Source organism: Pseudomonas sp. S2_A05 (assembly GCF_054668485.1).
In genome coordinates this window covers 4,465,674-4,521,026 of the sequence record NZ_CP162775.1, presented here as the reverse complement: position 1 = coordinate 4,521,026, position 55,353 = coordinate 4,465,674, and the positions used below count along the sequence as shown (strand labels likewise).

At 61.0% G+C, this 55,353-nt stretch carries 56 protein-coding genes and 3 pseudogenes (2 of these 59 running past the window's edge); 31 read left to right on the top strand and 28 right to left on the bottom strand.

Going from position 1 to position 55,353, the window contains the following annotated elements:
* Positions 1–104, bottom strand: the 5' end (the start) of a protein-coding gene (locus AB4O12_RS20670; protein ID WP_082530345.1) for a hypothetical protein. Its footprint begins 361 nt before the window's first position; 104 of the gene's 465 nt are visible here — the first part of the coding sequence; the start codon lies at positions 102–104; the stop codon falls past the left edge of the window.
* Positions 105–373: 269 nt separating this feature from the next.
* On the opposite strand from AB4O12_RS20670, the gene AB4O12_RS20665 reads away from it, so the two are divergent.
* Positions 374–628: a HigA family addiction module antitoxin gene (locus AB4O12_RS20665; RefSeq protein ID WP_252868462.1), complete on the top strand. Its 255-nt coding sequence runs from the start codon at positions 374–376 to the stop codon at positions 626–628.
* Positions 629–839: 211 nt separating this feature from the next.
* Here AB4O12_RS20665 and AB4O12_RS20660 read toward each other — a convergent pair whose 3' ends face one another.
* On the bottom strand, positions 840–1,100 hold the full coding sequence (locus AB4O12_RS20660) for an accessory factor UbiK family protein (protein ID WP_095181253.1): 261 nt from the start codon (positions 1,098–1,100) through the stop codon (positions 840–842).
* 394 nt (positions 1,101–1,494) lie between these two features.
* On the opposite strand from AB4O12_RS20660, the gene glnK reads away from it, so the two are divergent.
* From glnK to sutA, 4 genes are all read left to right on the top strand, one after another.
* Entirely contained in the window at positions 1,495–1,833 is a 339-nt protein-coding gene (gene glnK / locus AB4O12_RS20655; protein ID WP_002555808.1) for a P-II family nitrogen regulator, read from the top strand.
* 37 nt (positions 1,834–1,870) lie between these two features.
* The gene (locus AB4O12_RS20650; RefSeq protein ID WP_041476939.1) at positions 1,871–3,208 is read left to right on the top strand and encodes an ammonium transporter; all 1,338 of its coding nucleotides are present in this window, start codon (positions 1,871–1,873) and stop codon (positions 3,206–3,208) included.
* Between the two features lie 215 nt (positions 3,209–3,423).
* Positions 3,424–3,849 carry a secondary thiamine-phosphate synthase enzyme YjbQ gene (locus tag AB4O12_RS20645; RefSeq protein WP_024014775.1) on the top strand — a complete coding sequence of 142 codons (426 nt, stop codon included), beginning with the start codon at positions 3,424–3,426 and terminating at the stop codon, positions 3,847–3,849.
* A 101-nt stretch (positions 3,850–3,950) separates the two neighbouring features.
* Complete coding sequence (gene sutA, locus AB4O12_RS20640; RefSeq protein ID WP_056791627.1) at positions 3,951–4,277, top strand: transcriptional regulator SutA; 327 nt, start codon at positions 3,951–3,953, stop codon at positions 4,275–4,277.
* A 189-nt stretch (positions 4,278–4,466) separates the two neighbouring features.
* Here the strand turns inward: sutA and AB4O12_RS20635 are convergent, their stop codons facing one another.
* Genes AB4O12_RS20635 through lptM form a run of 6 tightly spaced genes read right to left on the bottom strand, consistent with a single transcriptional unit; the run spans position 4,467 to position 9,073 of the window.
* Entirely contained in the window at positions 4,467–5,174 is a 708-nt protein-coding gene (locus AB4O12_RS20635; RefSeq protein WP_460059650.1) for an HAD family hydrolase, read from the bottom strand.
* Entirely contained in the window at positions 5,171–6,070 is a 900-nt protein-coding gene (gene xerC / locus AB4O12_RS20630; protein WP_252877097.1) for a tyrosine recombinase XerC, read from the bottom strand. Before xerC ends, AB4O12_RS20635 begins: the two co-directional genes overlap by 4 nt.
* Before the next feature lie 2 nt (positions 6,071–6,072).
* Positions 6,073–6,798, bottom strand: coding sequence for a DUF484 family protein (locus tag AB4O12_RS20625; RefSeq protein WP_315434573.1), 726 nt, complete (start codon positions 6,796–6,798; stop codon positions 6,073–6,075).
* A gap of 13 nt (positions 6,799–6,811) precedes the next feature.
* On the bottom strand, positions 6,812–7,642 hold the full coding sequence (gene dapF, locus AB4O12_RS20620; protein ID WP_041476933.1) for a diaminopimelate epimerase: 831 nt from the start codon (positions 7,640–7,642) through the stop codon (positions 6,812–6,814).
* Between the two features lie 3 nt (positions 7,643–7,645).
* The gene (gene lysA, locus AB4O12_RS20615) at positions 7,646–8,893 is read right to left on the bottom strand and encodes a diaminopimelate decarboxylase (RefSeq protein WP_056791636.1); all 1,248 of its coding nucleotides are present in this window, start codon (positions 8,891–8,893) and stop codon (positions 7,646–7,648) included.
* Positions 8,894–8,902: 9 nt separating this feature from the next.
* On the bottom strand, positions 8,903–9,073 hold the full coding sequence (gene lptM, locus AB4O12_RS20610; protein ID WP_016772589.1) for an LPS translocon maturation chaperone LptM: 171 nt from the start codon (positions 9,071–9,073) through the stop codon (positions 8,903–8,905).
* Between the two features lie 314 nt (positions 9,074–9,387).
* Between lptM and cyaY the strand changes: the two genes are divergently transcribed.
* The 3 genes from cyaY to rnk all read left to right on the top strand — a co-directional run bounded on the left by cyaY (position 9,388) and on the right by rnk (position 10,618).
* On the top strand, positions 9,388–9,720 hold the full coding sequence (gene cyaY, locus AB4O12_RS20605) for an iron donor protein CyaY (RefSeq protein ID WP_056791639.1): 333 nt from the start codon (positions 9,388–9,390) through the stop codon (positions 9,718–9,720).
* A 3-nt stretch (positions 9,721–9,723) separates the two neighbouring features.
* Positions 9,724–9,945, top strand: coding sequence for a DUF1289 domain-containing protein (locus AB4O12_RS20600; protein ID WP_076564524.1), 222 nt, complete (start codon positions 9,724–9,726; stop codon positions 9,943–9,945).
* A 253-nt stretch (positions 9,946–10,198) separates the two neighbouring features.
* Positions 10,199–10,618 carry a nucleoside diphosphate kinase regulator gene (rnk, locus tag AB4O12_RS20595; RefSeq protein ID WP_024014769.1) on the top strand — a complete coding sequence of 140 codons (420 nt, stop codon included), beginning with the start codon at positions 10,199–10,201 and terminating at the stop codon, positions 10,616–10,618.
* Between the two features lie 9 nt (positions 10,619–10,627).
* On the opposite strand, the gene AB4O12_RS20590 is transcribed toward rnk, so the two are convergent.
* From AB4O12_RS20590 to AB4O12_RS20580, 3 genes are all read right to left on the bottom strand, one after another.
* Positions 10,628–13,471 (bottom strand): class I adenylate cyclase, encoded by a 2,844-nt coding sequence (locus tag AB4O12_RS20590; protein WP_460059649.1) that lies wholly within the window; start codon positions 13,469–13,471, stop codon positions 10,628–10,630.
* Positions 13,472–13,653: 182 nt separating this feature from the next.
* Positions 13,654–13,899, bottom strand: a complete 246-nt coding sequence (locus tag AB4O12_RS20585) for a TIGR02647 family protein (RefSeq protein WP_003229392.1) — start codon at positions 13,897–13,899, stop codon at positions 13,654–13,656.
* A 197-nt stretch (positions 13,900–14,096) separates the two neighbouring features.
* Positions 14,097–14,387: a hypothetical protein gene (locus tag AB4O12_RS20580; protein ID WP_095181258.1), complete on the bottom strand. Its 291-nt coding sequence runs from the start codon at positions 14,385–14,387 to the stop codon at positions 14,097–14,099.
* 123 nt (positions 14,388–14,510) lie between these two features.
* Between AB4O12_RS20580 and AB4O12_RS20575 the strand changes: the two genes are divergently transcribed.
* Positions 14,511–15,170 carry a glutathione S-transferase family protein gene (locus AB4O12_RS20575; protein WP_056791651.1) on the top strand — a complete coding sequence of 220 codons (660 nt, stop codon included), beginning with the start codon at positions 14,511–14,513 and terminating at the stop codon, positions 15,168–15,170.
* Positions 15,171–15,289: 119 nt separating this feature from the next.
* Here the strand turns inward: AB4O12_RS20575 and argH are convergent, their stop codons facing one another.
* Complete coding sequence (gene argH / locus AB4O12_RS20570; protein ID WP_056791653.1) at positions 15,290–16,684, bottom strand: argininosuccinate lyase; 1,395 nt, start codon at positions 16,682–16,684, stop codon at positions 15,290–15,292.
* A 317-nt stretch (positions 16,685–17,001) separates the two neighbouring features.
* Here argH and AB4O12_RS20565 point away from each other — a divergent pair.
* The 8 genes and pseudogenes from AB4O12_RS20565 to AB4O12_RS20530 form a co-directional block, all read left to right on the top strand.
* A pseudogene (locus tag AB4O12_RS20565) lies at positions 17,002–17,157 on the top strand (sensor histidine kinase); the annotation flags it as partial.
* Entirely contained in the window at positions 17,154–17,900 is a 747-nt protein-coding gene (locus tag AB4O12_RS20560; protein WP_016772598.1) for a LytR/AlgR family response regulator transcription factor, read from the top strand. The pseudogene AB4O12_RS20565 and the gene AB4O12_RS20560, both read left to right, overlap by 4 nt.
* Before the next feature lie 137 nt (positions 17,901–18,037).
* On the top strand, positions 18,038–18,979 hold the full coding sequence (gene hemC, locus AB4O12_RS20555; RefSeq protein WP_460059648.1) for a hydroxymethylbilane synthase: 942 nt from the start codon (positions 18,038–18,040) through the stop codon (positions 18,977–18,979).
* Positions 18,976–19,674: pseudogene (locus AB4O12_RS20550) on the top strand (uroporphyrinogen-III synthase); the annotation flags it as partial. The gene hemC and the pseudogene AB4O12_RS20550, both read left to right, overlap by 4 nt.
* Positions 19,675–19,758: 84 nt before the next feature.
* On the top strand, positions 19,759–20,901 hold the full coding sequence (locus AB4O12_RS20545; RefSeq protein ID WP_056791721.1) for a uroporphyrinogen-III C-methyltransferase: 1,143 nt from the start codon (positions 19,759–19,761) through the stop codon (positions 20,899–20,901).
* Positions 20,898–22,136, top strand: a complete 1,239-nt coding sequence (locus tag AB4O12_RS20540) for a heme biosynthesis protein HemY (RefSeq protein ID WP_041476923.1) — start codon at positions 20,898–20,900, stop codon at positions 22,134–22,136. Before AB4O12_RS20545 ends, AB4O12_RS20540 begins: the two co-directional genes overlap by 4 nt.
* Before the next feature lie 216 nt (positions 22,137–22,352).
* A complete protein-coding gene (locus AB4O12_RS20535; protein ID WP_041476921.1) occupies positions 22,353–22,904 on the top strand; it encodes a disulfide bond formation protein B in 552 nt (183 codons plus the stop codon).
* 181 nt (positions 22,905–23,085) lie between these two features.
* Entirely contained in the window at positions 23,086–23,544 is a 459-nt protein-coding gene (locus AB4O12_RS20530) for an Rsd/AlgQ family anti-sigma factor (protein ID WP_056791659.1), read from the top strand.
* Positions 23,545–23,601: 57 nt separating this feature from the next.
* Here the strand turns inward: AB4O12_RS20530 and AB4O12_RS20525 are convergent, their stop codons facing one another.
* Complete coding sequence (locus AB4O12_RS20525) at positions 23,602–24,267, bottom strand: FKBP-type peptidyl-prolyl cis-trans isomerase (protein ID WP_305381734.1); 666 nt, start codon at positions 24,265–24,267, stop codon at positions 23,602–23,604.
* A 192-nt stretch (positions 24,268–24,459) separates the two neighbouring features.
* On the opposite strand from AB4O12_RS20525, the gene AB4O12_RS20520 reads away from it, so the two are divergent.
* The gene (locus AB4O12_RS20520; protein ID WP_457264942.1) at positions 24,460–25,611 is read left to right on the top strand and encodes an AlgP family protein; all 1,152 of its coding nucleotides are present in this window, start codon (positions 24,460–24,462) and stop codon (positions 25,609–25,611) included.
* Here the strand turns inward: AB4O12_RS20520 and AB4O12_RS20515 are convergent.
* The gene (locus tag AB4O12_RS20515; RefSeq protein WP_236167753.1) at positions 25,608–26,069 is read right to left on the bottom strand and encodes a TIGR02444 family protein; all 462 of its coding nucleotides are present in this window, start codon (positions 26,067–26,069) and stop codon (positions 25,608–25,610) included. The genes AB4O12_RS20520 and AB4O12_RS20515 overlap by 4 nt on opposite strands.
* A gap of 50 nt (positions 26,070–26,119) precedes the next feature.
* On the opposite strand from AB4O12_RS20515, the gene AB4O12_RS20510 reads away from it, so the two are divergent.
* From AB4O12_RS20510 to rhtB, 3 genes are all read left to right on the top strand, one after another.
* A complete protein-coding gene (locus tag AB4O12_RS20510) occupies positions 26,120–28,030 on the top strand; it encodes an ATP-binding cassette domain-containing protein (protein ID WP_056791667.1) in 1,911 nt (636 codons plus the stop codon).
* Positions 28,030–28,611: a mechanosensitive ion channel family protein gene (locus AB4O12_RS20505; RefSeq protein ID WP_056791670.1), complete on the top strand. Its 582-nt coding sequence runs from the start codon at positions 28,030–28,032 to the stop codon at positions 28,609–28,611. Before AB4O12_RS20510 ends, AB4O12_RS20505 begins: the two co-directional genes overlap by 1 nt.
* 154 nt (positions 28,612–28,765) lie before the next feature.
* On the top strand, positions 28,766–29,398 hold the full coding sequence (gene rhtB / locus AB4O12_RS20500) for a homoserine/homoserine lactone efflux protein (protein ID WP_024014759.1): 633 nt from the start codon (positions 28,766–28,768) through the stop codon (positions 29,396–29,398).
* A gap of 217 nt (positions 29,399–29,615) precedes the next feature.
* Here rhtB and AB4O12_RS20495 read toward each other — a convergent pair whose 3' ends face one another.
* From AB4O12_RS20495 to AB4O12_RS20475, 5 genes are all read right to left on the bottom strand, one after another.
* Entirely contained in the window at positions 29,616–30,362 is a 747-nt protein-coding gene (locus tag AB4O12_RS20495) for a hypothetical protein (RefSeq protein WP_016772609.1), read from the bottom strand.
* 3 nt (positions 30,363–30,365) lie between these two features.
* Positions 30,366–30,953: a penicillin-binding protein activator LpoB gene (gene lpoB, locus AB4O12_RS20490; protein WP_016772610.1), complete on the bottom strand. Its 588-nt coding sequence runs from the start codon at positions 30,951–30,953 to the stop codon at positions 30,366–30,368.
* Between the two features lie 36 nt (positions 30,954–30,989).
* Positions 30,990–31,361, bottom strand: a complete 372-nt coding sequence (locus tag AB4O12_RS20485) for a YcfL family protein (protein ID WP_016772611.1) — start codon at positions 31,359–31,361, stop codon at positions 30,990–30,992.
* Between the two features lie 16 nt (positions 31,362–31,377).
* Entirely contained in the window at positions 31,378–32,772 is a 1,395-nt protein-coding gene (locus AB4O12_RS20480; RefSeq protein WP_056791673.1) for a COG3014 family protein, read from the bottom strand.
* Between the two features lie 205 nt (positions 32,773–32,977).
* The gene (locus AB4O12_RS20475; protein ID WP_150637080.1) at positions 32,978–34,384 is read right to left on the bottom strand and encodes a COG3014 family protein; all 1,407 of its coding nucleotides are present in this window, start codon (positions 34,382–34,384) and stop codon (positions 32,978–32,980) included.
* 242 nt (positions 34,385–34,626) lie between these two features.
* On the opposite strand from AB4O12_RS20475, the gene AB4O12_RS20470 reads away from it, so the two are divergent.
* Positions 34,627–36,525 carry an FTR1 family protein gene (locus tag AB4O12_RS20470; RefSeq protein ID WP_460059647.1) on the top strand — a complete coding sequence of 633 codons (1,899 nt, stop codon included), beginning with the start codon at positions 34,627–34,629 and terminating at the stop codon, positions 36,523–36,525.
* Between the two features lie 102 nt (positions 36,526–36,627).
* Positions 36,628–37,083 carry a YaiI/YqxD family protein gene (locus AB4O12_RS20465; RefSeq protein ID WP_041476910.1) on the top strand — a complete coding sequence of 152 codons (456 nt, stop codon included), beginning with the start codon at positions 36,628–36,630 and terminating at the stop codon, positions 37,081–37,083.
* Positions 37,084–37,187: 104 nt separating this feature from the next.
* Here AB4O12_RS20465 and elbB read toward each other — a convergent pair whose 3' ends face one another.
* On the bottom strand, positions 37,188–37,856 hold the full coding sequence (gene elbB / locus AB4O12_RS20460; RefSeq protein WP_016772616.1) for an isoprenoid biosynthesis glyoxalase ElbB: 669 nt from the start codon (positions 37,854–37,856) through the stop codon (positions 37,188–37,190).
* Positions 37,857–38,023: 167 nt separating this feature from the next.
* Positions 38,024–38,683 carry a DedA family protein gene (locus tag AB4O12_RS20455; RefSeq protein WP_095181269.1) on the bottom strand — a complete coding sequence of 220 codons (660 nt, stop codon included), beginning with the start codon at positions 38,681–38,683 and terminating at the stop codon, positions 38,024–38,026.
* A 207-nt stretch (positions 38,684–38,890) separates the two neighbouring features.
* Between AB4O12_RS20455 and hemB the strand changes: the two genes are divergently transcribed.
* Both hemB and ppk1 read left to right on the top strand, forming a co-directional pair.
* Complete coding sequence (gene hemB / locus AB4O12_RS20450; protein WP_460059646.1) at positions 38,891–39,904, top strand: porphobilinogen synthase; 1,014 nt, start codon at positions 38,891–38,893, stop codon at positions 39,902–39,904.
* A gap of 18 nt (positions 39,905–39,922) precedes the next feature.
* A complete protein-coding gene (gene ppk1 / locus AB4O12_RS20445) occupies positions 39,923–42,148 on the top strand; it encodes a polyphosphate kinase 1 (RefSeq protein ID WP_016772619.1) in 2,226 nt (741 codons plus the stop codon).
* Positions 42,149–42,393: 245 nt separating this feature from the next.
* Here the strand turns inward: ppk1 and ppx are convergent.
* From ppx to AB4O12_RS20420, 5 genes and pseudogenes are all read right to left on the bottom strand, one after another.
* A pseudogene (ppx, locus tag AB4O12_RS20440) lies at positions 42,394–43,897 on the bottom strand (exopolyphosphatase).
* A 224-nt stretch (positions 43,898–44,121) separates the two neighbouring features.
* Entirely contained in the window at positions 44,122–44,859 is a 738-nt protein-coding gene (locus tag AB4O12_RS20435; RefSeq protein ID WP_150637078.1) for an amino acid ABC transporter ATP-binding protein, read from the bottom strand.
* Entirely contained in the window at positions 44,846–45,496 is a 651-nt protein-coding gene (locus tag AB4O12_RS20430; RefSeq protein ID WP_122705602.1) for an amino acid ABC transporter permease, read from the bottom strand. The genes AB4O12_RS20435 and AB4O12_RS20430 overlap by 14 nt, the downstream gene beginning before the upstream one ends.
* Entirely contained in the window at positions 45,493–46,161 is a 669-nt protein-coding gene (locus AB4O12_RS20425; RefSeq protein WP_024014752.1) for an amino acid ABC transporter permease, read from the bottom strand. Before AB4O12_RS20425 ends, AB4O12_RS20430 begins: the two co-directional genes overlap by 4 nt.
* A 21-nt stretch (positions 46,162–46,182) precedes the next feature.
* Complete coding sequence (locus AB4O12_RS20420) at positions 46,183–46,968, bottom strand: transporter substrate-binding domain-containing protein (protein WP_150637076.1); 786 nt, start codon at positions 46,966–46,968, stop codon at positions 46,183–46,185.
* A gap of 256 nt (positions 46,969–47,224) precedes the next feature.
* On the opposite strand from AB4O12_RS20420, the gene AB4O12_RS20415 reads away from it, so the two are divergent.
* From AB4O12_RS20415 to AB4O12_RS20390, 6 genes are all read left to right on the top strand, one after another.
* Positions 47,225–47,932 carry a FadR/GntR family transcriptional regulator gene (locus AB4O12_RS20415; RefSeq protein WP_056791723.1) on the top strand — a complete coding sequence of 236 codons (708 nt, stop codon included), beginning with the start codon at positions 47,225–47,227 and terminating at the stop codon, positions 47,930–47,932.
* A gap of 120 nt (positions 47,933–48,052) precedes the next feature.
* Positions 48,053–48,382 carry a thioredoxin TrxA gene (trxA, locus tag AB4O12_RS20410; RefSeq protein ID WP_003206727.1) on the top strand — a complete coding sequence of 110 codons (330 nt, stop codon included), beginning with the start codon at positions 48,053–48,055 and terminating at the stop codon, positions 48,380–48,382.
* Between the two features lie 247 nt (positions 48,383–48,629).
* The gene (gene rho, locus AB4O12_RS20405) at positions 48,630–49,889 is read left to right on the top strand and encodes a transcription termination factor Rho (RefSeq protein WP_003229334.1); all 1,260 of its coding nucleotides are present in this window, start codon (positions 48,630–48,632) and stop codon (positions 49,887–49,889) included.
* Between the two features lie 239 nt (positions 49,890–50,128).
* Positions 50,129–51,595: a 4-hydroxy-3-polyprenylbenzoate decarboxylase gene (ubiD, locus tag AB4O12_RS20400; protein ID WP_039757427.1), complete on the top strand. Its 1,467-nt coding sequence runs from the start codon at positions 50,129–50,131 to the stop codon at positions 51,593–51,595.
* Positions 51,595–52,563 carry a CDP-6-deoxy-delta-3,4-glucoseen reductase gene (locus tag AB4O12_RS20395; RefSeq protein ID WP_353188335.1) on the top strand — a complete coding sequence of 323 codons (969 nt, stop codon included), beginning with the start codon at positions 51,595–51,597 and terminating at the stop codon, positions 52,561–52,563. The genes ubiD and AB4O12_RS20395 overlap by 1 nt, the downstream gene beginning before the upstream one ends.
* Positions 52,564–52,747: 184 nt before the next feature.
* Entirely contained in the window at positions 52,748–53,416 is a 669-nt protein-coding gene (locus AB4O12_RS20390; protein ID WP_024014748.1) for a gamma-glutamylcyclotransferase, read from the top strand.
* Here AB4O12_RS20390 and glpT read toward each other — a convergent pair.
* Positions 53,392–54,741 (bottom strand): glycerol-3-phosphate transporter, encoded by a 1,350-nt coding sequence (glpT, locus tag AB4O12_RS20385; protein ID WP_024014747.1) that lies wholly within the window; start codon positions 54,739–54,741, stop codon positions 53,392–53,394. The two genes, AB4O12_RS20390 and glpT, sit on opposite strands and share 25 nt — an antisense overlap.
* Positions 54,742–54,998: 257 nt before the next feature.
* On the bottom strand, positions 54,999–55,353 hold the 3' end of the coding sequence (locus tag AB4O12_RS20380; RefSeq protein WP_056791691.1) for an NADPH:quinone oxidoreductase family protein. The gene runs 623 nt beyond the window's last position; 355 of the gene's 978 nt are visible here — the last part of the coding sequence; its start codon lies beyond the right edge, outside the window — the gene reads right to left on this strand; it ends in the stop codon at positions 54,999–55,001.

The following is a 55,353-nucleotide window of genomic DNA, read 5'->3' as shown; positions in this document are numbered from 1 at the left end:
CCTGGCAAGCCGAATTTTGGCATATCGGGGATCGTGCCAAAGATGTAACCACCATCTGGATGCTGAACCAGCGTGTTTTCTTTGAGCTTGAGCAAATCAGACAAGAGGGATCCAGAACCAGAGTGTCTGGCGATCAATGTGTATCGCCTGGAACTCGACGAATAGGATCGACCAGCGCAGGCGAAAGCCACCAGCCTAATCACAGCGAAGAGCTCACGGAATCAGGCGCAGACGCTGATGTTTGTAGGGCCATGCCCTAATATTTGTAGGACGCTGGCGAAAGGGGTGTGAAGATCTTGTATCCGGAGTCGGATGTTCCAGTTTGGCCACTCAACGCAGCCTCTGGAGGCGAAAAAAAATGGACCGCAGTGGTATGCGCCCGATTCTTCCGGGCGAGGTTCTGAATAAGGAATTCATGGAGCCGTTGAGCATGACCGTCATGGATCTGGCCATGCCCACGAAATGGCCCGAAAGCGAGATCGAAGAGCTTGTGAAATGCCAGCTCAGGATCTGCGCCGATCTGGCAATCAGCCTCGCCATTCAGCTCAACACTACGCCTGAGTTATGGATGAATCTTCAGTCGACTTACGATTTGCGCAGAGCCCAGCTCCGGCATGCGGGCTCATAGCGATTGCAGCATCCGCGAAGCCCTTTTCCACCATGGCCCTGCCCGGGTCGCCCAATCCTCTGCTGAACATTCAGCATCAGATAGCTTAGAAACCTGGGCTTTTTGGCGCAATCGGACGGCGGTCATTAAGGTTGTAGGACGTTGCGGGGATGGTTCAAGGGCTGAAGATCAAAAGATCGCAGCCTTCGGCAGCTCCTACAGGGGACGCGAATTATTCAGCGGGCGGTGTCAGCTTCGCTTCCATCTCGGCAACCTTGGCTTCGAGGCTTTCGAGGCGGGCGCGAGTACGCGCCAGCACTACCATCTGACTATCGAACTCTTCCCGGCTGACCAGATCGAGTTTGCTGAAGGCACTTTGCAGCAGCATTTTGAACTGGCTTTCCATTTCGGCTTTCGGCAGCGGGGTGTCGCCGCTGAAGAGGCGGGAGGCGGTGCCGCTCAGGGCGTCGAGGAAGTCTTTGGGCGCGAGCATGGGAAATGTCCTGGAAACAATGGCCGGCAGTGTATCACGCAGTGTCTATAGTCAATCCCGTTGCACGGATGCACGCTTTTCGCGCAGGGGGACGGACGGTGGCGCACCGTTGTTGTGCGTATCGGCAAAAGCTTTTCTGCCCGAGCGCGTGCAACAGGGGCCAAGAGATTGAAATGCAGGGTTTTTGCCGAGCTGGCAAGGTTTCTGCTTAGTCACCCTCGACCCATGCACTGATGCAGTCGCTGTGACGAATGCAGTGCGGCAGACGAAGCGGGGAGTTTCGTCTGATGCGGTTAGCTGGCGTCAACGATGCGTTACAAAGCCAGGCACTGCGCTTAGACTTGAGACGGGTTTGTTTTCCTGGGGCAAGTCCACCAATTCGGGAGAGAGTTTCATGAAGCTAGTCACTGCCATCATCAAGCCGTTCAAGTTGGACGACGTGCGCGAGTCGCTGTCCGAAATCGGCGTGCAGGGCATTACCGTCACTGAAGTCAAAGGCTTCGGCCGGCAGAAGGGTCACACCGAGCTGTATCGCGGCGCGGAATATGTGGTCGATTTTCTGCCCAAGGTGAAAATCGACGTGGCCATCGACGACAAGGACCTGGATCGGGTTATCGAGGCGATAACCAAAGCGGCCAACACCGGCAAGATCGGTGACGGCAAGATCTTCGTGGTCAATCTGGAACAGGCGATCCGCATCCGTACCGGCGAAACCGATACCGACGCGATCTAAGCGCCGCCACAAACCCAACGCCCCAGGAGAAAACAATATGACTCTGCGTAAATTCGCAGGGCTAGGCGCCCTGTTGTCCATCGTAATGCCCGGCATCGCCATGGCGGCAGACGAAGTGGCAGCGCCAGTCCTCAATTCCGGCGACACCGCCTGGATGCTCACCTCGACAGCGCTCGTGCTGTTCATGACCATCCCCGGTCTGGCGCTGTTCTACGGCGGTATGGTTCGCTCGAAAAACATTCTTTCCGTGCTGATGCAGTGCTTCGCCATTACCGGCCTGATCAGCATCCTGTGGGTCATTTATGGCTACAGCATTGCCTTCGACACCACCGGCATGGAACAGGGCGTCGTCAACTTCAATTCGTTCTTCGGCGGCATGGGCAAGGCGTTCCTCGCTGGTGTCACGCCTTCGAGCATCACCGGCCCGGCGGCGCTGTTCCCTGAAGCGGTCTTCATCACCTTCCAGATGACCTTCGCGATCATCACCCCGGCGCTGATCGTCGGTGCGTTCGCCGAGCGCATGAAGTTCTCCGCGATGCTGATCTTCATGGGCATCTGGTTCACGCTGGTTTATGCACCGATCGCGCACATGGTCTGGTCCGGTAACGGCGGCCTGATGTGGGACTGGGGCGTGCTCGACTTTGCTGGCGGCACCGTGGTGCACATCAACGCCGGTATCGCCGGTCTGGTCGCGTGCCTGGTACTGGGCAAGCGCAAAGGCTTCCCGACCACACCAATGGCTCCGCATAACCTCGGCTACACGCTGATGGGCGCGGCGATGCTGTGGGTCGGCTGGTTCGGGTTCAACGCCGGTTCCGCTGCAGCCGCCAACGGCACTGCCGGTATGGCCATGCTGGTTACCCAGATCGCCACTGCCGCTGCGGCACTGGGCTGGATGTTTGCCGAGTGGGTCACCCACGGCAAGCCAAGCGCACTGGGTATTGCTTCGGGTGTGGTCGCCGGTCTGGTCGCGATCACTCCGGCCGCTGGCACTGTAGGCCCGATGGGTGCACTGGTGATCGGTCTGGCCGCAGGCGTGGTGTGCTTCTTCTGCGCCACCACCCTGAAACGCAAACTCGGCTATGACGACTCCCTGGATGCCTTCGGCGTGCACGGTATCGGCGGTATCCTCGGCGCGATCCTCACTGGTGTGTTTGCCGCACCGGCACTGGGCGGCTTCGGCACCGTGACTGACATTGGCGCGCAGGTCTGGATTCAGATCAAAGGCGTCGGCTTCACGGTGATCTACACCGCGATCGTCACTTTCATCATCCTCAAGGTGCTGGACGCCGTCATGGGTCTGCGCGTAACCGAGGAAGAAGAGTCGGTCGGCCTCGATCTGGCACAACACAACGAACGCGGCTACAACCTGTAAGTACGCGCGATAAAAAAATTGCCCGGTTCGCCGGGCATTTTTTTGTCCGGGATTTGTCATTCAAGGTGCGGCTGAAAGGATTTTTCTTACGGCTTTGGTCGTCTTTACGACGAGGCTTTTTCTGCGGGCAATCGCTTACATCGCTGCAGGAATATTAGGGCCTTTGTTTTTTTTCAGAGCACGCTAGAATGCGCCCCGAACGAGCGGAGAACTGTATGTGGCAACAGACTCTGATAACCCTGCGGGCAAGGCCCCGGGGCTTTCATCTGGTGACGGACGAGTTACTCGCAGGCTTGCCTGAACTCAAGACCTGTCGGGTCGGTCTGTTGCATTTGTGGCTGCAGCACACGTCGGCATCGTTGACCATCAACGAGAACGCCGATCCGGCAGTTCGTCGCGACTTCGAACGATTTTTCAATCGTCTGATCCCACAAGGAACAGACGGCTACGAGCACAACGACGAAGGCCCGGATGATCTCCCGGCGCACTTCAAGGCCAGCGTGCTCGGTTGCCAGATCAGTCTGCCGGTTGCGGCAGGGCGGCTGGCACTGGGTACCTGGCAAGGGATTTATCTGGGCGAGCACCGTGATCATGGCGGTGCCCGTAAAGTCCTCGCCACCTTGCACGGTGAACAGGCATGAGCCGCTGCCGGGCAGCGGCAGAAGATTTTTCAACGGCGGCTTCGACAGCCGCCAAAGCTGGTCTATAACTAATCTGCTTTTGGCAAGTCATGAGGTAGAACATGAGCGACGATGATCTGGAAAACGACGACCTCGAAGTAGGCGACGAAGACGAGGCCGAGGAAGGCCTGGAAGCGGCAGCGGAAGACGTTACCGAAGACGATGGCGGTGACGACACGCCGGCCCCGGCTGCCAAAGGCAAAGCCAAGGCTGCGGTCTCGGTCGACGAGTTGCCGAGCATCGAAGCCAAGAACAAGGAGCGCGACGCCCTGGCCAAGGCCATGGAAGAATTCCTTGCGCGCGGCGGCAAGGTGCAGGAAGTTGAGGCCAACGTGGTCGCCGATCCGCCCAAGAAGCCGGATAACAAGTACGGCAGCCGCCCTATCTGAGGCGCGTCGCTCGCTTGCTGAAAAAGCCCGCCGTCGCTGCGGGCTTTTTTATGCCTGGAATAAATGCGTTGAAAACAAATGCAGTCCCCTGTGGGAGCGAGCCTGCTCGCGAAGAGGGCATGTCAGCCGACATACATGTTGGATGACACACCGCATTCGCGAGCAGGCTCGCTCCCACAGGGCTGTAGATCAGTTCGAGGAAGCATTCCAGCGGGAGAGGACGGCTGGCAGTTCAGTGAGGCTGCGAATTTCCGCATCCGGCAAGCGCTCCGCCTCCCAGACCTTGCCTGTCGGGTTGAACCACACCGCGCGCAACCCCGCCTGCTGCGCCCCGGCGATGTCATCGCCGGGATGATCGCCAACATGCACCGCCGCTTCAGCACCCACACCACCGCGCTGTAACGCTTCATGAAACAGCCGTGCATCCGGTTTGGCGATGCCGATGTCTTCGGCGCACAAGGCGAACCTGAAGTAATCCGCCAGCCCCAGCCGGCGCACGTCGGCATTGCCATTGGTGACCACGCCGAGGGCGTAATGATTGGCGAGCAGCTCCAGCAGCGGCTCGACCTCCGGGAACACCTCGATCTGATGCCGCGCATGCAGGAACACTTCAAAAGCCTTGTCAGCCAGCTCCGAGGCCTCGCCGTGGGCATACCCGGCTTCTTCCAGCGCATGGAACAGCACACGTCGACGCAGCGCGCTGATGCGGTGCTTGAGCCCCGGTTCGCCCGCCAGCACACGCTCGCGAATCGACCACAAATGCTCCACCGGCACCGCGCCCAGACCCGAGGCATGTTCGCTCAGCCATTCGCGCAACACGGTTTCGGCGCTGGCGATCACCGGAGCGGTGTCCCACAGGGTGTCGTCGAGGTCGAAGGTGATCAACTGAATGCTCATGAATCATCGCCTTTCATGCGTTTGGCCCGGGGATGGGCGCTGTCGTAGATCGCCGCCAGATGCTGGAAGTCGAGGTGGGTATAGATCTGTGTGGTTTTGATATCGGAGTGGCCGAGCAATTCCTGCACCGCGCGCAGATCCTGCGAGGACTCGAGCAAATGGCTGGCGAAGGAGTGCCGGAGCATGTGCGGGTGCAGGTTCTGCCCCAGTTCGCGCTCGCCAGCCAGTTTGACCCGCACCTGAATCGCGCGCGGGCCAAGGCGTCGGCCCTGCTGGCTGACAAATACGGCATCGTCTGCCGGGTTGGTCATTGCGCGTAGCGGCAACCAGTGTTCGAGGGCTTCGCGGGCCTTGGCGCCGACTGGCAGCAGCCGGGTCTTGCTGCCCTTGCCGAGCACCTGAACCATGCCGTCGGCGAGATCGAGTTGATCGAGATTGAGCCCGGTCAGCTCGGACAGGCGCAGGCCAGAGGAATAGAAAAGCTCCAGAATCGCCTGATCGCGCCGGGCGAGAAAATCGTCCTCGACCGCACCTTCCAGCAGCTGCAATGCGCGATCGGTATCAAGGGTTTTCGGCAGGCGTCGTTCGCCTTTCGGTGGGGCCAGGCCAGTGGCCGGGTCGTGGTCGCACAGGCCTTCGCGATTCAAATAGTGATAGAGCCCGCGTACCGCCGAGAGCAGGCGGGCGAGGCTGCGCGAGGACTGGCCTTGCGCATGCAACCGGGCAATCAGGCTGCGCAGGCGCTGGATGTCCAGCGCGGCCCAGCTGCCGATGTTCTGCTTGATGCACCAGCCAAGGACTTTATCGAGGTCGCGGCGATAAGCCGACAGGGTGTGCGGCGACACCTGCCGCTCACTGCGCAGATGTTCGCAGTAAGCGTCCAGTTGTCGTTCCATGGTCAGCGTACCGAGCGCAGCGAGCTGTTGACCCGTGGCAGCACGCGGCCCATGACCTCGGCGATGTAGCTCAGGAACAGGGTGCCGACCGAGCTCTTGTAGTGCTGCGGGTCACGGCTGGCGATGGCCAGAATGCCGTGAATGCCCTGATGGCTGATGGCAACCACGGCGGTCGAGCCGATCTGCTGGCGCTGTTCTTCGCCGAAGAGGAAATCCAGCTCATGTTCACGCAGGCTGCCGCTGACGCTTTTGCCTTCGGTGAGCAGGCCACCGATCGCGGTTTGCGCGTCGGCGTGAGTCACCCAGCGGCCGACCGGTGCCGGGTTGTCGCCGAGCAGGATCAGGCTGACGAAAGGCACCTGGAAATCCTGACGCAGGCTGTCCTCAACGCTGATGACCACGTCTTCCAGGGTCGATGCATCCATCAGCGCGAGAATCAGGCGGCGGGTCTTTTCAAACAGGCGATCGTTGTCGCGGGCCACGTCCATCAGATGCGAAAGGCGATGGCGCATCTCGATGTTGCGGTCGCGCAGGATGGTCATCTGCCGTTCGACCAGCGACACGGTGTCGCCGCGTCGGTGCGGGATGCGCAACGACGGCAGCAGCTCTTCGTGCTCGACGAAAAAGTCCGGATGAGCCCCCAGGTAGGCGGCAACCGCGGCTGCCTCGAGGCTCTCGGACGCTGATTCGTCGGCTGGTCGGGCGGGTACCTGTGGCTTGTCGGTCATGATTTCTGCTCGCTCAAAGACGCACTTGTCCTTCGTATACACGCACTGCCGGACCGGTCATCAACACCGGTTCGCCCGGGCCGGCCCACTCGATGGACAGACGCCCGCCGGGCAGGTCGATCAACAGCGGCGAATCCATCCACCCCTGACTGATGGCCGCCACCGCCGCCGCACAGGCGCCGGTGCCGCAGGCCTGGGTTTCCCCGGCGCCGCGCTCCCAAACACGCAGTTGCGCGCGATGGCGATCGATGACCTGAAGGAAGCCGACATTGACCCGCGCCGGAAAGCGCGGGTGGTGTTCGATCTTCGGCCCCAGTTCATGCACCGGTGCGCTGTTGATGTCGTCCACGCGAATGACCGCATGGGGATTGCCCATCGACACGGCGGCCAGTTCGACCGTGGTGCCATCGACTTCCAGCTGATAGCTGCTGGCCTGGGCCGGCGCCTGGAATGGAATGTCTGCCGGCACCAGGCGCGGCGCGCCCATGTTGACGCCGATCTGGCCGTCGTTACGCACGTCCAGTTCGATGATGCCGCCCTTGGTCTCGACGCGGATCTGCCGCTTGGCGGTCAGGCGCTTGTCGAGCACGAAGCGGGCGAAGCAGCGCGCACCGTTGCCGCACTGCTCCACCTCCGAGCCGTCGGAGTTGAAGATCCGGTAGCGAAAGTCCACGTCCGGGTTGCTCGGCGCTTCGACGATCAGCAACTGGTCGAAACCGATACCGGTGTGGCGATCGCCCCATTGCTTGGCGTGTTTGGGCTGAATGTGCGCGTGCTGGCTGACCAGGTCGAGGACCATGAAGTCGTTGCCCAGGCCGTGCATTTTGGTAAAACGCAGCAGCATGGGTTACTCCGGCAGCAGGCTTTCGCCGGCAAACAGCTCGGCCACGGTTTCGCGGCGACGCACTTCAAAAACCTGATCACCATCCACCAGCACCTCGGCGGCACGGCCACGGGTGTTGTAGTTGGAGCTCATCACAAAACCGTAGGCGCCGGCCGAATGCACCGCCAGCAGATCGCCTTCTTCCAGCGCCAGCTCGCGGTCCTTGGCGAGGAAGTCGCCGGTTTCGCAGATCGGGCCGACGATGTCGTACTTGCGTGCAGCGCTGTCGCGCGGTTTCACCGCCGTGACGTCCATCCACGCCTGATACAGCGCCGGACGGATGAGGTCGTTCATCGCCGCGTCGACGATGGCGAAATCCTTGTGCTCGGTGTGCTTGAGGTATTCGACCTGCGTCAGCAACACGCCGCCATTGGCAACGATGAAGCGACCCGGTTCGAACACCAGCGCCAGATCACGCCCGTCGAGACGCTCGCGCACGGCTTTGATGTAGTCGGCAGCCAGCGGCGGCTCCTCATCGCGGTAACGCACGCCCAGGCCGCCACCGAGATCGATGTGGCGCAGGTGAATGCCGCAATCGCCCAGACGGTCGACCAGATCGAGCAAGCGATCGAGGGCGTCAATGAATGGCGGCAGGGTGGTCAGTTGCGAACCGATGTGGCAGTCGACACCGACTACTTCCAGGTTCGGCAGATGCGCGGCGCGCACGTACACGTCTTCGGCATCGGCAATGGCGATGCCGAACTTGTTCTCTTTCAGACCGGTGGAAATGTACGGATGGGTGCCGGCATCGACGTCCGGGTTCACGCGCAGCGAAACCGGGGCGCGAACACCCAGCTCGGCGGCGACTACTTGCAGGCGCTCGAGCTCGTCGGTGGATTCGACGTTGAAGCAGTGCACGCCGACTTCGAGGGCGCGGCGCATGTCGTCACGGGTCTTGCCGACGCCGGAGAAAACGATCTTGTCGGCGCTGCCACCAGCGGCCAGTACACGTTCCAGCTCGCCACGGGAAACGATGTCGAAACCGGCGCCGAGACGGGCCAGGACATTCAGTACACCGAGGTTGGAGTTGGCTTTGACCGCGAAGCAGACCAGATGCGGCATGCCGGCCAGCGCATCGGCGTAGGCCAGATACTGCGCTTCGATGTGCGCGCGCGAGTAGACATAGGTGGGCGTGCCGAAGCGGTCGGCGATGGCGGACAGCGCCACACCTTCCGCGAACAGCTCCCCGCCACGGTAGTTAAAAGCGTCCATGGCGATCCCTTAGTAAACGTCGTGCTTGTGAGCCTTGGATGGCTGCTTCTGCGAAGACTGGGCTTGTTCGGCCGGGTCCTGATCGTCATCCGGCAGGTACAGCGGGCCTTTTTGACCACAGGCCGAAACGAGGCAGGCAACCGCGACGAGCGCAGCAAGGGAAGAGATCAGGCGCTTCATGGCGAAATCCTTGAAAATGCGTTAATTGCGCCGGAGTATACCGGCCACCCGGCAGCTTGCCTATGCGAGGGGGTTCCCGTCCGGCGGGGCTCCTGTGATGCGCATCATCCCTGTGGGAGCGAGCCTGCTCGCGAAGGCGTCGGCAAATTCAACAGGCTCGTTGCCTGACACACCGCTTTCGCGAGCAGGCTCGCTCCCACGGGGGCGGTGCTGGATGGGCCGACAGGTACTTGGTCGTTAATCTTTGCAATCGGTCGGCAGCGTCCGTATCTTTCGGCGCTTGAGCCTGATCAGACATTTTTGAGGTTGCCGCAATGAGTTTGTCCGAAGCCCGTTTCCACGATCTGGTCGATGCTACCCAGCAGACGCTGGAAGATATCTTTGATGACAGCGACCTGGATATCGACCTGGAGAGCTCGGCCGGCGTGCTGACGGTCAAATTCGAAAACGGCAGCCAGCTGATCTTCAGCCGCCAGGAGCCGTTGCGTCAGCTGTGGCTGGCGGCCGTGTCCGGTGGTTTCCACTTCGACTACGACGAAGAAAGCGAGCGCTGGATGTGCGACAAGAGCGAAGAGCAATTGGGCGAAATGCTTCAGCGCCTCGTAAAGCAGCAGGCTGGCGCCGAATTCGATTTCGAAGGTCTGTGATTCGTGACGGATGCCGCGCCTGTTCGCCCGCCGAAACCGCTCTACAGCAACGTCAGCCCGGCGGTGCCTTCGCCGTGCACGGGCGTATGTCGGCTGGACGAACAGAAAGTCTGTCTCGGCTGTGCGCGCCACGTCGAGGACATTCGCGAATGGCGCTCGGCGGACGATCAGCGGCGCCGGGTGATTTGCCAGCAGGCTACCGCACGAAAGTCCCAAGCCTGTTGATATTGTGGCGAGGGGATTTATCCCCGTTGGGTCGCGTAGCGGCCCCAAAATCTATACGGCTGCTGCGCAGCCGAACGGGGATAAATCCCCTCGCCACAAGGGTTTCACCCAGGCAAAAAAGGGCGTGACTTGTATATTTTTTGAGCTGTGATAGTGTCCGCGAACGCCTCAAACCACCGAGGCACGGTGAAAACCCCGTCTTTTTTGGCGGGGTTTTGCTTTTTTGTGCAGAAGAAAGGAGTCTGCCTGGATCATGACCGCACCTTCCATCACCCTTACCCGTCTGGACGTGCAACGTCTGGAGCGCCTGATCGACAGCCTGAGCGACAAAGACCAGGCTGCGCCGGGCGTGATTGCGCTGCAAACCGAGCTGGACCGCGCCGATACCGTGGTCGGCCACGATGAAGTGCCCGCCGATGTCGTGACCATGAATTCCCGCGTGCATTGCCGCGAAGAAGGCAGTGGCAAGGATTACCACCTGACGCTGGTCTATCCCAAGGACGCCAACGCCGATGAAGGCAAGATTTCCATTCTCGCTCCGGTTGGCAGTGCGCTGCTGGGCCTGAAGGTCGGTCAGCACATCGATTGGCCGGCGCCGGGCGGCAAGTCGCTGAAACTGACCTTGCTGGAAGTGGAATCGCAACCGGTCAACGGCGGCGCCTTTCCCGAATAAATTCCTGCTTCAAACCTGTTCGAGCGCTTCATTCAACGAGCGCTCCAGGTCTGCCTTGTAGCGCAGATACAGATTGCTTGAACTGTGCCCGTCACCGAGCAGACCCGACAGGTCGAGGTCGGTGATGTAGCAGCGATAACGCTCGGTCTCGCGACGCTGCTCGACGATCTCCCGGGCGACCACGCTGAACAACTGGTCGCCATGCTCCAGCTCGCTGAATTCCCGCTGATTGCAGTACAAGGTGACCTGCACTTCGCCGGGTGCGGCTTTGCCGATGATTGCCTGCACGTCGTAGAACGGTTTGTTCACCGGGGTCTGCGGTGCTGGTCGGGTTTCGACCCTGCGCGAGCGCCCCGGGCCTGACGGCAACAGCTGGTAATACAAAGTCTCGGGGCTGCCCGCAGGGCCACCGTCCATCGGCAATTGCGCTTCACGGCGGTACTGGATCGATTGCAGAAAACGTTGCAGCGGCACCAGCAGACTCTGCTCGTCGTGGTACGGCAGCTGCTGTTGCCACAGCGCATTGAATTCATCCAGCACGTACAGCTCCGCCTGCTGTTCACTGATGCGATAGAACACTTGAATGCACTCCGGCTGACCCATCGGCAGGATCAGCGCCAGATCGTGATCTTCCAGCGCCATCGGGTCGAGGTGCAGCGGGCTGTAGCGCGGTTGTTCTTCGCCCAGATAATCGAGCAGCGCCGGCAGGGTGGCGAGGGCGACATGGTTGACCTGACCCGGCACCAGCTCCAGCACGTGATAGTGCTGCTGCACCTGAATCAGGTAGCGATGATTCAAGTCACTGAGCAACAGGGTCTGCGCGGTGTCGACGATTTCCTCGACGCGGCGGGCAATGAATTGCGCGCGGTTGTGGCAGAAGCAGCGCACTTTCAGCGAAGGCTGCACCGGGCCGCGCGGCAGGTTGTTGAGGTAATCGCGCAGGCAGTCGAGCAGCGCATGCGGGCCGTCGAAACGATTGACCAGCACTTCGTTCCAGCTGTTGAGCGTGACCTGATCGAGGGTCAGCACCAGATTCTCGCGCACGCCGGCATAGCTCAGCGAGTCGGTGCGTTCGGTGGTCATCAAAATGTTCAGATCACGGTGATGCTTGAGCGGATCGACGCCGACGTTGATCAGCAGCAGCACTTCGCTGGGCACGGCGGCGCGCAGCAAGGGCTCTTCGGCGACGGTGGACAAGGGCAGGGCGATGCACTGCTGCAGGCTGCCGAGCAGGTTGAACAGCTCGAACTCGCTCAAGTCGCTGGTGCCCGGATGCAGGGCCAGGCGGGTGCTGCTGTCGATCACGCCGTTGCGGTGGCACCAGGTCAGCAGTTCGAGCAGTTCGCGACTGCGCTTGATCGGCGCGAAATGTTCCCACTCCAGCGCCGTCAGGCTGCCGTTGTACAAACCCCACTGGGTCTGCCCCGGCTCCTTTTTGTTCGGCGACTGCACCAGGGTCAGGGTATCTTCGGCCAGGTCCGGGGCGATGCCCGGATTGATGAACTCGACCTTGTCGGCCTTGCGCTCGAATGCCGCGTAGAGTCGACGGCCAAGCACATTGAGGTCGCGCTTGTTGATCAGGCTGACAGTCTGTTCGCTGCGGGCGAACTGGGTCAGGAAGCGATAGCTGTAATTGAGTTCGTTGACCAGCGCGCGGCGCTCGGCGCTGACCTGGCGGACTTTCCACTGACTGCGGCTGTCGAGCAGCGCCAGTTGCCGCTGATCCCAGTGCCACTCGCCGGCCAGGCGTTCGAGCAGTGCGCGTTGCCAACCCTGACTGCGGCTGTTGCCGGTGAGCTTGCGGTTGACCTTCAGATACAGCGCGCGGCGCACCAGCTCAAGACGTTCCGGCTCGTTGCGGGCGATCAGGTATTCCTCGATACGCCGGTACACGACCATGTACGGGTCAAGCTCATCGAGATCGAGCTGATTGGCGAACACGGCTTTCTTGAAGCGCAGGCTCAGGCACTGCACCTGCGGATGTTCGCTGGCGTACACCTCGGTCAGCAGCAGTTTGAGCACCGACTTGTAGGGCGACTCGATGCCTTTGAACAACTGCCACAATCCGGCCCCGATGAATTCCCCGGGCGGAATGGTCGCCATCGGCCCGAGATCGAGGGTTTCATCGGCGCGAATAAAGCGTTTGGACAGCAGGGTGTGGGTGTAAGCGTCGTAGGCTGTTTCTTCATAGACTGGCACCAGCCACCAGATCGGCGTGCGCCCGGCCAGCCAGATCGCCGTGCGATAAAACTCGTCGAGCAGCAGATAGTGCTGGGTGCTGCCGCAGTTTTCCGAACTGAGCTGAGCATCACGTTCGCCTTTGACGAAGCGCGCCGGGTCGATCAGGAAGAAATGCGCTTCGGCACCCTGGCTCGCGGCCCAGGTTTCCAGCAACTGGCATTTCTTGCGTAGCTCGGCGAGTTCGCTTTCGCTCAGATCTGGGGCATGGCAGACCCACACATCCATGTCGCTCTGATCGGCCTGTGCCAGCGTGCCTAGGCTGCCCATCAGGAACAAACCGTGAATCGGTCGCGGCGGGTTGCTGCCATGGCGCGGTTTGTAAGAAAACGAGCGGGTCAGGCGCTGCGCCTCGGTCAGCGCATTGGCGTCCGGCTCATAATTCGAGAGACCGGCCGGCGTACTGCCCGAGACATAGCCGGGCAGCAACGGATGATTGACGTGAAAGAACAGCGGCAACAGCGTCAGCACGCTTTGCTGGCGCGTCGAAAAACCTTCGAGGGCGCGGCCGAGGCGGCCTTCATTGAGTTTGAGAAAACGGGCGCGCAGTTGGCTGAGTACCTTGCGGTCGATGCCTTCGTCCAGGTCGGGGCGGATTTCGTGGGTGCGCGTCATGTCAGCTCAAACCGGCTTGCAGGCTCGGACGTAGAGGGTCTCGGAATGGCCGCAGTTTAGCCTCTGCGCAGCAGGAGGTTTAAGCTGAATTTGTTTTTTGACGTCAGATTTTCATCGGCAGTGATCAGGCTGGCCCGCGGAAATCCCGTGGCAGGAGTTTCCGTGGGCAAAGTCGGAAAAAGTCAGGCGGTTTCCTGCTCTCTCAGAATCGTCAGTACGGTCTGCACGTTTTGCGCGGCATCGCGGCCGAGGCTGGTCAGATAACCGCCATCGGGCTGGTCGGTTAGTTCTTTTTCGAAGAGGCGTTTGGCGGCGGCTATGTGTTTCGGGGCAGCGGTCTGATGAATTTTCAGACCTTCCTGGGAACTGTCCAGGTTGAAGAGTGCAAGGACTTCCAGTTCGGCAACCAACTCAGGGGTAAGCGACATAAGGACTCCAGACTTTCTAGGAATTGGACGACAGCGCCCCTAAGGTGAACCCGCTGGTGCAGCATGTCCAGTGCTCGGATCAGGGGATTTTGTCTTGAGGCGAATTCCAGTGTAGTCCGCATAAAAAAGATCGCAGCCTTCGGCAGCTCCTACAGGAGATTGGTGCAGGAGCTGCCGAAGGCTGCGATCTTTTGATTTTAGAGCTTTTCCGGTGGCAGCTCTGGCAATGCGCGCAAGGCCGCTTCATACCATTCGGTGTTGAACGCGCGGTCTTCATCGAGCATCGCGTCAATCTCATAGGCAAGCACGTGAGCCATGAGGTTGAGGATCTCTTCGCGCTCCATACCGACCAGAGTCAGCTTGTTCAATGTCGCCTTGGCCGCTGGGGGGGTGTCGCTTTCGATTTGGTTCTCGATGGCTTCGATCAGCGTCGCTTCGGTGAATGCTTCTTCGTCGTCATCGTTGACGATATCTGTCGGCTCGCTCATGGCAGGCTCCTCAGGGAAAGGCGCCAGTTTACCCGCATTCAGCGGCGTGATGCTGCTGGCGGGAAACGTCGCGGCGATCTATAAACAGGCACTGCCCACCCCGCACGGCCTGGAGGCTCTGTGATGTTCAAGCTCTACGGATTTGCTGTCAGCAACTACTACAACATGGTCAAACTGGCGCTGCTGGAAAAAGGCCTGCCCTTCGAAGAGGTGACGTTCTACCCGGCGCAAACCCCGGAGTCACTGGCGATCAGCCCGCGCGGCAAGGTCCCGGTGCTGGGCGTCGACGCCGGTTATATCAACGAAACCGCGATCATTCTCGAATACCTCGAACAATCACAAAAGGGCACGCCGCTCCTGCCCAGCGATCCGTTCGAGCGCGCGCAGGTATTGGCGATTGCGAAGGAGATCGAGTTGTACATCGAGTTGCCGGGGCGTGCCTGCTATGGCGAGGCGTTTTTCGGTATGACGTTGCCGGAGGCGATCAAAGAGAAGACCCGGACGGAGCTGCTGCTGGGCTTCGCGGCACTCGGCCGCCACGGCCAGTTCGCCCCGTATGTGGCGGGTGACAGCCTGAGCATTGCCGATTTGTATTTCCTCTACAGCGTGCCGCTGGCCTGTGCGGTCGGGCAGAAGCTGTTCGGGATTGATCTGCTGGCCGAGATGCCGCAGGCGAAGGCGCTGCTGGAGCGGTTAGAGCAGAATCCGCACGTGCAGAAGATTGCGGCGGATAAAGACGCGGCGATGCCGGCGTTTTTGGCGATGATTGCAGCCAAGAAGTGAATTTTGTAGCGCTCTGAAGTCAGTCATCGCTGGCAAGCCAGCTCCCACAGGGCTATGGGTCGAACGCAAAATTGTGTTCCACATAGAACCCTGTGGGAGCGGGCTTGCCCGCGATGCTTCTAGCGGCTGGCCAGCAGGGCCTGACCGCGCGCCACCGCAGCCCTGACCTGCGCCGGCGCAGTCCCGCCGATATGGTCGCGGGCATTCACCGAGCCTTCCAGGGTCAGCACGGCAAACACGTCCTGCTCGATCTGATCGCTGAATTGACGCAGTTCTTCGAGGCTCATCTCGGCCAGATCCTTGCCCGTGTCCACGCCGTATTTCACCGCGTGGCCAACGATTTCATGGCAATCACGGAACGGCAGGCCACGGCGCACCAGATAATCCGCCAGGTCAGTCGCAGTGGAGAAACCGCGCAGTGCCGCTTCACGCATGATCGCGTGTTTCGGCTTGATCGCCGGGATCATGTCGGCAAACGCGCGCAGCGAATCGCGCAGGGTGTCGGCGGCGTCGAACAGCGGCTCCTTGTCTTCCTGATTGTCCTTGTTGTAGGCCAGCGGCTGGCCCTTCATCAGGGTCAGCAGGCCCATCAGCGCGCCGAAGACGCGGCCGGTCTTGCCGCGTACCAGTTCGGGCACGTCAGGGTTTTTCTTCTGCGGCATGATCGAGCTGCCAGTGCAGAAACGATCCGGCAGATCGATGAACTGGAACTGCGCGCTGGTCCACAGCACCAGCTCTTCGGAGAAGCGCGACAGGTGCATCATCGCGATGCTTGCGGCCGAGCAGAATTCGATGGCGAAGTCACGATCGGAGACGTTGTCCAGCGAGTTGCCGCCGACGGCGTCGAAGCCGAGCAGTTGCGCGGTGTATTCGCGGTCGATCGGGTAGGTGGTGCCGGCCAGTGCGGCGCTGCCCAATGGCATGCGGTTGGTGCGCTTGCGGCAGTCGACCAGACGCTCGTAGTCGCGGCTGAGCATTTCGAACCAGGCCAGCATGTGGTGCCCGAAAGTTACCGGCTGCGCGGTCTGCAAGTGGGTGAAGCCCGGCATGATGCTTGCGGCCTCACGCTCGGCTTGCTCCAGCAGGCCTTTTTGCAGGCGGGTGATCTCGGCGAGGATCAGGTCGATTTCATCGCGCAGCCACAGGCGGATATCGGTGGCGACCTGGTCGTTGCGGCTGCGCCCAGTGTGGAGCTTTTTACCGGTGACGCCGATGCGGTCGGTCAGGCGTGCTTCGATGTTCATGTGCACGTCTTCGAGGTCGACGCGCCAGTCGAACTGGCCGGCCTCGATTTCGCCCTGAATGGTCTTCAGGCCATCGATGATGCTGTCGCGCTCGGCATCGGTCAGCACGCCGACCTTGGCCAGCATGGTGGCGTGGGCGATCGAGCCCATGATGTCGTGGCGATACAGGCGCTGGTCGAAAGTGACGGAGGCGGTGAAGCGGGCGACGAAGGCGTCGACGGGTTCACTGAAGCGGCCGCCCCAGGACTGATTGGTCTTGTCAGTGCTCATGAATTCGCTCGTATCGGCTTGAAGAAATGGCGTGAAACGCTGGCGCGGATAATAACAGGGTTGCCAATCCTGTCGCTGACACCGGTCGATACGTTTTTTCGCGGATGTGTCAGGCATGTCCGGCGCGGTCTGCAAGGAATTTACAAAAGGATATTTTTTGATTGAGCAATATCGTTCCGACGAACGTCTACAGTGGACATAAGGGTCGGTGCGAATGCGGATCATGCAAAGGTCCGGCCACTGGCTATAAGAAGAGGGGGCGGGTGAGTTGTACAACGGTCACCCACCGCGAGAAACGCAGGAAACACTGGGCTCTGAGCCGTTCGACCCGGACGCTGGCAAATATTGCTGGCCGACGTACGGCACTTTTTGGCGCTCGGGCTAGTCTTAGCGTGGATCGCGGTGACGGAGGTCACTACACCTGTCTACGCTATCCTTGTGCGAGACTCACGCAGGAATCCAGCGCAATATGAATGTCCTGATCGTTGATGACGAACCCCTGGCTCGCGAGCGCCTAAGCCGTATGGTGAGTGAGCTCGAGGGTTACACAGTCCTGGAGCCCAGTGCCACGAATGGCGAGGAGGCGTTAGCGCTGATCGACAGCCACAAGCCGGATATCGTGCTGCTCGATATCCGCATGCCGGGCCTCGATGGCCTGCAGGTTGCTGCCCGACTGTGCGAACGAGAGACGCCGCCGGCCGTGGTGTTTTGCACCAGTCCCGATGAATTTGCCGTGGAAGCCCTGCAGGCCAGCGCCGTGGGCTATGTGGTGAAACCTGTGCGAACCGAACACTTGAATGAAGCCCTGAAGCGGGCTGAACGTCCCAACCGGGCGCAACTCTCGGCCCTGACCCGTCCCGCTGCCGAAAGTGGCAACGGCCCACGCAGCCACATCAGCGCACGGACCCGTAAAGGCATCGAGCTGATTCCGCTGGATCAGGTGGTCTACTTCATCGCCGACCACAAATACGTGACCCTGCGTCACGAAGCCGGCGAGGTGCTGCTCGACGAACCCCTCAAAGCCCTTGAAGACGAATTCGGCGAACGCTTTGTGCGTATCCACCGCAACGCGCTGGTCGCTCGCGACCGCATCGAGCGCTTGCAACGCACCCCACTGGGACATTTCCAGTTGTTCCTCAAAGGCCTCAATGGCGATGCGCTGATTGTCAGCCGTCGGCATGTTGCCGGTGTGCGCAAGATGATGCAGGGGCTGTGACCCGGTCTTCGCCGGGCCTTTCGAGTTCTTTTACCCGGCATGGCAGGCCAGGGAGGCCGCGCCGGTTCTGATTCAGGTCAAAGTGAAATTGACTGAGCTGTTATTATCCGCCGTATCTATTCAGTACGGATTGTTCCATGTCCCCTCGCGAAATCCGCATCGCCACCCGTAAAAGTGCGCTGGCCCTCTGGCAGGCCGAATACGTCAAAGCCCGTCTCGAGGCGGCCCACCCGGGCCTGCTGGTGACGCTGGTGCCCATGGTCAGTCGCGGTGACAAGCTGCTCGACTCGCCACTGTCGAAGATCGGCGGCAAGGGCCTGTTCGTCAAGGAACTGGAAACCGCGCTGCTGGAAAACGAAGCTGATATCGCCGTGCATTCGATGAAAGACGTGCCGATGGACTTCCCGCAAGGCTTGGGTCTGTTTTGCATCTGCGAGCGTGAAGACCCGCGCGATGCTTTCGTCTCCAACACCTACGCCAGTCTTGAAGCGCTGCCTGCCGGTGCCATCGTCGGCACCTCGAGCCTGCGTCGGCAAACGCAATTGCTGGCGCGTCGCCCGGATCTGCAGATCCGTTTCCTGCGTGGCAACGTCAACACCCGTCTGGCCAAGCTCGACGCCGGCGAGTACGACGCGATCATCCTCGCTGCGGCGGGCTTGATCCGCCTGGGTTTCGAAGATCGCATCACTTCGGCGATCAGTGTCGATGACAGCCTGCCGGCCGGTGGCCAAGGCGCGGTCGGCATCGAATGCCGCAGCGCCGACGACGAAATCCACGCCTTGCTCGCACCTTTGCATCACGCCGATACCGCTTCGCGGGTGAACGCCGAACGCGCCCTCAACAAACATTTGAACGGCGGCTGCCAAGTGCCGATCGCCTGCTACGCCGTGCTTGAGGGCGAGCAGTTGTGGTTGCGCGGTCTGGTCGGTGAGCCGAGCGGTGGCAAGCTTCTCAGTGCCCAAGCCCGGGCGCCGCGTGCCGACGCGGAAACCTTGGGTGTGCAGGTCGCTGAAGACTTGCTCAAGCAAGGCGCTGACGACATTCTCAAAGCTGTCTACGGCGAGGCGGGTCACGAGTGACAGCCTGGCGCCTGCTGCTGACGCGCCCGGCAGACGACTGCGCGGCGCTGGCCGAACAGCTGGCCGGGCACGGGATTTTCAGCAGTTGTCTGCCGCTTTTGGACATTGTTCCGCTGCCGGTCTCTGACACTATTCGCCAAGCGATTTCGCGATTGCCCGCTTGCAGCGCAGTGATCGTGGTCAGCAAACCGGCGGCGCGGATCGCGGTGGACTTGCTCAAGTCTGAAGGCGCGCCGCCATTGAGCATGCCGTGGTTCAGCGTCGGCGCGGCGACCGCAGGCATTCTTCGCGAACACGGTCTCGATGTGAGCTTTCCGGTTGACGGCGATGACAGTGAAGCTTTGCTGCAATTGCCGCGTCTGCGCGAGGCGGTGAGCCAGCCCGGCGCGCAGGTGATGATCCTGCGCGGCGAGGGCGGTCGTGAGCTGCTCGCCGAGCGCCTGCGCGCGCTTGGTGCTAGTGTCGAGTATCTGGAGTTGTATCGCCGTGAACTGCCAGCCTATCCGCTGAACGAGCTGCCACGGCGGATCGAAGCGGAACGCTTGAACGGGCTGGTGGTCAGCAGTGGACAGGGTTTCGAGCACCTGCGGCAGATGGCCGGCGATGCCTGGCCGAAGATCGCGCAGTTGCCGTTGTTTGTTCCAAGCCCGAGGGTCGCCGAGCTGACACGTGCCGCCGGGGCTCAAACAGTTGTGGATTGCCGCGGCGCGAGTGCCGCGGCTTTGCTGACGGCGTTACGGGAATGTCCCGTGCCGTTTTCTAATGCAAAGGATGGATACGTGAGCGAAACAGCCTTGCCAAAAGATGACGTCCAGCCTGCGCTCGATGCCCAGGTTGAAACTCCACCACCGGCCAAAGAGCCGCGCCGAGGCAATGGACTGGCAATTGTCGCCCTGCTGCTCGGCGCCGCCGGTGTCGCCATTGGCGGCTGGGGTGTCTGGCAGGTGCGCCACCTGCAGAACAACACGCAGCAACAGTCGAGTCAGGTGCAGGCGCTGAACGATCAGGCGCAGAGTCTGAAGCTCAACGAACAGCGTCTGACCGAACGCCTGGCGCAGCTGCCCGGTGCTGACGAGCTCGCCGAGCGCCAGCGTCTGGTCACGCAATTGCAGGGCGATCAGCAGCGCCTCAATCAACGTCTGGAAACCGTCCTCGGCGCCAGCCGCAAGGACTGGCGTCTGGCCGAGGCCGAGCACTTGCTGCGTCTGGCCAGCCTGCGCCTTTCAGCGCTGCAGGACATCAGCAGCGCCCAGGCACTGGTGCAGGGCGCCGATGAAATTCTCCGTGAGCAGAACGATCCGGGTTCCTTCGCCGCGCGCGAGCAAGTGGCGAAAACCCTGGTCGCCTTGCGCAGCACCGAACAGCCGGATCGCACCGGGCTGTTCCTGCGTCTCGGCGCGCTGCGCGATCAGGTCATCGACCTCACCGAGCTGGCGCCGGAGTACAAGGATCGCGGCGAGTCCCTGCTGGGGCTGACCGCCGATGGCGATGGCGCCGGTCGCTGGGCGCAGTGGTGGGACAAGGTGTCGCGCTATATCCGCATCGATTTCAACGCTGACAAAAACGTCAAACCGCTGCTGGCCGGGCAAAGCCTGAGCCAGGTGCGCCTGGCCCTGAGCCTGGCGCTGGAGCAAGCGCAGTGGGCGGCGCTCAACGGTCAGGCGGCGGTGTACACCCAGGCGCTGGCCGAGGCACGCGATGTGCTCAAGGGCAATTTCAACCCGGACAATCCGCAAAGCAAAGTCATGCTGGAACAGGTCTCCGAGCTGAGCAAGGAACCGGTCACCGTCAAGACGCCGGATCTGACCGGCACCTTGAGTGCGGTGCAGGGGTATCTGGAGCGGCGTAACGTCAATGCTGAAGAATCGGTGAAACCGTTCGCCAAGCCTGCCGCCAATGCTGCGCAGGAGGCGACCCCATGAAGCGCCTCTATGTAATCGTGTTTCTGGTCATCGCCGCGACGGCAGCGCTGGGCCTGGCGATTGCCGAGCATTCCGGTTACGTGCTGGTGGCGTACAAGAGCTTCCGCTACGAATCGAGCCTGTGGGCGACCCTGGCGGTGATAGCGGTGCTGTGGCTGCTGTTCTGGGGCATCAAGGTGCTGGTCGAGCTGGTGATGACCTCCACCGGCGTGGTCAATCCGTGGTCGCGACGCAATCGCAGCCGCCGCGTGCAAGTGGCGATCGAGCACGGGCAGCTGGATCTGGCTGAAGGTCGCTGGGCCAGTGCGCAACGGCATCTGACCCGCGCGGCGGAAGCCGAGCGCCAGCCATTGCTTTATTACCTCGGCGCCGCACGTGCGGCGAACGAGCAAGGTCAGTACGAAGAAAGTGATCGTTTGCTCGAACGTGCGCTGGAGCGTCAGCCGCAAGCCGAATTGGCGATCGCTCTCAGTCACGCACAATTGCAGACCGATCGTGGCGACACCGACGGTGCGCTGGTGACCTTGCAGGCAATGCATGAACGGCATCCGCGCAGCGCGCAGACGTTGCGTCAATTGCAACGTCTGCATCAGCAGCGTGGCGAATGGTCGGCGGTGATTCGTTTGCTGCCTGAGTTGCGCAAGGACAAAGTGCTGCCGCCGGCAGAACTGGCCGAGCTCGAACGGCGCGCCTGGGGTGAGAACCTCTCGCTGGCAGCGCATCGTGAAGAAGACGGTACGGTGGGTCTGCAATCGCTCAAGCGGGCGTGGGAACAGCTGACTTCGGCGCAGCGTCAGGAAGCACCTTTGGTACTGGCCTATGCCGAGCAATTGCGCCAGCTGGGCGCTCAGGTCGAGGCCGAAGAGGTCCTGCGAGCAGCGCTCAAGCGCAAATACGACAGCCATCTGGCGCGGCTTTATGGTCTGGTTCGTGGCAGTGATCCTGCGCGTCAGTTGCAGACGGCCGAAGGCTGGCTCAAGGAGCACCCGGCCGATCCGAGCCTGCTGCTGACCCTTGGACGCCTGTGTCTGCAAACCAGCCTTTGGGGCAAGGCCCGTGACTATCTGGAAAGCAGTCTGCGCGTGCAGCGCAATCCGGAGACCTGTGCGGAGTTGGCCCGTCTGCTTGCACAGCTTGGCGATACCGAGCGCAGCAATCAGTTGTTCCAGGAAGGTCTGGGGCTGCTTGATGAACGCCTGCTGGCGGCGCCTCTGCCAGTCCCGGCGAAGGTATGAATGGCGAGGGAGGTTGCTCCATCGTGAACTTCGATGACCGAAAATTCCCCTTCTTTGCGCTCTACAGACAAAGTCCTACAAAGCGCTTCACCGTTTCCTATCGAGCCTGTCGGGTTTTCCCTACACCTGTGGTGAACTGTCGCCAGGCCCTTGCCTTGAAAGGCTGACACGCTTTCCTCTACCGTAACCGTCTGTCTCTACTGTTACGGAAAAGCCATGTCGTTGGCCTGCTCACGCTCCTTGTTCTTCATGGCTTTCATTGCGGGGGCCTTTGCTCTGGGAGCTTCCTATTACCTCGAATACGCGGTCGGACTGACGCCTTGCAGTCTGTGCCTGGTGCAGCGGTTGTTCCTCACATTGCTGTGCATCGGCTGCGGCGTGGCGGCGGTGCATGGCCCCCGGCGCGTTGGCTTATGGTGGTACTGGCTGTTTGCGCTCGGCGCCAGTCTGGGGGGAACCACCGCTGCGTGGCGGCAGGTGTTGATTCAGAGTGACTCCATGCTGCAACTGGTCAAATGCTCGCCCACCGTGGAGTCACTGTTCAGCGAACTGCCGTGGATCTGCGCCTTGCAACGGATGTTCAACGGCGGCGCTGATTGTGCGGATATTTCCTGGACACTGTTCGATTTGAGCATCCCCGAATGGAGCCTGCTGTTTTTTGTCGGTGTGTCGATCCTTGCGGTTTATCAGTTGCTGCGTCTGATCTGGAGTGCTCTGCAACGACCGGTCAGCGACGAAGCGTCGCACCACATGCTGGTCAGGGATTAAACACTTGTATGAACTTTATCTCCTGCGTACCTTGAAGCCATAGGCGTGCGGGCATAATCTGGCCGGCACGTGTCATTGGATTTATGTTGCTCGATGACGCTCTGCCCGATCGTCCACCAGTCAAATCAGAACAGGGGCGCGGGTGTAGAGCAGCATGACCCACAAGGGAAGAGAGATCGCCATGCTCGAAAGTTGTCAGAATGCTCAGGAACGTTGGGGTGGGGTTCATCTGCTGATCGACCGCTGGTTGCAGGAGCGTGAAGAGCTGATCGTCGCCTACGACAAGCTCGGTGCGCAGCCTGATTCGCTGTCCGAAAGCCGCAAACCCTTGTTGGAGTTCTGCGGTGTACTGGTCGATTACGTATCGGCGGGTCACTTCGAAATCTATGAACAGCTGACCGGCGAAGCCAAGGCGTTCAACGACAAGCGCGGCCTGGAACTCGCCGAGACCATCTACCCGCGCATCGACGTCATTACCGAGAAGCTGCTCGCATTCAATGATCTGTGCGACGAAGGCAAATGCGTTGCGGAGAAATTCAAGGAATTGGGCGGCTTGCTGCATGAGCGCTTTGAACTTGAGGATTGCCTGATCGAAGTGCTGCACACGGCACACAAGGAAGAATATTCGGTTCAGGCCTGATCCACGTCCTTCATGAAAAACGGTGCGCCCGCAAGCGCACCGTTTTTTTATGCCTGATCAGCTCGTCGCACCACGCAACTCCACTTCAAAAACCAGAGGCGTGAACGGCGCAATCAGGTCGCCGGCACCGTCGGCACCATAGGCCTGATCCGATGGAATCACCAGCCGCCATTTCGCCCCCACCGGCATGTTCTGCAAGGCGGTGCGCCAACCGGCAATCACGCTGTCGAGGTTGAACCATTGCGGCTGGGTGTTCTGATCGAACACGGTGCCGTCCGGCAGCTTGCCGACATACAGCACCTGCACTTTGCCGTCCGGGCCGGCCTTGGCGCCAGTGCCCGGAGCCAGTTCAGTCAGGAGGATGCCATCGGCCAGTTCCTTCACCCCCGGTTTGGCTTTTTCTGTGCTGAGAAAGCGTTGCTCGTTTTCCATCGCAGCATCGCTCGACTGCCGTGAAGCCTGCTCGGCATTTTGCGATTCATGGTCGGCCAGAATCTGTTCAATGCGCGCTTCACTCAACGCCAGTGGCTTGCCCTGATACGCCTGTTGCAGACCTTCGATCAGCGCCTGGATCTGCAACTGCGGCACCTCCTGGCGCAGTCGTTCGCCGAGGCTGGCACCGAGGCTGTAAGCCAGATCATGAGCATCGTTCGCCGTGTTTTTTTCATCGGCATACGCCGTCGAAAAAAACACGCAGAGGGACAAAATAAAGTAGCGCGACATGGGCACTCTCCGACCTGAGATGCGGGGGATTATGCCAGTGCAAACGTCTGCATCGGTGAACTGCTTTTTCCTCGGCGCAGAACATTTCGGCCGCGGTGCAACGCAACGGTGCAGATACTGTCAACATGCGCTAGCGGCGGTATCAGCAGAGGTCTAGTATGAGCCGCACTCACGTCAGCCAGGAGGTAAACCATGTCGGCCACCAAGAAGCCTGTAAATACTCCGTTGCACTTACTCCAACAATTGTCGGGCAGCCTGCTCGAGCATTTGGAAAACGCTTGCTCGCAAGCCTTGGCTGATGCTGAAAAACTGCTCGCCAAGCTGGAAAAACAGCGTGGCAAGGCGCAGGAAAAACTGCACAAATCGCGCACCAAGTTGCAGGACGCCGCCACTGCCGGCAAAGCCAAGGCTCAGAACAAAGCCAAGTCTTCCGTGAAAGAACTCGAAGACCTGCTGGACGCTTTGAAAGATCGTCAGTCCGAGACCCGCAGCTACATTCTGCAGCTCAAGCGCGATGCCCAGGAAAGCCTGAAACTGGCCCAGGGTGTTGGCCGCGTTCAGGAAGCAGTGGGCAAAGTTCTGTCGTCGCGTTCGGCCAAACCGGCAGCAGCACCAGCGAAGAAAGTCGCTGCTAAACCTGCTGCAAGCAAAGCCCCGGCGAAGACCGCTGCGGCGAAACCTGCTGTTGCGAAAACCGCCACCAAACCAGCGGCCAAGGCGCCAGTGAAAGCGGCTGCCAAACCAGCGGCGAAAACTGCAGCGAAGAAGCCGGCGGCGAGCGCGGCAAAACCGGCGGCTAAAACCACCGCAGCCAAACCTGCTGCAGCCAGGCCAGCAGTGAAAGCCACCCCTGCCAAAGCCGCTGCAAAACCGGCCGCGAGCAAAGCTGCACCGGCGAAAACCGCAGCCGCCAAACCTGCTGCCAAAGCAGCAGCGAAACCAGCAGCAAAACCTGCTGCCAAGACTGCGGCCAAGCCGGCCGCCGCCAAACCTGCTGCGAAAGTGGCGGTAAAACCGGCTGCCAAACCAGCCGCAACATCGGCAGCAAAACCTGCGGCAAAAACCGCTGCGAAACCGGCCGCCAAGCCTGCTGCCAAGCCTGCGACCGCTGCTGCAAAACCGGCCGCCAAGCCAGCCGCAAAACCAGCGGTGAAAAAGCCTGCAGCTGCCAAACCAGCCGCGACCAAACCGGCCACCGCTCCAGCGGCCAAGCCTGTCACTGCCGCTACCCCGGCTGCTCCAGCTGCGTCGGCACCGTCGTCCGCCGCCCACTCGACCCCTTCGACTGCGCCAGCACCAGCCGCTTCGTCGAACGTCAGCAGCACCCCGACCAGCGCTTCCTAAGTGCCGGTTGCCGCGACGCGCAGCACTTGCAGCGCGTCGCGGTTCAGGCTGGCGGCATTGCCGGCCAGGTCTTCAAGCCAGGTCACCGAACCTGCATCGTTGCGCGTCCACTCTTGCGCCACACCTTCAAGGCGTGAAAGCAAGGTGCGCTCAGCTTCAAGCTCCAGTGATTTGATCTGCTCGCGCATGCCGGCCACCACCGCATCGTCGATGGCCCGCGCTTTCCATTGCAGGCGCAGGGTTCGCAGCGGCTGCACCACTTCGATATCCCATGGCGCGGTGAGAGCCTTGAGCAGGCGTACGCGCGGCTGATCGCAGGCCACCGCGCGCTGCTCCAGCCACAAACCGCACAGCAGCAGGCAGACATTGGCGCCCGCCGTTTGCAATTGCAGGCAGGCATCTTCCACACCCGGGCGGGCGTAGACATCAAGGGCAAAGCTCCACAGGTCAGAGGACATCGTGCTACTCGCGCCAGTTGTGAGCGAAGCTGGTAGACTCCGCCGCCATTATGATCCGACTTCAGAACCTGACTTTACAGCGTGGCCCGCAACGTCTGCTAGAAGACGCCGAGCTGACCCTGCACGCCGGCCACAAAGCCGGCCTCATCGGCGCCAACGGTGCCGGCAAATCCAGCCTGTTCGCCCTGCTGCGCGGCGAGTTGCACCCGGATTCGGGCGACTGCCTGCTGCCGGCCGACTGGCGTATCGCGCACATGCGCCAGGAGGTCGACACCCTCGAACGCCTGGCGGTCGATTATGTGCTCGATGGCGACCTGCGTCTGCGCGAGGTGCAACGCGAGCTTGCCGCCGCCGAGCAGGCCCACGACGGCACCGCGCTGGCGCGCCTGCACGCCGAACTCGACAGCGCCGACGGTTACACCGCCGATGCGCGGGCGCGCAAGCTGCTCGCCGGTCTTGGGTTCACCAATGAGCAGATGGATCGTCAGGTAGGCGATTTCTCCGGTGGCTGGCGGATGCGTCTGAATCTGGCGCAGGCACTGATGTGCCCGTCGGATCTGCTGCTGCTCGACGAACCGACCAACCACTTGGACCTCGATGCGATCATCTGGCTCGAAGAGTGGCTGAAGAGTTATCCGGGCACCTTGCTGCTGATTTCCCACGACCGGGATTTCCTCGACGAAGTGGTCGATCACGTTGCCCATGTCGATCAGCGCAAACTGACCCTCTACCGTGGCGGCTACACCGCGTTCGAGCGCGCCCGTGCCGAGCGTCTGGCCCAGCAGCAACAGGCCTACGAGAAGCAGCAGGCGCAGCGTGCGCACATGGAAAGCTACATCGCTCGCTTCAAGGCCCAGGCGACCAAGGCCCGTCAGGCGCAGAGCCGGATCAAGGCGCTGGAGCGCATGGAAGAATTGTCGGCGGCCCACGTCGATTCGCCGTTCGACTTCGTCTTCCGCGAGTCGACCAAGATCTCCAGTCCGCTGATCGACCTGTCCGATGCACGCCTGGGTTATGGCGACAAGACCATCCTCGAGAAGGTCAAGCTGCAACTGACCCCGGGTGCGCGGATCGGTCTGCTTGGGCCGAACGGTGCGGGTAAATCGACGCTGATCAAGAACCTCGCCGGCGAGCTCGAACCGCTGGCCGGGCGCCTGACCCGTGGCGAAAACACCGTGGTCGGCTACTTCGCCCAGCATCAGCTCGATTCGCTGGACTCCAAGGCCAGCCCGTTGCTGCACTTGCAGCGCCTCGCGCCGGGTGAGCGCGAGCAGACCTTGCGCGACTTCCTTGGCGGCTTCGACTTCCGGGGTGCGCGCATCGATGAGCCGGTGCTGAATTTCTCCGGTGGCGAGAAGGCGCGTCTGGCCCTCGCGTTGATCGCCTGGGAACGGCCGAACCTGCTGCTGCTCGACGAACCGACCAACCACCTCGATCTGGAAATGCGTCTGGCGCTGACCATGGCCCTGCAGGAATTCAGCGGTGCGGTGCTGGTGGTCTCTCACGATCGGCACTTGCTCAAGAGCACCACCGACAACTTCTATCTGGTCGCTGACGGCAAGGTCGAAGAGTTCGACGGCGATCTCGAAGACTACGCGCGCTGGCTGGTGGAATACCGTCAGCGCAATGCGCCGGTCAGCAACACGCCTGTCAACCCGGACAAGACCGACAAGAAAGCGCAGCGCCAGGCGGCGGCAGCGTTGCGTCAGCAACTGGCGCCGCACAAGCGCGAGGCCGACAAGCTTGAAGCCGAGCTGGGCAAGCTCCACGAGAAACTGGCCAAGGTCGATGCCAGCCTCGGTGACAGCGATATCTACGAGCCGGCGCGCAAGAATGAATTGCGTGATCTGCTCGCCGAACAGGCGAAATTGAAGGTTCGTGAAGCCGAGCTGGAAGAAGCCTGGATGGAAGCGCTGGAAACCCTGGAAAGCATGCAGGCGGAGCTGGAGGCGTTGTCCTGATGGAAGCCTTCAAGCTGCCTTTCTCGGCGGTGTGGGTCGAACCGTTGTGGTTCACCGCGCAGATTCTGCTGATTCTGCTGGCCGGTTACCTGACCCAGCGTTTCGTCGCCAAAGGCCTCACTCGCCTGGGTGAGCGCTATCCGTTTCCGCCGCAGTTGCTGATGCCGCTACGCGGCGTGTTGCGCTGGCTGATCATGGGCAGCGCGCTGCTCTTCGTGCTCGAGCGCCTCGGCGTTTCGGCCACGGTGCTGTGGACGGCGCTGTCGGGATTTGTCGCGGTGGCGGCGGTGGCGTTCTTCGCCATGTGGAGCGTGCTGTCGAACCTGCTCTGCGCGATTCTGATCTTCACCGTCGGGCCGTTCCGCCTCGGCGACGTAGTCGAGCTGGTGGATACCACCGACAAGCCTGGCGTCAAAGGCCGGGTGATCGCGATCAATCTGCTCTACACCACGCTGGTCGAGGCCGAAGAGTTGGGCACCGGCAGCGCCATGGTGCAGGTGCCGAACAGCCTGTTCTTCCAGCGTTCGGTGCGGCGTTGGCGCGGGACAGATGTGTTTCCGTCGAGTGGCTTTGAGAAGTAGCTTTTCCAGCAAGATCAAAAGATCGCAGCCTTCGGCAGCTCCTACATTTGGAATACGATCCCTGTAGGAGCTGCCGAAGGCTGCGATCTTTTGCTTTTAGCCCCAAACAGCATTAGTTTTGACGACTTGTCACAAGCATCAGCCGAGGTGTGCGATGGAGCTTCAAACATGGCTGGCATTTTTTGCCGCCTGCTGGGTGATCAGCCTGTCCCCGGGCGCGGGCGCCATCGCGTCGATGTCCAGCGGTCTGCAATACGGGTTCTGGCGCGGCTACTGGAACGCACTGGGCCTGCAGATCGGTCTGGCGGTGCAGATCGCGATTGTCGGCGCGGGTGTTGGCGCTGTGCTCACCGCTTCGGCCACAGCATTCCATGCGATCAAATGGTTCGGTGTCGCCTATCTGGTTTACCTGGCGATCAAGCAATGGCGGGCGCTGCCCATGGACATGAGCGATGACGCCGCAGTGCGGCCGATCGGCAAGCCGCTGGCTTTGGTGTTTCGCGGCTTTCTGGTGAACATCAGCAACCCCAAGGCGTTGGTGTTCATGCTCGCGGTGTTGCCGCAGTTCATCAATCCCCATGCGCCGCTGCTGATTCAGTATGTGGTGATCGGCGTGACCATGGTTTTCGTCGATCTGATTGTCATGGCCGGCTACACCGGACTGGCGTCGAAGGTGCTGCGCCTGTTGCGCACGCCCAAGCAGCAGAAACGCATGAACCGCACCTTTGCCGGGTTATTCATTGGCGCGGCGGCGTTCATGGCGACGTTGCGCAAAGCGGCGGCGTAAACCGCTCGGACAGAAAAAAGGCGACCTCAAGAGGTCGCCTTTTTCATTTCTACCGAGACATCGGGGCAAGCGAGCTTTTGTGGCGAGGGGATTTATCCCCGTTGGACTGCGCAGCAGTCCCAATCGTCTTGAATCAATAGCGAGGGCCGCTTCGCGACCCAACGGGGATAAATCCCCTCGCCACAGAGCCCTTCGCCACAAAAGTCCTCAGATCGGCTCAGCGTAAAATCACCGGCGCCGTATCACGCGGCAGATTATTGCGCTGCGGCGCTTCACGCGGCTGCTCATAACCGTCACCGCCACCGAGTTGCATGCTCAGTTGCCCGGCCACGTCTTCGCCCAAGGCCTTCGACACCTCACGCACCACCCGCGGACGGTTCAGCGAGATCTTGATGTCGCGATGGTTCACCAGTTTGGTGTCCTGCGCTTCGCCCATCGCCGTGAAGGCCGAGGTGATCTCGTAGGTCTTGGTGTTGATCAGGCTGAAATCCGCCACCAGCGTCAGGCCCAGCACCGCCGAGTAGCTGTCGGTGTGCGCCAGCTCGTTGATGTCCTGGGTGAAATCGATGTCGGACACGGTGCCGAACAGTACGTAGTCGGCGCCTTTGAAGTTGCCGGCCTTGATGCGCTTGATCACGTCATACACGTCGCCTTTGGATGAGGCGGTATACGGCGTGCCCTGGACCAGCTGGAACATGCCGGTACGCAGGATTTCACCCTTGATGTCGCCGGTGAATTTGCGCAACTCGCCCTGTTCGATGTAGCTGGTGGTCGCTTCGATCTCGTTGTAGCTCGAAGAGCCGCTGGCGCTGTAGTAACTCTCACGATGATTACTCTGCGCCGAAACGATGTGGATGTATTGCTCCACGCGCTCCTGATACGCCAGATCCGTCACCGCCACTTTCGGGGCCGCCTGCGCGCTGAACGCGCAAGCCAGGGCCATCATGCCAATCCATGTGCGCATCGATTAACGCTCCGTGGTTTTGCGGATCTCTTTTTCGTCCATCCACTCGGCCAGACCGCTTTCGACGTCGATCAACTGCAGGCTGAATTTGTAGAAGACGTCCTTGTAGTCGCTGCTGCGCTTGACGATCGAGCTGATCGAGCCTTCGATGCGGTACTTGGCGGCAACCATGTTGCCGGTCTTGGCCACGGTGCTTTTCTTGTACAGGCCGCTCTGGTTTTGCAGCTTGAGCTGGTCGACCTGGCTCTGCATTGCATTGTTGTCGCTGGCGAAGCGCGCAACACCGGTTTTCATCAGTTGGGTCTTGATGCTGGTGGTGATTTCGCGGGTGTCGATGTACTCGCTGGTCTTGTTCTTCACATCGTAGACCTGAACCACCGGACGGCCCTGCAGAATGCCGGACTGGGCCAGCGAGCGGGTCATCGACTCGGCGATCATTTGCAGGTCGGTCGAACCGAATTCGTTGGTCACGGTTTCAACCGCTTTGGTGTCGCCGTAGCTGATGTTCTTGCTGCCCAGGGTCGGCGAGGTGTTGGCGCAACCGGAGGCGAGCAGGGCGATGACGGCGATGCAGGAAAAGCGTGCAAACATGAGAAAGCTCTCTCAATCAGAAATAGGGTGGCGGGCTTAAGGCGTCTTGATTTCCAGACGGAAATCCACGGCTTTCGGGGTCGGGGCGATGGCCTGAATGAAGCTGGTCTGGGCGCCGTACATCATCTGGCTTTTCCACACTTCTTCTTCGGCAACCGGGAAACCTTCGGCGCCGAGCCAGGCGAAGCGGTAGTAGAAAATCTTGTTGCTGTTAAGGGTGTTGCTCAACTGCACGTTGACGGTCATGAAGCCGTTTTCACGAGCCACGCGCATGGCGCCGACGACGATGTGTTTCTGCGGGCCCATGGCCACGACTTTGCTCGCGGCGCTGCCCGGCTCAGGTGGTGGCGGGGTGGCGCAGCCTGCCAGCAAGGCGAGGGCGGCGACGGCGATGATCTTCAAGCGCATTGCAAAGACTCCGTTCTTAAGGTTGTTTGAGGCTGGCGACGTTGGTCGCGGCAGCGCTCGGCATTACGTGAGCAGCGATGCCGCCAGCGAATACCTGGTTGCCCACGGCACGCAGGCTGATCACTTGGTAACGCTGGTCGACGGTGACCTTGACCACCGAGCCGCCGACGGCGCTCGGCAGGGTAACCTGATGCTCACCTTTTTTCAGGCGCAGACGCACCACTTGGGTGTTGTCCGGCAGGGTGCGCCATGTACGGGTATCGGCACCTTCGAGCACTGCTGAAGAAATACCCACAGCGAGACCGGCCAGCGGATTGGTTTCGTTGATCTGCTTCTGCGCCACGCCTTTGGTGATCGCGCGCACGGTGGTGCGCACGATGATCCCCGGCATGTCATCACGCAGAGCGCGGCGGGACATGGCGGTGGTGCTGTTCAGTGCGGTCAGGTCGACCTGCTTGCCGTCGACGCCGATCTGCGCAAAAGGCGCGGTGGAGGTGTCCGGTTTGATGATCGGGAACGACAACGGGGTGATCACCACGTTGTTGGAAATCGGCAGCGGCAACGGTACGCGAATCGAGTCACGGGCCGGGGCCAGACCGCTCTGCACGACGATGAGAATGTCGCTGTCATCGGATTTGGAAGGCTTGTCGAGATTGACCAGCGCCTGCTCGAGCAGCGGCGTGTTCGGGCGCAATTCGGCAGCCTTGCGATAACCCGGCGCGGCCAGATCCTTCTCGCCCAGGGCTTCGTAAACGAAACCGGCCAGGTAATGGCTGAACGCACTCTGGTAGCTGTTTTTCAGGCCGACCACTTCCGGCGCGTCGAGGCTGGCCACCGGATAACCCTGCAGATCCTTGTACTGGGTCTTGATGCCTTCTTTTTCGGCCTGTTCTTCGCTCTTGAGGTATTCCTTGTCGCGCAGGTCAGCGATCACCGCTTCGCGTTCGTGGGTCTTTTTGATCGCAGTGCGGGCGCCATCGAAATCGTTGACCGCCAACAGGTTCAAGGCCATCTGCGTGGTCAGCATGACTTTCTCGTAGTCATAGCCTTCGTAGCGACGCACCTTGTCGTTGACGATGAAGCTGCCGAACTGTGCCAGGTACTTGGCCGAATCGAGCTTGACCGCGTCTTCCCACTGACCGACCACCTGATCGGCGCTGCCCCAGGCGTTCTGGCTGCCTGACAGGTCGCCCTTGGCGCGCAGCAGTTCGCCTTTCTCGAAGTAATAGAGCAGGTCTTTGTCGGTACCGGTGTTGTTCTTTTCCAGCAGGGTCAGCGCCGCGTCGACGTTGCCGGATGCCAGTTGCTGATTGGTCTGGGCCAGTTCGGAATCGTAGTTGCGAAACGCTGCGCAGCCGGACAACAGCGTGACGGCGCTGAGCGCGAGCAGCATGGGAGCGCGGAATGCCATGGGTACTTCTTCCCTGAGTAAAAAACTTGCAGCCGCGTGTGCTGGTCGGGCTGGTGTGACCTATCGACGGCGGCGCTGGCCTCCTGCCAATTCCTCATGCGTGAGGAGCTTTTGATGCCGGCTCGCTGGGCGAGGGCGCGGCATTATAAACGTGGGGTGATGGCTATGTAATAGCCTTTTGGGTGCATTTCTAGATGTTGTGCCATCACTTCTCCGCAGAAGCGGGTGTATCCGACGCGGGTTTTTGATTCGGTACAAAGGCTGATCCGACGGTATAGACCTGATCCCGGAATACCCGCAGGTGCAGAATCTGGCGGTCCTGGTCGACGCGCATTTCAAAAGGGTGGTCGATGGACGCAGGCGCAAAACGGAAGGTATGCAGGCCTTTTTTCAAGCGCAGGCGGGCGACCAGCGTCTTGTCCGGCAACGCTCGCCATGTGCGGGTGTCGGCTTCTTCGAACGGATCATGCTGAGTGACGATCAACGAGGCTTTCGCCGGGTTGCGCTCGTTTTCCTGCGCTTGACCGATGGCGGCCATGTTGGCGCGGAACATCGCCCGCGAGATGATTTGCGGCATGTCGTCGCGCAGTGTGCGCATGGACATATCGGTCACGCTATTGATCACTACCAACGGCTGTTTGCGACCGTCTACGGTGATATGGCTGAAGTTGGGTGTGACCGCGTCCGGCACCATCACCGGGAATGAAATGGGCGCAATGATGACCAGCGTTTCGTTCAGACGAACCGGGATCGGCACCTGCACGGAGCTGCGAGCCGGGGCCAGGCCACTCTGGATAATCAGCAACACATCGCTTTCATCGGCTTTCGCTGGCGGTTTGTCGAGATTGCGCAGGGCCTTTTGCAGCAAGGGCATATCCGGCCGCAGTTCGATCGCCTGACGATAACCGGCCGCCGCGAGGGCGCGTTCGCCGAGGGCTTCATAGGTGAATCCGGCCAGATAGTGGCTGAACGCACTCTGATAGCCGTTTTTCAGCTCAACGACCTGCGGCGCATCAAGCAAGGCGACCGGGTAGCCTTCCAGTTCCTTGTAATGGAGAACTTTGCCTTGAGCTTTTGCCTGTTCCTCGGCCGCTTCGTATTGCTTTTCACGCTGGCGGGCGATCAATGCTTCGCGTTCGTGGGTTTTCCTGATGTCTGCGCGGGCGCCGGCAAAGTCATTGACGGATAGCTGGTTCAAGGCCATTTGCGTAGTCAACATGACCTTTTCGTAATCGTAGCCTTCATAGCGCCGCAGCTTGTCGTTGACCAGCATCGTGCCCATTTCATCACCGAAACGGGCCAGTAATTTCATCGCGCCGGACGGGTTGGCTTCCTCGCGCTGGAAGATCATGCGGTCGGCATTGCGCCAGGCGTCCTGGCTGTCGGGCAGGGCACTGCCAGCGCTGAGGATCGCGCCTTTTTCCAGGTAATACAGCAGATCCTTGTCTTCCCACGGGTTGTTCATTTCCACCAGTGCCAGAGCCCCGGTCAGATTGCCCCGGGTCATTTGCTCGGTGGTCTGCTGCATTTCAAGATCGTAGTTGCGATAGGCGGCACAACCGCTCAACTGAACAGCGACGCAAAGCAGCAAAACGAACGGAAGACTCCGCATTGAGGTTGATTCCTTGCGCGCAAATGCTCTGGGGCGGGCAGTATAAAGTGGATGGTGGCAAATGGCTGCGATCTTGATCGAGCGTCAATCGGCAGCGGGCAGTGCGGCAATACTCGGCGACAAACGCTGCTGCCGTCTGCCGGGTATTTCCTGCCAATCAAAGCGAAACGCCGACAAAGCTTGAGAGAAATGTCTTCGAAGTGAACAATATGTAACTTCGCATTTCCATTTGAGATTCGTTCATGACTGCCTCGTCCCGATTGCTGGCCTGGCTGCTGTTCCCGTTATTGTCCCTGAGCAGCCTGCCGCTGCTGGCCGATACCGTGGAAGGCGCGCCGCAAGCGTTGCACCTGCTCGATTACATCAGTGCCGATTACCCGCCGACGGTCGCGGCAGGCAAAGTCATCGACGATGGCGAATACCGCGAGCAGCTGGAATTCACCCAGGTTCTGCAAGGCTTGATCACTGCATTGCCAGCCAAACCGGAAAAAGCCGCGCTGGAACAGGGCGTCGAATCTTTGCACGCCGCCATCACTGCGAAGCAGGACGGTGCTGATGTCGCCCGTCAGGCCCGACAGCTGGGGGCGAAACTGGCGGTGGCTTATGAAGTCAGCCAGGCACCGATCATCACCCCGGACCCGACACGCGGTGCGCCGCTGTATGCGCAAAATTGCTCGGTGTGCCACGGCGACACTGGTGCTGGCGACGGCCCGGCCGGTGTCGGTCTGACCCCTGCGCCAGCCAACCTGCGCGACGCTGCGCGGATGGATCACCTGAGCCTGTACGCGATCTACAGCACCCTCGGCCAAGGCGTCGAAGGCACCGACATGCCGGCGTTCGCCGATCAGCTCGATGATCGCCAGCGCTGGGATCTGGCCACCTACATCGCCGGCTTCAGCGCCGATGCGGCGGCCGCCAAGTCCGACAAGGTCTACAACATCGCCGACCTGGCCCGGCAGACCCCGGCCGAAGTGCAGGCGGCGGAGGGCGCAGAGGTCGCGGCGTCGTTCCGTGCCCAGCGCGCGCAACCACCGCAGGTCAAGCGCGGGCCGGCGCAGTTGCTCGATTACACCGCCGCCACGCTGGACAAAAGCCTCGCGGCCTACCGCGCCGGTGAACACGATCAGGCCTATGACCTGTCGGTGGCGGCGTATCTGGAAGGCTTCGAACTGGTCGAAAGCTCGCTGGATAACGTCGATGCCAACGTGCGCAAGGACACCGAAAAATCGCTGATGGCGTATCGGCAGTCATTGCAGGATGGTCTGCCGGTCGAGCAGGCCGAACAGCGTCTGGACGCGGCCAAAGCCAAACTCAAGGAATCCGCCGGCATGCTGGGCAGCGATGGTCTGAGCTGGTCGCTGAGCTTCATCTCCGGCCTGCTGATTCTGCTGCGCGAAGGCCTGGAAGCGATTCTGGTGCTGGCGGCGATCCTCGCCTTCCTGCGCAATACCGGTCAGCAATCGGCAGTACGCAGTGTCAACGTTGGCTGGGGTCTGGCACTGCTGGCAGGTCTGGGTACCTGGGCACTGGCGGCGTACGTCATCGACGTCAGCGGTTCGCAGCGTGAGTTGCTGGAAGGCGCCACCGCGCTGTTTGCCAGCGTCATGGTGTTGTGGCTCGGCGTGTGGATGCATGACCGCCGTCATGCGGCGGCCTGGCAGGATTACATCAAAAGCAGTCTGGTCGGCGGCGGTGGACGTTTCGGCTTTGCGATCCTGGCGTTCTTCTCGGTCTATCGCGAGTTGTTTGAAGTGATCCTGTTCTACGAAACCCTGTGGCTGCAGGCCGGTCCAGCCGGGCACAACGCCGTGCTGGCCGGCGGCGCGACGGCGCTGGTGCTGCTGGTCGGCCTGGCCTGGGTGATTCTGCGCGGCTCGGCGAAACTGCCGCTGACCTTGTTCTTTAGCATCAACGCTGCGCTGTTGTGCGCGCTGTCGGTGGTGTTTGCCGGGCATGGCGTCAAGGCCTTGCAAGAAGCCGGGATCTTCGGCACACGGCCGGTCGCGTTCTTTGAATTCGACTGGCTGGGGATCCATGCCGATGCCTATTCGCTGACCGCGCAGGTGGTGGCGATTGTGGCGATTGCTGTGCTGTATGGGCGCAGTTGGGTGGCGGAGAAGCGTCGGGTTTCGGCTGCATAAAGGCATTCGCTGCGCTCATATTCGCGAGCAGGCTCGCTCCCACAGGTTCGGTATGTATCCTGTGGGAGCGAGCCTGCTCGCGAATTTTTTGGAGGCAAGAACATGCGTGTATGGATTGATGCCGACGCCTGTCCACGGGCGGCGAAGGATCTTGTAGTGAAATTCGCCCTCAAGCGCCAGTTCGAAGTGGTGCTGGTAGCCGGGCAGCCGCAGACCAAGCCGGGGCTGGCCATCGTCAAACTGATCGTGGTGCCGAGCGGGCCGGATGCGGCGGATGATTATCTGGTCGAGCACGCCGTGCCGGGCGAGCTGGTGATCTGCAGCGATATTCCGCTGGCCGATCGGCTGGTCAAGAAGGGCGTGGCGGCACTGGATCCGCGCGGCAAGGAGTTCGATGCGCAGAACATGGGCGAGCGGCTGGCGGTGCGGAATCTGTTCACCGATCTCAGGGAGCAGGGCCAGATGAGCGGCGGCCCGGCGCCGTTTGGCGAGCGCGAGAAGCAGGCGTTTGCCAATGCGCTGGATCGGATTCTCACCCGGCTCACCCGCAAGCCCTGAAAAGATCGCAGCCTGCGGCAGCTCCTACAGGGGCGGTGTATGCCGCAATATCACGGCGCGACACGAAACCTGTAGGAGCTGCCGAAGGCTGCGATTTTTTGATTTCAAGCGTCGTTTTCGTGGGTCAGTTCGAGCACGCGGTCGACCAGTTTGTTGATCCCCGAAGCCGCTTCACTGATGGTCTGCGCCAGCATGTAAGCCGGGGTGGTGACCAGTTTGCGCGCCTTGTCCTCGACGATTTCGGTCACAGCGCACTCTTCGTGGGTGGCGCCCATTTTGTTCATGGCCGCAGCGGTGTCGGCGTCGTTGCCGATGGTGCAAGTCACCCCCGGGCCATAGATTTTCGCCGCCAGTGCCGGTGAGATGCAGATCAGCCCGACCGGTTTGCCCGCTTCGGCAAATGCTTCGGCCAGGGCCAGCACTTCAGGTTGCACGGTGCAGCCGGCGCCTTCGATGGCGAAGTTCGACAGGTTCTTTGCCGCGCCGAAACCGCCGGGCACGATCAGTGCGTCGAAATCCTCGACATCGGCGTCGCGGATATCCTTGACGTTGCCCCGGGCAATCCGCGCCGATTCCACCAGTACGTTGCGCGATTCCGGCATTTCTTCGCCGGTCAGATGGTTGATCACATGCAATTGCGCGATGTTTGGCGCGAAGCACTGCACCTGTGCGCCGCGCTGGTCGAGGCGCAGCAGGGTGATGACACTTTCCTGGATTTCGGCGCCGTCGTACACGCCACTGCCGGACAGGATCACTGCAACTTTTTTGCTCATGGGCTTCTCTCCAGATTCATGGCGCTCAATGTCCCTTAAATCGTCGCGCGTGGCCATAGGGGCATGGCTGACGCGCGCGGGAACAGAGCGCTCTCTCAATGGATCGCAACGGCGGCGGGGTGTTCATTATTTGCCTGGAATGCGCGTGGCAGCCGCCAGCGAATGGCTTATTCGGCTGGCGTTTTCGGCCCGGCAGGAGGGGGCGCTTCGGCCTGGCGCAACTGCTCTGCCTCGGCGGCCTTGGCGAGCTGCTCGTCCTGATAGATTTTCTTTGCCAGTTGCGCATTCTTGAAGCGGCGCCGCAGCCACAGGCCCAGCCCGAGGATCAGCAAGGCGCCGAGCACCCATAGCTCGTACTTCTTGATGCTGCCGAGCATGCCTTCCAGCACTGCGCCGAAGTGGTAAGCCGCCGCAGCCAGTGCGGTGGCCCAGATCGCCGCGCCGATGCCGTTGAGCAGCAGGTAACGTCCCGGTGGATAACCGGACAGGCCGATCGCCACCGGCATCACGGTGCGCAGGCCATAAACGAAGCGGAAGCTCAGGACCCAGATGTCCGGATGTTTGCGGATGTGCTCGAGCGCACGGTCGCCCATCATCTGCCAGCGCGGCTTGCGCGCAAGCAATTTGCGCCCGTGCTTGCGTCCCAGGAAGTACCACAGCTGATCGCCGGCATAGCTGCCGAAGAACGCCACAACCACCACCAGGTTGATGTCCATGTATCCACGGAACGCAAGGAAGCCTGCGAGCACCAGAATGGTTTCGCCTTCGAAGAACGTGCCGAGGAACAAGGCAAAGTAGCCAAAGTCGTGCAGAAATTGTTGGAGCATTGTCTGGGTGCTGGCGAAATGAACGCGCAGCCTAACCCTTCGGGCACATTCATGAAAGTGTCCAAATGTGTCTCGACGTGAACATTTCCTACATCGACAATGGATTGCGGCTACCTGTCACAGAGCACACATAACTGTCATCTGTTAGTCATAATGGCCGTCTATAACTGTCACGCTCGCCCGTTTGCCCGGGCTCAGGAGTCTGCCGTGAGCTTTACCCCCGCCAATCGTCTGTTCCCAGCCACTCGTCTGCGTCGCAATCGTCGTGATGATTTTTCGCGGCGGCTGGTGCGTGAAAACGTATTGACGGTCGATGACCTGATCCTGCCGGTGTTCGTGCTCGACGGTGAAAACCGCCGCGAAGCCGTGGCCTCGATGCCGGGCGTCGAGCGACTGACCATTGATCTGCTGCTTGAAGAAGCGGCGAAATGGATCGAGCTGGGCATTCCGGCGCTGGCGCTGTTCCCGGTCACGCCGCCTGAACTGAAATCCCTCGATGCTGCCGAAGCGTGGAATCCCGAAGGCATCGCCCAGCGCGCCACTCGCGCCCTGCGTGAGCGGTTCCCGGAGCTGGGCGTGATCACTGACGTGGCGCTGGACCCGTTCACCACCCACGGTCAGGACGGCATTCTCGACGAAGACGGCTACGTGCAGAACGACATCACTGTCGATGCGCTGGTGCGTCAGGCGCTGTCCCACGCCGAAGCCGGCGCGCAGGTGGTGGCGCCATCGGACATGATGGACGGCCGCATCCAGGCGATTCGTGAGGCGCTGGAAATTGCCGGTCACGTCAACGTGCGCATCATGGCCTACTCGGCCAAATACGCCAGCGCCTACTACGGCCCTTTCCGCGATGCCTTGGGTTCGGCGTCGAACCTCGGCAAGGCCAACAAGGCCTCTTATCAGATGGACCCGGCCAACAGCGACGAAGCGCTGCACGAAGTCGGTGCGGACTTGTCCGAAGGCGCGGACATGGTCATGGTCAAGCCGGGCATGCCCTACCTGGACATTCTTTTTCGCGTCAAAGATGCCTTCAAGGTGCCGACCTTCGTCTATCAGGTCAGTGGCGAATACGCCATGCACATGGCCGCTATCCAGAATGGCTGGTTGAGCGAAGCGGTGATCCTCGAGTCACTGACCGCCTTTAAACGTGCCGGTGCAGATGGCATCCTGACTTACTTTGCCGTTCGTGCCGCTCAATTGTTACGAGAGCAGAAATAGCCCTCCCAGGAACATTCCATGAATACCGAAGGACTCACTGAAGTTGCCGTAAAAGAAGCTCAGCCGGTGGTCGAGCAAATCACCGAAACCCCGCCGGAACTGGAGCCTGCGCCACCCGCGCCGGTTGCCGAAACCGCTGTGGCGGTACCGGCGATCGCCATTCCCGGCCTGGATGACAGCAGCCTGTACATCCACCGCGAGCTTTCGCAATTGCAGTTCAACATCCGCGTGCTGGAACAGGCGCTGGACGAGTCCTACCCGTTGCTGGAGCGTCTGAAGTTCCTGCTGATCTTCTCCAGCAACCTCGACGAATTCTTCGAGATCCGCGTCGCCGGGCTGAAAAAGCAGATCACCTTCGCCCGTGAACAGGCCGGTGCTGACGGCTTGCAGCCGCATCAGGCGCTGGCGCGGATCAGCGAGCTGGTCCACGGTCACGTCGACCGCCAGTACGCGATCCTTAACGATATTCTGCTGCCCGAGCTGGAAAAGCATCAGGTGCGCTTCATCCGTCGGCGCAACTGGACAACCAAGCTCAAGACTTGGGTACGCCGCTATTTCCGCGACGAGATCGCGCCGATCATCACCCCGATCGGCCTAGACCCGACGCACCCGTTCCCGTTGCTGGTGAACAAGAGCCTGAACTTCATCGTCGAGCTCGAAGGCATCGACGCCTTCGGGCGCGACTCCGGTCTGGCGATCATTCCGGCGCCGCGCCTGCTGCCACGGATCATCAAGGTGCCGGAAGAAGTCGGCGGCGCCGGCGACAACTATGTGTTCCTGTCGTCGATGATCCACGCCCACGCCGATGACCTGTTCCAGGGCATGAAGGTCAAAGGCTGCTACCAGTTCCGTCTGACCCGAAACGCCGACCTGGCGCTCGACTCCGAAGACGTCGAAGACCTGGCCCGCGCCCTGCGTGGCGAGTTGTTCTCGCGGCGCTACGGTGACGCGGTGCGTCTGGAAGTTGCCGACACCTGCCCGAAACACCTCTCGGACTACCTGCTCAAGCAGTTCAACCTGAGCGAGACCGAGCTGTATCAGGTCAACGGCCCGGTCAACCTGACGCGCCTGTTCAGCATCACCGGTCTGGACAGCCATCCAGAGCTGCAATACACGCCGTTCACCCCGCAGATCCCAAAACTGCTGCAGAACAGCGAAAACATTTTCAGCGTGGTCAGCAAGCAGGACATCCTCCTGCTGCACCCGTTCGAGTCGTTCACGCCGGTGGTCGACCTGCTGCGTCAGGCCGCGAAAGACCCGCACGTGCTCGCGGTTCGCCAGACCCTGTACCGCTCCGGCGCCAACTCGGAGATCGTCGATGCGCTGGTCGACGCCGCGCGTAACGGCAAGGAAGTCACGGCGGTGATCGAGCTGCGCGCGCGCTTCGACGAAGAATCCAACCTGCAGCTGGCCAGCCGTCTGCAAGCGGCGGGCGCAGTGGTGATCTACGGCGTGGTCGGCTTCAAGACCCACGCCAAGATGATGCTGATCCTGCGTCGTGAGGCTGGCGAGATCGTCCGTTATGCGCATCTCGGTACCGGCAACTACCACGCCGGTAATGCCAAGCTCTACACCGACTACAGCCTGCTGACCTCCGACGACGCCTTGTGCGAGGACGTCGGCAAACTGTTCAGCCAGTTGATCGGCATGGGCAAGACGCTGCGCATGAAAAAGCTGCTGCATGCGCCGTTCACCCTGAAGAAGGGCATGCTCGACATGATTGCCCGCGAAACCCAGTTTGCCCTCGAAGGCAAACCGGCGCACATCATCGCCAAGTTCAACTCGCTGACCGATCCGAAGATCATCCGCGCGCTGTACAAGGCCAGCCAGTCCGGCGTGCGCATCGATCTGGTGGTGCGCGGCATGTGCTGCCTGCGTCCGGGCATCGCCGGGGTCTCGCACAACATTCATGTGCGCTCGATCATTGGCCGCTTCCTCGAGCACACGCGGGTGTTCTACTTCCTCAACGGCGGCGACGAGCAGATGTTCCTCTCCAGCGCCGACTGGATGGAGCGCAACCTCGACAAGCGCGTCGAGACCTGCTTCCCGGTGGAAGGCAAGAAGCTGCTGACCCGCGTCAAGAAGGAGCTGGAGCTGTACCTGACCGACAACACCCACAGCTGGAGCCTGCAGTCGGACGGCCGCTACATCCGCAACACACCCACTGGCAACCAGAACCCGCGCAGTGCCCAGGCGACGTTGCTGGAGCGGCTGGGCAGCCCGATATTGCCTGTCAGCAGTTAAGTGCCGAAGGTCAAAAGCCCCTCACCCTAACCCTCTCCCGGAGGGAGAGGGGACTGACCGAGGTGTCTTGCGTCATACACTGACCTGAAATACCTGATCGAACTCTGGCCTCAACGCTAGTACAAATCGGCTCCCTCTCCCTCGGGAGAGGGCTGGGGTGAGGGGAGAGCTACACCGCCGCTCTCAAGCCAAACCCAATAAAAAGGCGATCCTAACGGATCGCCTTTTTTGTGCCAGCCAGTTACTCAGTGCACCGTGAGGACAATTCCAACCCGCGTCAGCCAATCCGCTTCCAGGCCGAAATCCGCCTGGGTCAGCTGATTTTCATCCAGCCAGTTCTCCGGGAATTCCACGTCGAGATGATCGCCATTGGCATGCAGCGCCACCTGTGGCATCGCCTGGGTCCCGCGAATGTGATGGAACAGAATCGCAAAGCGCAGCAGCACGCACAGGCGAATCAGTTTGATGCCGTCATCGCCGAATTCGGCGAATTTGTCCTTGGGAATATTGCGCCGATGCCCACGCACCAATAGCGCGAGCATCTGCTGGTCTTCTCGCGAGAAGCCGGCCAGATCGGAGTGTTCGATCAGGTAGGCGCCATGCTTGTGGTAGTGATAGTGAGCGATGTCGAGGCCGACTTCGTGCACTTTCGCCGCCCAGCCGAGCAGTTCGCGCCAGATGCCGTCATCCAGTTCCCAGTCCACGGCGACCTGATCGAAGGCGTGCAGGGCCTTGCGCTCGACCCGCGCTGCCTGTTCCAGGTCGACGTGATAGCGCTCCATCAGCGAGGTCAGGGTGCGTTCGCGCACGTCTTCATGGTGATGGCGGCCGAGCAGGTCGTAGAGCACGCCTTCGCGCAGCGCGCCTTCGCAATGGTCCATGCGTTGCAGTTCGAGGGCGTCGAAGATTGCTTCGAGAATCGCCAGGCCCGCCGGAAAGATCGCCCGGCGGTCAGGCTTGATGCCTTCGAAATCGATCTTGTCGGCGTCGCCGAGCTTGAACAGCTTGCGCTTGAGCCACGCCAGGCCTTCGGCGTTGACCTCGCCGCTGCCGTGGCCGCCAGCCTTCAAGGCCAGGCCGATGGCGCGAATCGTACCGGAGGAGCCGATGGCTTCATCCCAGGTCAGGCGATGCAGGGCGTGCTCGATGCTCATGATCTCCAGTGCGCGCCGCCGTGTAGGCCTGGGCGTAGCGCGCCGGGGTGATCTTGCCGTCCTTGAAATAACGCTGAGTGAAACTCACGCAGCCCATTTGCAGGCTTTCGCGCAATAAAGGCTCGAAGCGCTGGCCGATGATGAATTCGGTGCTGCCGCCGCCGATGTCGGCGACCAAACGTTTGCCGGGGGTATCGGCGAGCGTGTGCGAAACGCCGAGATAGATCAGGCGCGCTTCTTCACGGCCGGAAATGACTTCTACCGTGTGGCCGAGGATTTCTTCGGCGCGGCGGATGAATTCGCCACGATTGCGCGCTTCACGCAGGGCGTTGGTGCCGACGATGCGCACGGCGCCGAGCGGCATACCGTTGATCAGTTGGGCAAAGCGCTTGAGGCAATCGAGGCCGCGCTGCATCGATTCTTCGTTGAGCTGGCGCGCGTCGTCGATGCCGGCGGCCAGTTGCACCTTCTCGCCGAGGCGCTCGAGGATGCGGATTTCGCCGTTCTGGGCCTTGGCCACGACCATGTGAAAGCTGTTGGAGCCCAGGTCGATTGCGGCGATCAGGGACAGATTCTTGGCTTGGGATTGCGGCATGGTCAGGGGGTCTCGGTCGATAACCCCGACATCGTGCCACGATCAAACGCTGGCGCCAACGCGCATGGCTCAAACCGCCGGAGCGCGCACCCCGAACCTGATCGTTCCCACGCTCCGCGTGGGAATGCCTCACCGGACGCTCTGCGTCCGCTTTTGGGACGCGGAGCGTCCCTGGCTGCATTCCCACGCGGAGCGTGGGAACGATCAACAGGACAGAGGGCCTTTCAGGCTGTCGCTTCCACCGTGCCAATAAAGTTCGCCAGCTCGACCGTCTGCGGATTGGCAAACAACACCTTCGGATCGCCCACCTCATGCACCTTGCCATGGTGCATGAACACCAGTTTGTCGCCCACCTCTCGGGCAAAGCGCATCTCGTGGGTGACCATGATCAGCGTCATGCCTTCCTTGGCCAATTGCCGCACCACGCTGAGCACTTCATTGACCAGCTCAGGGTCCAGCGCCGAGGTGATTTCATCGCACAGCAGCACCTTCGGCGACATCGCCAAAGCCCGGGCGATCGCCACCCGTTGCTGCTGACCACCGGACAAACGGTCCGGGAAGGCACCGAATTTCTCCCCGAGCCCGACTCGCTCGAGCATTTCGCGCGCCAGTTCGGCTGCCTTGGCCTTGGGTACTTTCTGCACCACTTGCGGCGCGAGCATGACGTTTTCGCCGACGGTCAGGTGCGGGAACAGGTTGAACTGCTGGAAGACCATGCCGACCTTCTGTCGCAGGCTGCGCAGATCAGCGCGGGCGGCGTCGAGGTATTCGCCGTCGACTTCGATCACGCCATCGTTGATCGATTCCAGGCCGTTGAGCGTGCGCAACAGGGTCGATTTGCCCGAGCCGCTGCGGCCGATGATCGCCACGACCTGGCCTTCCTCGACGCTGAGATCGATGCCTTTGAGTACGTGGTGATCGCCGTAGTATTTATGCAGGGCGGAAATTCTAAGCAGAGGCATGCAGTCTCCTTTCCAGGTAGCGCGCACTGAGGGACAAGGGGTAGCAGAGCAGGAAGTAGCCGAGGGCGACGAGGCCGTAGACCATGAACGGTTCGAACGTGGCATTGGCGAGCATGCCGCCGGTCTTGGTCAGTTCGGTGAAGCCGATGATCGAGGTCACCGCTGTGCCTTTGACCACTTGCACCGAGAAGCCCACGGTCGGCGCCACGGCGATGCGCAGCGCTTGCGGCAGGATCACGTAGCGCAACTGCTCAAGCGGATTGAGCGCCAGGCTCGACGAGGCTTCCCACTGACCGTGGGGAATGGCCTCGACGCAGCCGCGCCAGATCTCCGCCAGATAGGCGCTGGTGAACAAGGTCAAAGCGATCGCGGCGGCCATCCACGGTGAAATCTCGATGCCGGCCAGCGCCACGCCGAAGAACACCAGAAACAGTTGCATCAACAGGGGCGTGCCCTGAAACAGCTCGATCCAGGTGCGGGCGATGCTGCTTGATAGCGTGTTCTTGGAAATGCGCATCACCAGAATCAGCAGGCCGACGAGGCCGCCGCCAATGAACGCCACCAGTGACAGCGCCAGGGTCCATTGCAGGCCGGTGAGCAGGTTGCGCAGGATGTCCCAGAAAGTGAAATCGCTCATTGGCTGCTCCTCGCAATGAACCGACGCCCGAACCAGTTGAGCAACTGGCGGATCAGCAGCGCCATGCACAGATAGATCAGGGTGGTCAGCGCATAGGTTTCAAAGGCGCGGAAGTTGCGCGACTGAATGAAGTTGGCGGCGAAGCTCAATTCTTCCGTGGCGATCTGCGAACACACCGCCGAACCGAGCATGACGATGATGATCTGGCTGCTCAGCGCCGGCCAGACCTTGCCCAGCGCGGGCAGCAGGACGACGTGGCGGAACGCTTCGAAGCGCGTCATCGCCAATGCCGCAGCCGCTTCCAGCTGCCCGCGCGGAATCGCCTGGATGCCGGCGCGGATGATCTCGGTCGAATAGGCGCCAAGGTTGATCACCATCGCCAGCACTGCCGCCTGCCACTCGGAAATCTGCACGCCGAGCGACGGCAGGCCGAAGAAGATGAAGAACAGTTGCACCAGAAACGGCGTGTTGCGGATCAACTCGACGTAGACGCCGAAGATCGCTGAGAACGGGCGGATCTGCCACGCTCGCACCAGCGCGCCGACAATGCCCACGCCGACCCCGAGCAGCGCGCCGATGGCGGTCAGCTCCAGCGTGAACAGTGCGCCGCGCAGCAGCAGGTCGGTGTTTTCCACCACCGGCATAAAATCGAACTGATAAGCCATGAACGTCTCCCGCGCAGTCGATCAGAGATCGGCCGGCAGCGGCTCTTTCAGCCAGGTCTGCGAGTTCTTTTCCAGTGCGCCGTCAGCCTTGGCGGTGTTGAGGATGTCGTTGACCTTGGCCAGCAACGCCGCTTCGTTCTTGTTCACGCCCACGTAGACCGGGGAATCCTTGAGCTTCACCTTCAGCGCCGGCACGCGCTTGGGGTTCTTCTCGCTGATGGCCACCATCACCACGTTGCCGCTGGCAATCAGATCGACCTGGCCTGCCAGATAAGCAGCGATGGTCGAGTTGTTGTCTTCGAAACGTTTGATGGTCACGCCTTCGGGGGCGACTTTGCTCAGCTCGATGTCTTCGATGGCGCCCCGGGTGACGCTGATGGTCTTGCCCTTGAGGTCGTCGAGGCTGGTGATCGCGGCGTCTGGCGGACCGAACACGGCGAGGTAGAACGGCGCATAGGCGCGGGAGAAGTCGATGACTTTCTCACGCTCGGAGTTTTTGCCGAGGCTGGAAATCACCAGATCGACTTTGCCGGTGGTGAGGAACGGGATGCGGTTGGTGCTGTTGACCGGGGTCAGTTCAAGTTTGACCTTGAGTTGGTCAGCGAGCAGCTTCGCCGTGTCGATATCCAGGCCGCGCGGCTTCATGTCCGGGCCGACCGAGCCGAACGGCGGGAAGTCCTGGGGCACGGCAACTTTCAGCGTGCCGCGTTTGACCACGTCGTCCAGACCGTCGGCGTGAGCGGGGGCCTGGCACAGCAGCAGGCCGGCAAACAGGGAAGCGAGGAGGGCGCTGTAACGCTGGGTCATGGACAATCTCCGGATCGGCGGGAAGTGGTTGCTGCGATCGGACAGAGCATGGGCCGTGCCAACAGGCGGATTTCGCCCCGGCAGGCCGCGGCATCAGCGGCTTGGTTCGGTCTTACTGGTCTGAACAGTCAACTCGGTTTTCGCACTGCGATGGCGCATCGGCAGTGCGCGCCGAACCCCGCTGGGGCACGACTTGCCGGACTCGACGAATAGCTTTACAACTAGCCGCACCTTGGCCCTGACGCGTCCGCACATCATGAATTCGATCTCCCGCGCCGTACCCGAAGTGGCGCTGCAAGCGATCCGCAAACTGATCACCGAACAGGGCTTCGGTGCCGGCGACGCGTTGCCTTCGCAACGGGATCTGGCGCTGCAACTGGGCGTCAGTCGGGCATCGTTGCGTGAAGCGCTGTCGTCGCTCAGTGCACTGGGCGTGGTCAGCATTCAGCCGGGCAAGGGCGTGTTCGTGCAGTCGCCGGTCGAATTGTCGCGCGGCGACAACGCGCCAGGCTGGTCGTTTGCGGCGCAGGCATCGCCGCTGGATATCTTTCAATTGCGCTATGCGCTCGAAGGGTTTGCAGCAGGTTTGGCGGCAGTGACGTTGAGCACGTTCGATCTGGATGCGCTGGAAGACAACGTTGCGGCCATGCGCGAGCAATTGAAGCTCGGCGACTTTGAGGCAGCGGCGAAACTCGACTTCGAATTTCACCGACGCATCCTTCTCGCCAGCGGTAATCAGGCGATGCTGAGCATCCTCACCGCCAGCGCCGAGATCTTTCTCGAGAGCCAGAAACTGCCGTTCATCCGCGCCGAGCGCGCCATGGAAACCTGGCAGGAACACCGCAAGATCCTCCGCGCACTGGCGCGCCGCGCTTCGGCGGCGGCGCAGAAAGCCATGCAGGAACACGTGCGCAACGCCGCCCTGCGCACCGGAATCGCCTTCATCGCTCCCGCCACGGCGTGAGTTGAGCTATACCCAAACTCATCAAGGGCCATAGCAACACTCAATCATCTGCGGCTTCCTGAACAAGGGAAGGGCGGCTATGATGGGCCACGTTTTTTTGCTTACAACCTGGAGAATTCCATGAGCAGCGATCTGATCAAACACGTTAGCGACGCTAGCTTCGAAGCCGACGTACTCAAGGCCGAAGGCGCTGTCCTGGTCGACTACTGGGCTGAATGGTGCGGCCCTTGCAAAATGATCGCACCGGTTCTGGACGAAATTGCCGAGACTTACAAAGGCAAGCTGACCGTTGCCAAACTGAACATCGACGAAAACCAGGAAACCCCGGCCAAGCATGGCGTGCGTGGTATCCCGACGCTGATGCTGTTCAAGAACGGCAACGTTGAAGCGACCAAGGTCGGCGCACTGTCGAAGTCGCAGCTGGCGGCTTTCCTCGACGCCAACATCTGAGCGTCGCAGTAAAACGCTGAAAAAAAGCCCCGCAAATCGCGGGGCTTTTTGCGTATTCAGGGCTAGACGCTCCGAAACTCAGGTGGTACATTCGGCCCCGCACTGGTTTCTCCAATGCCCCCTGCTAGCCGTCGCCGACGCACTCCTTTTCGAATTAGTTCGCGATCCTGTCGCCTTCTCTGCGGCGCGGCCTCATTAAGCCAAAAGCTTAATTTCCCCCCTCCATAAATGATTACGTCATTCCTATATGAATCTGACTGAACTCAAGCAAAAGCCGATTACCGAACTGCTCGAATTGGCCGAACAGATGGGCATAGAAAATATGGCCCGTTCGCGCAAGCAGGACGTGATTTTCTCCCTGCTCAAAAAGCACGCGAAAAGCGGCGAGGAAATCTCCGGTGATGGCGTGCTGGAGATTCTCCAGGACGGCTTCGGCTTCCTGCGCTCCGCAGACGCTTCCTACCTCGCCGGCCCTGACGACATCTACGTCTCGCCGAGCCAGATCCGCCGCTTCAACTTGCGCACCGGTGACACCATCGTTGGCAAGATCCGGCCTCCGAAGGAAGGCGAGCGGTACTTCGCCCTGCTCAAGGTCGACACGATCAACTTCGATCGTCCGGAGAACGCGAAAAACAAGATTCTCTTCGAGAACCTGACGCCGCTGTTCCCGACGGTGCGCATGAAGATGGAAGCCGGCAACGGTTCCACCGAAGACCTCACCGGTCGCGTGATCGACCTGTGTGCACCGATCGGCAAAGGCCAGCGTGGTCTGATCGTCGCACCGCCGAAAGCCGGTAAAACGATCATGCTGCAGAACATCGCAGCGAACATCGCCCGTAACAATCCTGAAGTTCACCTGATCGTGCTGTTGATCGACGAGCGTCCGGAAGAAGTGACCGAAATGCAGCGCACCGTGCGCGGCGAAGTGGTTGCCTCGACCTTCGACGAGCCGCCGACCCGTCACGTGCAGGTTGCTGAAATGGTAATCGAGAAGGCCAAACGCCTGGTCGAGCACAAGAAAGACGTGGTGATCCTGCTCGATTCCATCACCCGTCTGGCCCGTGCCTACAACACCGTGATCCCGAGCTCCGGCAAGGTCCTGACCGGTGGTGTCGATGCCCACGCCCTCGAGAAGCCGAAGCGTTTCTTCGGTGCCGCGCGTAACATCGAAGAAGGCGGCTCGCTGACCATTATCGCCACCGCGCTGGTTGAAACCGGCTCGAAGATGGACGAAGTGATCTACGAAGAGTTCAAGGGTACCGGCAACATGGAACTGCCTCTGGATCGCAAGATCGCCGAGAAGCGTGTGTTCCCGGCCATCAACATCAACCGCTCCGGCACCCGCCGCGAAGAGTTGCTGACCGCCGACGACGAACTGCAGCGCATGTGGATTCTGCGCAAGCTGCTGCACCCGATGGACGAAGTCGCCGCCATCGAGTTCCTGGTCGACAAGCTGAAAACGACCAAGACCAACGACGAGTTCTTCTTGTCGATGAAACGCAAGTAATACGCTGGCGTTTCAGCAAAGGACGCTCCCGCGAGGGGGCGTTTTTTTTTGCCCCGAAAAATCTCGCGGCCATCACAGATATCTGTTGATGGGCCGATATTGCGGCGTCGGCAGCGCACTCCCGAGTTCGAGGCCTGCGCCTTCGCCGCAGCGCGGGGACCACAATCGAGCAATGACGGGCTGCTGTTTGCCCCTCAGAGCAGGTAGGATGTACGCCTATTTTGAGGGTGCCATCGTCAATGAAATTCAAGGATCTTCGGGATTTCGTGCAGCAGCTTGAGCAGCGCGGAGAGTTGAAACGCATCCAGATTCCCGTCTCGCCGGTGCTGGAGATGACTGAGGTGTGCGACCGCACGTTGCGGGCCAAAGGCCCGGCACTGCTGTTCGAGAAGCCTACCGGTTACGACATTCCGGTGCTCGGCAACCTGTTCGGCACCCCCGAGCGCGTGGCCATGGGCATGGGCGCCGAGTCGGTCAGCGAGCTGCGCGAAATCGGCAAGCTGCTGGCCTTCCTCAAGGAGCCGGAGCCGCCGAAGGGCTTGAAGGACGCGTGGTCGAAACTGCCGATCTTCCGCAAGATCATTTCGATGGCGCCGAAAGTCGTCAAAGACGCGGTATGCCAGGAAGTGGTCATCGAAGGCGACGATGTCGATCTGGCGATGTTGCCGGTGCAGACCTGCTGGCCAGGCGACGTCGGCCCGCTGATCACTTGGGGCCTGACGGTCACCAAAGGCCCGAACAAGGAACGCCAGAACCTCGGTATCTACCGCCAGCAAGTGATCGGCCGCAACAAGGTGATCATGCGCTGGCTCAGCCATCGTGGCGGCGCTCTCGACTTCCGCGAGTGGTGCGAGAAGCACCCGGGCCAGCCGTTCCCGGTGTCCGTGGCCCTTGGCGCCGATCCGGCGACGATTCTCGGTGCCGTGACGCCGGTGCCGGACAGCCTCTCCGAATATGCTTTCGCAGGGCTCTTGCGCGGCAACCGTACCGAACTGGTCAAGTGCCGTGGCAACGATCTGCAAGTACCGGCCACCGCCGAAATCATCCTTGAAGGCGTGATTCATCCGGGCGAAATGGCCGACGAAGGCCCTTATGGCGACCACACCGGTTACTACAACGAAGTCGACAGCTTCCCGGTGTTCACCGTCGAGCGCATCACCCACCGGATCAAGCCGATCTATCACAGCACCTACACCGGCCGTCCGCCGGATGAGCCGGCGATTCTCGGCGTGGCGCTGAACGAAGTGTTCGTGCCGATCCTGCAGAAGCAGTTCCCGGAAATCACCGACTTCTACCTGCCGCCGGAAGGCTGCTCGTACCGCATGGCCGTGGTGACGATGAAGAAGTCGTATCCGGGGCATGCCAAGCGCGTGATGCTCGGTGTCTGGTCGTTTTTGCGACAGTTCATGTACACCAAGTTCGTTATCGTCACTGACGACGATATCAACGCCCGCGACTGGAACGACGTGATCTGGGCTATCACCACGCGCATGGATCCCAAGCGCGATACGGTGATGATCGATAACACGCCGATCGACTACCTCGACTTCGCCTCGCCGATCTCCGGCCTGGGCTCGAAAATGGGCCTGGATGCCACCCACAAGTGGCCGGGCGAAACCACTCGCGAGTGGGGCCGCGTGATCGTCAAGGACGACGCCGTCACCCAACGGATCGATGCCATCTGGAATCAGTTAGGAATAGATTGATGCGTGTAACCCTGCAGCCTTCCGGAGCAGTGCTCGAGATACAGCCCGGTGAGCGGATACTCGACGGTGCGCGGCGCCTGGGCTATGACTGCCCGCAAAGCTGCCGCAACGGCAATTGCCACGTGTGTGCAGCGCTGCTGGTGGAGGGCCGCGTCGAGCAGGCCGGCAAAGTCCACGACCATGGCGAGTTCTACACCTGCATCGCCGCACCGCTGGAAGACTGCGTGCTGTTGTGGGATGGCGTGCTCGCACTGGGTGAGCTGCCGGTGCGTAGCCTGTCGTGTCAGGTCATCGAGTGCCGCGAGGTCGGCGGCGACACCTGGCGCGTGCGTCTGCGGGCACCGGCGGGCAAGCCGCCGCGCTATCACGCCGGGCAATATTTGATGATCGAGCGTGAGAACGGTGAGAAATCGGCGTTCTCCATGGCTTCGGCACCCCACGGCGGGCGTGATCTGGAAATTCATGTGCTGGCGCGCGAAACCAGTGCGTTGAGCCTGATCGAGCAGCTGCAACGCAACCCGCTGGTACGTGTCGAGTTGCCGTTTGGTGACACACATCTTGCGGAGCTACCCGACGGTCCGCTGGTGTTGATCGCCGCCGGCACCGGCATGGGCCAGATTCACAGTCTGATCGAACATTGCCGCGCCAAAGGCTTCAAGCATCCAGTGCATCTGTATTGGGGCGTGCGCCGTCCCGAAGATTTTTATCAGATCGAGCACTGGGACGAATGGCTGAAGCTGCCCAATCTGTTCCTGCACAAGGTAGTCAGCGACCAGTGCGGCTGGGAAGGGCGCTGCGGGATGTTGCACGAGGCAGTTTGCGAGGATTTCCCCGATCTGAAGCCGCTGCACGTCTATGCCAGCGGTTCGCCGGCGATGGTCTACGGCACGCTGGACGCGCTGGTCGAGGCGGGGATGGATGCGCATCAGATGCGCGCTGATGTGTTCGCCTACGCGCCGCGCTCCTGAGACTTATAACTTGGTATATAGCCGATCGGTATTTACCCTAAACAGTAAATATCGCTAGGTTATATATGAATCAGGCAATTAATCAGTGGCACTTAATTTGCCTTAAAACATATGTGCCTTATTGTTACAACGGTGCGTTCTATTAAGTAATTCTTCACCCGCGGGGAGCTGAACGCTATTCGCCATGAGCGCCATTGAAAACGCAATTCTGAACCTGGCTTACCCTCCGCGGCTCGATCTTGGGCCGCAGCTGACGCACGAACAACTTCTCGCTTCCATGCAATCGACCATGGCACGCCACAAGGGCGGGCCGGTGTGGCTGTTCGCCTATGGCTCGCTGATCTGGCGGCCGGAATGCACGGCGGTCGAGCGCATGCGCGGTCGCGTGCATGGCTACCATCGCGGCTTGTACCTGTGGTCCCACGAGCATCGGGGTACGCCGGAAATGCCCGGCCTGGTGTTCGGTCTGGATCGTGGTGGTTCGTGCAGTGGTTTTGCCTACCGCTTGCCGGAAGACAATCTCGATACCGCGCTGTATGCCCTGTGGAAACGTGAGATGCCGTTTCCCTCGTATCGCCCGCACTGGCTCAATTGCCGGCTCGAAGATGGCACTCAGGTGCAGGCTTTGGGATTCGTTCTGGAGCGCCACCTGCCGAGCTATGCCGGCAACTTGCCGGATCATGTGCTCAGCCAGGTGTTCGCCAGCGCCAGCGGGCGTTACGGCACCACTCGCGATTATGTCGAGCAGACCGCGCACGCCCTGCGCAGCCACGCCATGCCGGATCGAAATCTGGAGGCGCGGCTCAAGCGCTGTAAATCACACAGCGATCAGGCGACCGCTTCACGGCTCTGACTGGCGACTTGCTTGTGCCACAGCGTTGGCGCAAGGAAGGCCATCGCCAGCAGGCAAGCGCCGACCAGCAGCACGAAACCGCCATCCCAGCCGAAGTGGTCAACGGTGTAGCCCATCGCCGCACTGGCCGCGACCGAACCCCCCAGATAACCGAACAGACCGGTGAAGCCCGCTGCGGTACCGGCGGCTTTCTTCGGCGCCAGTTCCAGCGCTTGCAGGCCGATCAGCATCACCGGGCCGTAGATCAGGAAGCCGATCGACAGCAGGGCGATCATGTCGACCATCGGATTGCCGGCCGGATTCAGCCAGTACACCAGGGTCGCGACAGTCACCAGGGCCATGAACACCATGCCGGTCAGGCCACGGTTGCCACGGAAGATCTTGTCCGACATCCAGCCGCACAGCAGCGTGCCCGGAATGCCCGCCCACTCGTAGAAGAAATAGGCCCACGAGGTTTTATCCACGGTGAAGCCCTTGGCTTCCTTCAGGTACGTCGGCGCCCAGTCCAGCACGCCGTAGCGCAGCAAGTAGACGAAGACGTTGGCCAGAGCGATGTACCAGAGCATTTTGTTGCGCAGCACGTATTTGACGAAGATTTCCTTGGCGCTGAATTCGTCTTCGTGGCTGGCGTCGTAGCCTTCCGGGTAGTCGTTCTTGTACTGCTCGATCGGCGGCAGGCCGACCGATTGCGGGGTGTCACGCATGGTGATGAAGGCGAATACCGCTACGCCCAGTGCGACTGCTGCCGGGACGTAAAACGCCGCGTGCCAGTCATTGAACAGACCCATGCCGATCAGGAACAGCGGGCCGATCAGACCGCCGCCGACGTTATGCGCCACGTTCCACACCGACACCACGCCACCGCGTTCCTTCTGCGACCACCAGTGCACCATGGTCCGCCCGCTCGGCGGCCAGCCCATGCCCTGCGCCCAGCCGTTGATGAACAGGAGGATGAACATCATCGTCACGCTGGACGTTGCCCACGGCGCGAAACCGAAAATGAACATCACCCCGGCCGAGACCAGCAGACCGAACGGCAGGAAGAAGCGCGGGTTGGAACGGTCGGACACCAGGCCCATGAGGAACTTCGACAGGCCGTAAGCAATAGCGATCGCCGACATCGCCAGACCAAGGTCGCCACGGCTGTAGCCTTCATCGATCAGGTACGGCATGGCCAGGGAGAAGTTCTTGCGCAGCAGGTAGTAACCGGCGTAGCCGATAAAGATACCGGCGAAGATCTGCCAGCGCAGGCGGCGGTAGGTGCTGTCTATTTTTTCTTCAGGCAACGGAGCCTGATGTGCGGCAGGACGAAAGAAAGCAAACATTCAAGAGCTCCAGTTTTCTTGTTTTGACTGCGGATGCGAATGTTACAGTTTCGTTACCGAAAATAGCATCGCTTCACGTCGGCAAAACAGCGGAAATTTGGGCAGATGAGCGTTCCTTTATGAACATGTCGCTCTGAGATAAGAAGGCGGCGCTGAGGGGATGGTGGCTCGGGTGGGTTTCTGCGGTTTGACGTATGGAAGAGGCAGACCTCAACACTAAAGCGATCCGGATGGTTGCTCCGGATCGCTCCATGTTGTTAACGAACCTGAACGACAACCTTGCCCACAGCCTTGCGCTGGCCAAGATCATCGATCGCCTGCGCGGCATTGCTCAGCGGATACACCTGCGACACCAGCGGTTTGAGCTTGCCCTCGGCAAACCAGGCGAACAGCTGCTGGAAGTTGGCTGCATTGTCCTGTGGCTGGCGTTGGGCAAAAGAACCCCAGAACACGCCGAGTACCGCCGCGCCCTTGAGCAGGGCGAGGTTGACCGGCAGTTCCGGGATGCGTCCGCTGGCGAAGCCGACCACCAGCAGGCGGCCGTTCCAGGCGATGGCGCGGATGGCCTGGTCGAACAGGTCGCCGCCGACCGGGTCGTAGATCACGTCGGCG

Bases quoted from the DNA above. Each gene is read 5' to 3' on its own strand.
- glpT (WP_024014747.1), bottom strand. From the start codon at position 54,741: ATGTTTGCTTTCTTTCGTCCTGCCGCACATCAGGCTCCGTTGCCTGAA.
- lpoB (WP_016772610.1), bottom strand. From the start codon at position 30,953: ATGTTTGCACGCTTTTCCTGCATCGCCGTCATCGCCCTGCTCGCCTCC.
- dapF (WP_041476933.1), bottom strand. From the start codon at position 7,642: ATGCTGCTGCGTTTTACCAAAATGCACGGCCTGGGCAACGACTTCATG.
- rhtB (WP_024014759.1), top strand. From the start codon at position 28,766: ATGGAGCTTCAAACATGGCTGGCATTTTTTGCCGCCTGCTGGGTGATC.
- argH (WP_056791653.1), bottom strand. From the start codon at position 16,684: ATGAGCACTGACAAGACCAATCAGTCCTGGGGCGGCCGCTTCAGTGAA.
- AB4O12_RS20485 (WP_016772611.1), bottom strand. From the start codon at position 31,361: ATGCGCTTGAAGATCATCGCCGTCGCCGCCCTCGCCTTGCTGGCAGGC.
- sutA (WP_056791627.1), top strand. From the start codon at position 3,951: ATGAGCGACGATGATCTGGAAAACGACGACCTCGAAGTAGGCGACGAA.
- rho (WP_003229334.1), top strand. From the start codon at position 48,630: ATGAATCTGACTGAACTCAAGCAAAAGCCGATTACCGAACTGCTCGAA.
- AB4O12_RS20625 (WP_315434573.1), bottom strand. From the start codon at position 6,798: ATGACCGACAAGCCACAGGTACCCGCCCGACCAGCCGACGAATCAGCG.
- AB4O12_RS20420 (WP_150637076.1), bottom strand. From the start codon at position 46,968: ATGACCCAGCGTTACAGCGCCCTCCTCGCTTCCCTGTTTGCCGGCCTG.
- trxA (WP_003206727.1), top strand. From the start codon at position 48,053: ATGAGCAGCGATCTGATCAAACACGTTAGCGACGCTAGCTTCGAAGCC.
- hemC (WP_460059648.1), top strand. From the start codon at position 18,038: ATGTCCCCTCGCGAAATCCGCATCGCCACCCGTAAAAGTGCGCTGGCC.
- elbB (WP_016772616.1), bottom strand. From the start codon at position 37,856: ATGAGCAAAAAAGTTGCAGTGATCCTGTCCGGCAGTGGCGTGTACGAC.
- AB4O12_RS20495 (WP_016772609.1), bottom strand. From the start codon at position 30,362: ATGCGCACATGGATTGGCATGATGGCCCTGGCTTGCGCGTTCAGCGCG.
- AB4O12_RS20395 (WP_353188335.1), top strand. From the start codon at position 51,595: ATGCGTGTAACCCTGCAGCCTTCCGGAGCAGTGCTCGAGATACAGCCC.
- AB4O12_RS20660 (WP_095181253.1), bottom strand. From the start codon at position 1,100: ATGCTCGCGCCCAAAGACTTCCTCGACGCCCTGAGCGGCACCGCCTCC.
- AB4O12_RS20650 (WP_041476939.1), top strand. From the start codon at position 1,871: ATGACTCTGCGTAAATTCGCAGGGCTAGGCGCCCTGTTGTCCATCGTA.
- AB4O12_RS20525 (WP_305381734.1), bottom strand. From the start codon at position 24,267: ATGTCGCGCTACTTTATTTTGTCCCTCTGCGTGTTTTTTTCGACGGCG.
- AB4O12_RS20475 (WP_150637080.1), bottom strand. From the start codon at position 34,384: ATGCGGAGTCTTCCGTTCGTTTTGCTGCTTTGCGTCGCTGTTCAGTTG.
- rnk (WP_024014769.1), top strand. From the start codon at position 10,199: ATGACCGCACCTTCCATCACCCTTACCCGTCTGGACGTGCAACGTCTG.
- AB4O12_RS20425 (WP_024014752.1), bottom strand. From the start codon at position 46,161: ATGGCTTATCAGTTCGATTTTATGCCGGTGGTGGAAAACACCGACCTG.
- AB4O12_RS20645 (WP_024014775.1), top strand. From the start codon at position 3,424: ATGTGGCAACAGACTCTGATAACCCTGCGGGCAAGGCCCCGGGGCTTT.
- AB4O12_RS20575 (WP_056791651.1), top strand. From the start codon at position 14,511: ATGTTCAAGCTCTACGGATTTGCTGTCAGCAACTACTACAACATGGTC.
- AB4O12_RS20510 (WP_056791667.1), top strand. From the start codon at position 26,120: ATGATCCGACTTCAGAACCTGACTTTACAGCGTGGCCCGCAACGTCTG.
- AB4O12_RS20560 (WP_016772598.1), top strand. From the start codon at position 17,154: ATGAATGTCCTGATCGTTGATGACGAACCCCTGGCTCGCGAGCGCCTA.
- AB4O12_RS20580 (WP_095181258.1), bottom strand. From the start codon at position 14,387: ATGAGCGAGCCGACAGATATCGTCAACGATGACGACGAAGAAGCATTC.
- AB4O12_RS20540 (WP_041476923.1), top strand. From the start codon at position 20,898: ATGAAGCGCCTCTATGTAATCGTGTTTCTGGTCATCGCCGCGACGGCA.
- AB4O12_RS20430 (WP_122705602.1), bottom strand. From the start codon at position 45,496: ATGAGCGATTTCACTTTCTGGGACATCCTGCGCAACCTGCTCACCGGC.
- ppk1 (WP_016772619.1), top strand. From the start codon at position 39,923: ATGAATACCGAAGGACTCACTGAAGTTGCCGTAAAAGAAGCTCAGCCG.
- AB4O12_RS20515 (WP_236167753.1), bottom strand. From the start codon at position 26,069: ATGTCCTCTGACCTGTGGAGCTTTGCCCTTGATGTCTACGCCCGCCCG.
- lptM (WP_016772589.1), bottom strand. From the start codon at position 9,073: ATGAAGCGCCTGATCTCTTCCCTTGCTGCGCTCGTCGCGGTTGCCTGC.
- AB4O12_RS20480 (WP_056791673.1), bottom strand. From the start codon at position 32,772: ATGGCATTCCGCGCTCCCATGCTGCTCGCGCTCAGCGCCGTCACGCTG.
- AB4O12_RS20470 (WP_460059647.1), top strand. From the start codon at position 34,627: ATGACTGCCTCGTCCCGATTGCTGGCCTGGCTGCTGTTCCCGTTATTG.
- AB4O12_RS20530 (WP_056791659.1), top strand. From the start codon at position 23,086: ATGCTCGAAAGTTGTCAGAATGCTCAGGAACGTTGGGGTGGGGTTCAT.
- AB4O12_RS20520 (WP_457264942.1), top strand. From the start codon at position 24,460: ATGTCGGCCACCAAGAAGCCTGTAAATACTCCGTTGCACTTACTCCAA.
- AB4O12_RS20435 (WP_150637078.1), bottom strand. From the start codon at position 44,859: ATGCCTCTGCTTAGAATTTCCGCCCTGCATAAATACTACGGCGATCAC.
- xerC (WP_252877097.1), bottom strand. From the start codon at position 6,070: ATGGAACGACAACTGGACGCTTACTGCGAACATCTGCGCAGTGAGCGG.
- lysA (WP_056791636.1), bottom strand. From the start codon at position 8,893: ATGGACGCTTTTAACTACCGTGGCGGGGAGCTGTTCGCGGAAGGTGTG.
- AB4O12_RS20535 (WP_041476921.1), top strand. From the start codon at position 22,353: ATGTCGTTGGCCTGCTCACGCTCCTTGTTCTTCATGGCTTTCATTGCG.
- AB4O12_RS20465 (WP_041476910.1), top strand. From the start codon at position 36,628: ATGCGTGTATGGATTGATGCCGACGCCTGTCCACGGGCGGCGAAGGAT.
- AB4O12_RS20505 (WP_056791670.1), top strand. From the start codon at position 28,030: ATGGAAGCCTTCAAGCTGCCTTTCTCGGCGGTGTGGGTCGAACCGTTG.
- cyaY (WP_056791639.1), top strand. From the start codon at position 9,388: ATGAGTTTGTCCGAAGCCCGTTTCCACGATCTGGTCGATGCTACCCAG.
- glnK (WP_002555808.1), top strand. From the start codon at position 1,495: ATGAAGCTAGTCACTGCCATCATCAAGCCGTTCAAGTTGGACGACGTG.
- AB4O12_RS20585 (WP_003229392.1), bottom strand. From the start codon at position 13,899: ATGTCGCTTACCCCTGAGTTGGTTGCCGAACTGGAAGTCCTTGCACTC.
- ubiD (WP_039757427.1), top strand. From the start codon at position 50,129: ATGAAATTCAAGGATCTTCGGGATTTCGTGCAGCAGCTTGAGCAGCGC.
- AB4O12_RS20590 (WP_460059649.1), bottom strand. From the start codon at position 13,471: ATGACGCGCACCCACGAAATCCGCCCCGACCTGGACGAAGGCATCGAC.
- AB4O12_RS20665 (WP_252868462.1), top strand. From the start codon at position 374: ATGCGCCCGATTCTTCCGGGCGAGGTTCTGAATAAGGAATTCATGGAG.
- AB4O12_RS20635 (WP_460059650.1), bottom strand. From the start codon at position 5,174: ATGAGCATTCAGTTGATCACCTTCGACCTCGACGACACCCTGTGGGAC.
- AB4O12_RS20415 (WP_056791723.1), top strand. From the start codon at position 47,225: ATGAATTCGATCTCCCGCGCCGTACCCGAAGTGGCGCTGCAAGCGATC.
- AB4O12_RS20390 (WP_024014748.1), top strand. From the start codon at position 52,748: ATGAGCGCCATTGAAAACGCAATTCTGAACCTGGCTTACCCTCCGCGG.
- AB4O12_RS20455 (WP_095181269.1), bottom strand. From the start codon at position 38,683: ATGCTCCAACAATTTCTGCACGACTTTGGCTACTTTGCCTTGTTCCTC.